This is a genomic window from Chitinophaga sp. (assembly GCF_035538455.1).
Classification (GTDB): Bacteria; Bacteroidota; Bacteroidia; order Chitinophagales; family Chitinophagaceae; genus Chitinophaga.
Genome location: NZ_DATLKJ010000067.1, coordinates 1 through 57,671, shown reverse-complemented (window position 1 = coordinate 57,671; position 57,671 = coordinate 1). Strand labels below are relative to the sequence as shown.

Below are 57,671 nucleotides of genomic sequence, written 5' to 3'. Positions count from 1 at the left end.
ACAAAGATGGCCTTACTGCTGATGTAGTGATCGCCGGGGGCGGCCTGGGAGGATTTGCTGCCGCATTGGCGGCGCTGCGTAACGGATTGTCGGTAGTGCTCACAGAAGAAACAGACTGGATAGGCGGACAACTCACACAACAAGGGGTGCCTCCTGATGAACACGGTTCTATTGAAACGCACGGAGCGCCTCAGTCGTACCGCGACTTTCGCACCGCTGTCCGTCAGTATTACATCCGTAATTATCCCCTCACAGAAGAGGCCCGCACGCGCGCACACCTGAATCCCGGTGATGGCAGCGTATCCCGGCTGTGCCATGAGCCGCGTGTAGCCGTAGCTGTATTAAATGAGATGCTGGCGCCCTGGATCAGCACCGGAAGACTCACATTACTGCTGGAACATAAAATGATCGCCGCGGACGTGCAGGGCAGCAAGGTCAACACCCTCAAAGCAGTGGACCAGCGTAGCGGCAATACGATATTCCTTACTGCGCCTTATTTCATAGACGCCACAGAACTGGGTGATTTACTCCCACTCACGGGTACGGAATTCGTCACTGGTTCAGAATCCAGACAGGACACGGGCGAGCTGCATGCCGGCGAAAGGGCCAATCCGGAAAACAACCAGGCATTTACCATGTGCTTTGCTATGGACTACATTCCGGGAGAAGAACATGTGATCGAAAAGCCGAAAGAATATGATTTCTGGCGCAACTTCAAACCAACGATGACGCCGCCCTGGCCTGGTAAGCTGCTGGCATTGCAGTATTCTATGCCCATTACTTTGCAGCCTACCATGCTGGAGTTTAATCCGGATGGCCGCATGTTTGGTGAAATACTCAACCTGTGGAACTACCGGCGCATCATCAACAAAACTAATTTCAGACCCGGTGCTTATGCGGGCGATATTACCATCGTAAACTGGCCACAGAACGATTACCTGCCAGGTAACCTGGTAGGCGCTACAGACAAGGATTTCAAATTGCATGTGAATAAGGCGAAGCAACTCAGTCTGTCATTGCTCTATTGGTTGCAGACAGAAGCTCCCCGCCCTGATGGCGGTAATGGCTGGCCTGGCATCAGGTTGAGAAAAGATGTCATGGGTACAGCAGATGGTATGGCGAAGTATCCCTACATCCGCGAATCCCGGCGTATTAAATCCGTTTTCAGAATACTGGAAGAACATGTGGGCCGCGACAACCGCACACAACTGCTTGGGAAAACAGGCGGCAATACCGCCGCTTTCTTCCACGACAGTGTTGGGGTCGGATCTTACGGACTGGACCTGCATCCCAGTTTTGGCGGTAACAACTATATCCATCTCAGTTGCCTGCCATTCCAGATTCCGTTGGGTGCTTTGCTGCCGGTGCGCATGGATAACCTGTTGCCGGCCTGTAAGAACATCGGCACTACGCACATCACCAATGGCTGCTATCGTCTGCATCCCGTGGAGTGGAGCATAGGAGAGGCGGTGGGTTTGCTGGTGGTGTGGTCATTGAAGAAAAAAACGATACCGCGCGCTGTGAGAGAAGACAAAAATATGCTGGAAGAATTCCAGCACTTTATTGGTACACAGGGACTGGAAACAGCCTGGCCTAAAAAATGAATTTTAAAATGCACGTGGCAAATAAGCAATAAGATGAAACGTACTTTTTTACTGGCATGCATCTGCTCATGCCTGGTATCATGCATCTCCCGGCAGTACATGGTTCTGAATAAGGGTATTGGCGGGAACAACACCAATGACCTGCTGAAAAGACTGGACCGTGACGTAGTGGCTGAACGCCCGGACCTTGTGGTTATTATGGTGGGTACCAATGACATGGTAAATTCCGGCAAATGGACTACCTATACGCGGTTTACGGACAACTACCGGCAGATCATCCGCAAGCTGAAGACTGAGAAAATATCAATGGTATTGATGAGCCCACCACCCGTGGATACGGGCTACATCTTCAAAAGGCATGAGCGGGTGTTATATCACGAACAACCTAATGCCCGGCTGGATTCTATTGATTGTATCATTCGTATGCTGGCAGCGGAGAATCATGTACATTTCATTGATATCAATAACGTGTTCAAGCAATATAGCTCGCCCAGCCGCGATGCACATTCACTGGTCATCAACTCTCTGAACTATGGCCGGGAAGATGGTGTGCATCCGACCAAAGACGGATACCGTATCATTGCTTCACAGGTGTTTGAGTACCTGCAACATCACCACCTGCTGAAGAAAAACAGAAAGATCGTATGCTTCGGAGACAGCATCACATATGGCGCCTTCATGGCCGGGGCAGGTACTGCAGAAGGAGATACCTACCCGGCTTTCCTCTATGATTCCATTAAAGATCACCGTAAAAGATTATAACAACATGTTGCACAGGAGAGACTTCATCAGGCAGTTATCTGCTGCCGGCATCATCAGCAGCATGCCGGGAATATTACTGCCACAGCGGGCTACTGCCACTCCGGTAAAAGATACAACGAAAATATGGGCCTGTCTGCTGCACCTCAGTTTTAATATGTGGGAAGAATATATTTCACCTAGATTCCCTGACAGGGGCTATCGGCCAGACTTCCGGGTGAATGAACCATTGTGGCGCGACGCCCTGGAAAAAATGGCGGCTGCCGGTCTGAATATGGTGGTCATCGATCTCGGTGATGCCGTGAAATATGAAAGCCACCCAGAAATAGCTGTGCATGGCGCATGGTCCGTGAAACGACTCCGTGAAGAGTTGCAGTATATCCGCCGCCTTGGCCTGGAACCCATACCCAAACTGAATTTCTCTACAGGTCATGATACCTGGATGGGCGAATATGCACGTATGGTGTCTACTGAAAAATATTACAGTGTTTGTAAAGACCTGATCCGCGAGGTGATCAGTATTTTCGATAAGCCCCGGTTCTTTCATTTGGGAATGGATGAAGAAACGGCCAAACATCAGTCCACGTATAATTATATTGTAGTAAGGCAGAATGATCTGTGGTGGCATGATTTCTTTTTCCTGGCAGAGCAGGTGGAGAAGGGAGGGGTGCGGCCCTGGATCTGGTCCGACTATGTATGGCAACATCCTGAGGAGTTTTTTAACAGGATGCCGAAATCGGTGTTGCAGAGCAACTGGTACTATAAATCTGCATTCGATGAAACGCAGACATATGTTAAAGCATATATCGACCTGGAAGCACATGGCTATGATCAGGTTCCCTGTGCCAGCAATTTCAATGACGATCAGAGTATGCAGGGAACTGTACAGTTTTGCAGTAAGCGTATTGCAAATCAGCGCCTGTATGGTTTCTTACAGACTGTCTGGAAATCAACTACAGAAGCCAACCGTGAGCCTATCCTCAAAGGTATTGCCCTGGTAGGAGAAGCAAAAAAAATGTATATACAGGATCACCCTTTGTGATAAGTGCCACTGGATTCCCGTACGATCAGCCTGCCGGGAAGTATTACCTGTTCCGCCTGGAAATGTTTTTTGTTGATATGTTTCAGCAGCAGTTCGCAGGCTGTTTTACCTATGTCCATGGCGGGTTCCGCCACGGTAGTAAGGGAAGGGGAGATGATCGCCGACATGGGATCATTGGTGAAGCCCACGACGCCGAATTCACTACCTGCTTTGATATGATGTTGTCTGAGGGTAAGCAGCGCACCGATAGCTTTCCGGTCGTTGGCCGCGAAAATAGCGTTGGGTCTGTCCTTTAGTTGCAGGAGATGTTGCGTATCTTCTTCTCCGCACTCCTGCGAAAACCCTGAATAAACGATCCAGTCTTCATTTACAGGAATGTTATGTTTCTTCAGTGCATGCAGGTAACCCTGCAGTCTTTGTTCTGTAAGGCTGAGTCCTTGCGGACCGGAGATGTATGCTATTTTCTGGTAACCGTTGCTGATCAGGTGGTCAACTGCTTCGAAGGCGCCGTTGAAATCATCCTGCATGACTTTGGATGTGGCGACTTTTTCCGGCACGCGGTCGAAGAAAACGACGGGCACACCGTGATCCATGATCTCCTGGAAGTGGCTGCAATCCGCCGCGCTGGAGGAGATGGATATTAACAAGCCATCGAGGCTGGAGATGGCGAGATTCCGGAGAATAGCCAGCTCCCGTTCAGGAGAATCATTGGTTACATAAAGGATAATGTTGTACCCTTTGTTGTAGGCTATTTCCTGAATGCCGGTGATAACAGTGGAGAAATAATAGTTGGTGATGAAAGGCAACACCACCCCGAGATTGTGTGTGCGTCCTCTGGCGAGCCCGGTCGCATTAGAGTTGGGCCGGTAGTTCAGTTGCGCTGCCAGCGCCAGTACTTTTTCTTTCGTTTCCTGATTTACATCATAGGTATCTCTCAATGCCCGGGATACGGTGGATGTAGAGACGTTTAATGTTCTGGCGATATCCTTTATCGTCACAAAGTGATGCCCCATACTTACTTTTTGATATTTTTTTGTCGGCTATTTTGTGTTCCTGAACAGAAAGATAAACAAAAAATGCCACTATCACAAAGTATAAATCAGTACTGCTTTGCCATTGCTGTGATGGCGACCGGGGGGCCGCTTGTATGGCCGCTATCCTTCAAAATTGTAGAATTTACGGTAGTAAGCGAACTTAACCGCCATCAGTTTCCGGGTTGCCGGTAGCCCTTCCTTTTCCAGTTTTCTGAAGAGAGAAAGTATGTGATCTCCAAATTCCTCAAAAGAGCCGGAGTAGGTAATAGCATCTGTCAGATGGCAAGTTGCCTGGTCATCTTTAAGATAATATAATTCTATGGCCTGGCAGATGCTTGTCCAGATGGTTTTGTCGTAGCACCTTACCAGGCAGCTGGCAGCTGGAGCGGCTTTGTCAGGATGGTTCAGCAATAGATAGAAGAGGAAATTCCGGATGTGGAATATGTCACGGGTATCCAGTTGTAGCGGAAGCAGCTCTTCGTGGTGCCGGAACGCTTCTGTGTAATCATCATTATACAGCTGGCGGGTGTGGCGGTCTATCAGCTTTTCCAAGAGCAGCGTGGCTGTTTGTGTGTTGCTGTTCATACAATCATCCAGCAATTTTTCAAGTATTATTTCTTTCATAAAGATAGAACGGTTTCGTTTTATATCTTCGCAAAGAAAAACTATTTCTGTTATAAAAACAACGAAATCGGTTTATTTTAAAACGTAACCGGTGTATTTATGAAACCATTGACAGAACTGATCACTGCCTGGGATACTTATGAGAGCAAGGCAGAACATCCATCTGTAGCGGATTTCTGTGGGAAATACCTACAGAAGTATACGACAAGGAAGGCGCCGCCTGAAACGGAAGTTGCGTCTGAAGATGCAGATGGCATCGTTGCCGCCCTGGTAGGACGGTTAGGCGCCATGCATACTACCTATGCCAAAATGTTGATCAGGGAGCTGCCCGGCGTGGAACTGGAATGGTTTTACCTGCTGAATATTATCAACTATAAGAAAGGAGCGCGGAAGACAGACATCATCAGCCTTGCGCTCATGGAGCAATCCACCGGCATCGATATGCTGAACCGGATGAAGAAAAGAGGACTGATCACAGAGAAAACTGACCCCGCTGACAAAAGAGCGAGGCAGGTGAGCATCACCGCCAAAGGCAGGACGCTGTTAGTGGAGATAGGCAGGCGCCTGTTTAAAGCGCCGTTCCTGCTGTATCACGGACTGAAGCCGGGCGACAAGCAAACACTCATTCGTTTGCTGTCTGACATCAGTGGTACGCATGAACACATGTTGCAGGACAGCCGTCATCTCAGCGCGGATGAAATGATGCAGCAACTTTACGGTGAAGATGCACCCGCGATAGCTTTGTCGGCGTTCCGGAAGTTGGCGAAAAAACAGGAAAAGCATCTCCGGGAAAGCGATAAAAGCATCGATGAGATCATCAGGTCATTATATAAATAAATCTCTCAGAAGAACGAATGAGTTTCGACAGCAGAAAATATCATTTCTATATGATCTTCGGAGATAACAGCTACGGTATCTATAAGAAGGGCGGCGGTGCAAATATCCACGACACGCCGTTCCATGAACTGGAATTTGAACCATACCGGGAGGTAATATATTCCGTATAGTCGTTATTGTTATTCCACCACATTGATGTTACAGTACAGGCTTACAGGATCTGTTTCTGTAATAGCTTGTATGCCGCAGGTGAATATGCCGGTAAGATCGTTGGTATAGAAGCTGAAAGTGGCTTCCCCTTTTGTGTTGGTGGCCAGCATATATTCCCAGTAAAGGGTGGTGTTGAGATGCAGTTCATCCGCGCTTTCACTGTTGCTGTAATCTTCGACCGGGAATTCTTCTGCGTAGTAGGTAGGATTGACTTTTTTGATAAATTCCTGTTGACTGAAATCCTGCGGGCATCCTTTAAATACAATATACATTTCACGCACGGGATCAAAGTATCGTTGCCCTGCTATTGCGGGGATAGAAGGGAATGTTTTGGTACATCTCCAGTGGCCTGCGGAGCATACCCATGAGCCGCAGGTGCTGTCTTCTTTTACCGGCATACCGTTGATAAATCCCGGTTCATTGTTGGCTTTAATCACTACTTCTCTCAGCTGCCGGTATCGGCCCATCAGTTCCTGGCCGGAGAAGACGGAGGTATCCAACGGATCTCTCGGGTTCATTGGTATGGTGTAGGGATAGTCTTGCCTGGCGAGTTGCCTGTTGATGCTATCCATCGTTTCCACTACATGCACCCTGGATATTGATTGATTCCAGCCGCCTGCGGCACTGACTACGGCGGTGCTGTTGGCAGGGGCATAGAGTGTGGAGTCGGGCAGGGTGAAAGTGCCGTCCTCCCTGGTTTTGAAAGAGAGCATGCTTTTACCTTTCATTAGTACCATCCGCACCGGTTTCCGGGGTTTCTTTTCTCCGAGCGTGACGTAGCCGTTCACAGGCTTGGTAATATCAAGATTATTGGTGAGCGTTACTTTTTTTTCAGGACCATATTGACCCACGTAGTAAAAGTGTTGTATGTCCTGCTTCCGCTCATCCGGGAGGCGCTTAGCGTATACGCAGGATACGGAGAAGATGCCTTTCACCGGACGGCCATTCTCATCAATGAACCGGACTTTCCAGGTGCTTTTGGAGCGACGGTGATAGTCCATGGAATCGGGTACCAGGCTTACCCATACTTTGGTGGGGGGCATGGTTCTGCCGTTGGCTACGGGCTGTTTGCGTGATGCCGCCGGGACTCTGAATGGCGCCTTGTTCAGTGACCTTACACTGATCCATTGCTGGAATTCTTTATCGTATGGATTCCTGGGATAGTTGTTGGTGTAGGCTACCAGCGAGTAGTCGCCGGGGGAGAGGGTATCCGGCAGTAGCAGGCTACCCTGGCTGATGGCGGCATCCATCACATAGCGTGCGGAAAGCACCGGCGCATGCGTCTTGCCGTTGATAAGTGTTATGTAAAGTGTATTATAAAGAATGGCGGAATCAGGAGAGGGCAGATTAAGTATATAGGCAGTAAACCATATTCTTTCATTGTTTTGGTAGATGACTTTATCCGTATGAACAAACAACCCGGATGATTTTGGGAATTTGTCCTGCGTGTGTGCAAGGATAGTCATTAATAAGAGGCCAATAGTATGGATGGTTCTCATACACATGCGTAATTGGTTAATCGGAGTAATTCCATTCATCAGGTAATCCCATTTTATAATGATGCGCAACAGCCTGACCATCGACCCTTCCGGTTCAATAGAGATATGGTTGTTCCGTCTTTGTTAAAAATCATCAGCCGTTCTAACGCTGTTGCCTATATGTTTTCATGCAATAGAAAACCTGTAGGCGCAGTTAGCGTCAGTTAGTTTCATTACCATCGTGTGCATAATTATAATAACAGGCGTTCGAGGGAGCTTGCTAATGAGGGAAATATAGATGTGTCAGAGAATAGTTAACCGGGTTATTTGGGTTTATATTCCAATAATATCCTAAAGATAAGGCTTGATCTGATTCAGCGAACGAAATCTGGGTGAAATATTTGGGAATAACAAATGCTTAACAATGTTGAATTACAGCCATAGGATGGCGTTTTGCAATATTAAAATTTTGTAATGAAAATGAAAATTTGAAATTTATTTTGTAAATGAAGTGAGAAGTTGGGGACTTAGCCAGCGCGTAGATGATTTCAGTGAAAACATCAGTTATGACGGTAACGGTAACATCTTGTCTTACTTCAGGAATGGTACCCGCGATACCAGTCTCGCTATGGACGACTTGAGCTATTTCTATCTCCGCGACGAAGCTGGTCGTCTCATTGGCAATACGTTACGCCATGTTCATGACAAGGTGGGCAGCAGTGTCTATCAATCCGATCTGGATGATATGAGCGATAACAATTATGGTTATGATAGAAGCGGTTACCTGACTTATGACGCTGCCGCAGGTATTTCTTACATCAATTGGTCAATCTACTGAAAGATAAAAAGCATATCTTTCAGTAACGGTAGTTCTTTGTCATACAAATATGATGCTGCAGGCAACCGCGTGTATAAGGAGTTTATCAACGGCGGCGTTACATCCCGCACCTGGTACCTCCGCGATGCCCAGGGCAATACGCTCGCAGTATACGGCAACCGTAACGGTGACGCACAAACGTATTGGAAAGAGCAGCAACTCTATGGCAGCTCCCGCCTCGGTACCTGGCTCCCTGATATGCAGGTGAGCGGCATCCAAACCACAGAAAATTCCCGTTATATAGTAGCATGATTAACACTGCTATCAATAATTCATTGTCCACCTCAATCTAAAATGCTCCTGCATAAAATAAGTCCAACCCTGTTTCCCTCCCGTCCCTTTATTCCGACAAATACTGCAAATACCCCTGCATTATATTGTCATAGGCAAATCGTGTTTAACTTCAAAACCCCAATAAAATGGAAAAGACAATTGCATCCCAGAAATTCTCCGAAGAGCAGATCAAGCTGCACCTCGAGACAAGAAAACTCATCCTGTTATCCCAGTATCTGCCGAAATTCCCGCAGTTCAACAGCATCACCTACTGGGAGCGCCTAACGTGTATTGGTTACAATCCCGACCTGTCGAAACTCGAAGCGGTGGTACAGATCTACCAGGCTACCGGATACAGCGGCGGATTATGCAGCACCGGATCCCAGGAATTCGTAAGGTTCTTCGTGGACTACCATGATGGCGCCGGATTCCAGCATGTAGGGCTCGCCAGCTTCAAGGCCGCTGATATCTCCAATACACCTCCCGGCCCGCAACACCCGCTGAATTACATGGTATCTATCTTCCTGGATGATGAAGCGCATCGTAAGTTCCTGTCATGCGATAAGGCTGTGCTGCCAACCATCAGAGGCGTGCTGTCCTGGAATACGCCGCCATCCATGGACCCCACGGTTTTTCCGCATTACGGCAACCGCCTGGATGCCGACATCCAGCTGAAACGTAAACCCCTCATCATCTGGGGTGATGTGCTTAAAAATATCGGAGATAAAATCGAGCTGCCGCATATAGACGAAAACTTCAAGCTGCCGGTTATTGATCAGCCCTTGCCTCCGGTAGAACATTTCTACAGGCTATATAAGGAAGCAGGCGTGTCTGAACACCGTACCTTCTTTACTAGTGTGTCGGCGAAGCTGTCCGGTGTGGCGAAAGTATCACCTGATGCGCCCACCTTTGATCTCGCTGCTATCAGCAAGCTGGGTATCAACCTCGATGATATTATCGGGCCAATAATTAACCCCGCTGTCATCAATAACAACAATGCAAACATCGACTACGAACAGCTGATGTGCGTGGGCCTTAACACCGCGCAGGATACTCTGGGCGCTGTGATCGAGGTTAAGAAGTCGTCAGGCTTCAGCGGTAATATGTGTACCGCCGGCTCTTGGGAACACGTGGCTTTCTGGGCCGACTGGGACAACAACGGGAGCTACGACAGCTACCTGGGCACTGCCAGTGTGAATGTGCACGACATCGTTGGCGTGCCTGGCGGTGGCCTGTTCTACAACGTGTCGTTACCGGTGGATCTGTCCAAACACCTGAAGAACTGCCAGGAACCTAATATCGTGAGGGTGAGGGCGGTGCTGTCATGGCAGTCTTATCCGTCTACCACCAATCCTAATCTGCTGAACTATTATGGCAATAGAGTGGATGTACTGGTACAGATCAGACCAGGGGCAGGCAATGGCGGCAAACTGGGTCTGAATATCTTCGACATCAATGGCGTATCCATCAGTAATATTGAACAGTCTATTGCCGGTAAGCAGGGCCTTGCTTTCGCCAGCAGTGCCAGCTACCCGAATGCAGCACAACCTTTCGGCGGTGTGATAAAACTGAGCGGTATGTTCACTGGTAGTGGTCCTTCAGGTAATGTTTCCTATAAAGTACAGTTCCGTGATGTGACAGGCGGCAGTGGCTGGCAGGACGTGCTGGACAAACAAACATTCCAGATCATCCAGGGCAGTGTACAGTCATTGGTAGACGAAGATCCTTCTACCACAGGCGGCTGGCTCAGCTATCTGCCGGAAGTACCGGTGAAAGCTGAAAAGCTCTCCCTGCTGGCACTCTGGAACAGCGGCAGCCGCAATGGCCTTTATGAACTCCGTGTGTTGTTCACTACAGATCCTTCGCATGTAACGTTTACGGCTATGTCTGCTGGCTATGTGTTCCTCGACAACACCAATTACACCGTGGATATTGTATCTGCGCCTACGCTTAATCCTGCTACAACACTCGATATCATTATCGATGGTGGCGATTGTAAGTTCTATAACAAAGGGAATATTATCCACGGGCAGATCAAAGTGGTGGATGATTTCTTCAGCGGATGGAATCTCGATCTGCAGCCTGCCGGTCATATTGTACCGCCAGGTACCCCATTGTCAACATTCATCACCCCGGTGGCCCGGAACGTTTCCGGTTTCACGGATCATGGTGATAATGGGTTGGCCTTCACCATCGATACAGCGTACCTGCAATCCTGCGGATATACTATCAGGCTCCGCGGCTTCGACCGTGCACTGATCGGTTATACGCCAACCTTCTCTGATGGCTCTTATATCTTCAATGTAACGAATCACTACAATGAAAAATACCTGGGCTTTGCAGTACTGCCCTGACCATTTGTGTAAGAATAACCACCAATAATGAAACAAGGCCGCATAATAGCGGCCTTGTTTTTTAGTACAGATACTTCCTGTTAATGTACTCATTGCCAGCATTTTGATTCTAATAATATAGAAATTAATTGATGCTGTTCATTTTGAATCTATCCTGTTCATTTTGTTCATTTTGAAAGTTAGATTGAACAGGTAAGTGACGGTTATTGTTAGATAGGTAGTTTAGTATAGGCGCCACAGTTATACGAAAGGCTTATAAACCATTAGTCAGGCACGTTACTGTTTAAACTTTATGTTGAATGAAGGAAGAGAATCTGTATATCTCTATCATTATAAATGATAGCGACCACCACCTTATTATCCTGTAAAACACAACCAAATCAACCAATAGGATCTAACTGAAAAACTGTTCTATGATAAAGAACTTTTTACTGCTATTGATAATACCAGTATTCATAGCTGGATGTGCCAATACGAGAAAAATCACCTATCTGAATGACCTGGAGAAAATAAATGGAACAGATTCAGTGCAGAAATGGCAGCCTTTATTAATTCAGCCCGGCGATGTGCTGCAGGTGACGGTTACAACGATTGACAAAGATATATCCACCTTACTAAACCCTGCAACGCCGGCTACTTCTTCGCTTGCTGCCGGAAGCACAGAACCAGGTTACCAGGTGGGTATTGACGGTTATATCAACCTCCCTGTGGGGGGGAGGGTACAGGTGAAAGACCATACGCTCCCGGAGATCGACAGGATCATCACGCAGGCGCTGGAGAAAGAGATCCGGAATGTATATGTGGCCACACGCCTGGCTAACTTTAAAGTCTCCGTGCTGGGGGATGTGGCGCACCCGGGATCATTTAAGGTATCATCCGACCGCGTATCTATTCTCGATGCGCTCAGTATGGCCGGCGATATGAATGTCACCGCCGTCAGAAATGATGTGATGGTGATCCGTGAAACGAATAGGGTGAAGAATTATGCTTCGCTCAACCTGAACGATAGCAAGATATTCTCATCGCCTTATTATTATCTGAATAATAATGACGTCATCTATGTTAAGCCAGGTAAAGACAAAAAATTCGCCTCCTCTAAAACGATACAATTATTACCGGCAATACTGGGTGTGTTGTCGTTTATAACCACGCTCATTATCGTAACAAAATAATGATACCCCATGAGTATTAACACGGAACTGGGTAAACATACCAGTATTGATCTGAAAGACCTGTTACGGAAAATTGTATTTCACTGGCCGTTGCTGCTGGTAGTAATCCTGCTGTCAACTGCTGCCGCCTTTCTTTATCTCAGGTACACCACACCGCGTTATCTCGCTTCTGCCAGGCTGTACCTCAAAGACGAAAAGAAAGGAGGAGAAGAAATGGATGCATTGCGTTCGCTCTCCATATTGAGCGACAACAAGAATATCGAAAATGAAATGGAGGTATTGAGATCTCCTTTGCTGTTGCAGAAGGTGCTCACAGATAGCCGTTTTAATATCCGCTATTTCAGGATACAGCCGGTGAGGGACGCAGAGCTGTATGACAGAAGCCCGCTTACACTCAATGTATTGAGTAACCGGCTCGCCACAGGAAATTACAAGTTTGTAGTGATTCCGACAGCGAAGCATATCAGCCTCGTATACCGTGATAGAAAAAGAGATACGGTGATGAAAATGGAGCTGCAACCTGGTCAAGCTTTCAGCATCCGGCAGGATACCTTCAGCATCACGCTCAGCCCGGAACTTGCCAGAGATCCTGGTGGCCAGTCTTACCGGATACGTGTGGACTCTATACAGGAGTTGGCCTACCAGAAAGCGGAAGAGATCAATACAACGTTATCCAATAAAGAATCTACCGTGATCATGGTGTCTTACACCGACGCGGTGGCCAAACGCAGCGCAGAGTTGCTGAATGCGCTCATGGATGCTTATAACGACTACACCCTGGAAGATAAAAATAAAGCTTCTCTGAAAACCACCATCTTCCTGACGGAAAGGATTGATTCCCTCAGGACGGAACTGGCCGTGCTGGAAGGAGCAGAGCAACAGTTTAAAATACAGCGTGGCATCACGGATATCGAAGCCAACGCCAAGCTCGCACTGGAAGAGATCAAAGACGCAGATCTCCGGCTGAACGAAGCAAATACCCAGTTGTCTGTTTATGATGAGATAGAAAAACATGTGAACGATCCTTCCAATACCACTCCTTTTGCGCCTTTGGCCGGAATCGTGGATCAGTCGCTTGCCGGGATGATCAACAGGTATGAAGAACTAAGGAAAGAGAGGAAGCGGTTGTCGCTCTCCTTGCAACCCGGTAGCCAGATCAACCAGAACCTGGATGCACAGATTGCTGATGCTGCGGCGACTATCCGCAAATATATCTCCGGCTACCGCCGGAATGCAGGTACTGCACAACAGAAGATGCAGCAGAAAGTAAACGCCGTACAGTCGAGAATTGCCAATATCCCCGCATATGAACGGGAGTACATCAATCTCAAACGTCAGCAGAGCGTGAAAGAATCGCTGTACCTGTATCTTCTTAAAAAGAAAGAAGAAGCTTCCGTGGCTTATGCCAGCAACGTAACAGACAATAAGGTGATAGCGCCCGCCTTTGTGCCGGACAAACCCATATCACCAAAGAAACCGCTCACCTTTGTGAGTTTCATCGCTGTAGGGATATTGCTGACGCTTGGCTATATCTATGCGAAGTACTTCCTCAACTCAAGGGTACTGAGCAGGCACGAGATCGAGCAGGCAGTTTCCAAACCGGTAATCGCAGAGATCTATCAGCAGACAGAAGATTCAGACCTGCGGGCTTTCAACGGAAGATCCGTATTGCTGGAACAGGTCATGAATCTCCGTACCAACCTGAAGTTCCTGCTCAACGGACAAACAGACGCCATCACCATTCTCATCACCTCCAGTACGTCCGGCGAAGGCAAGACGTTCATCACAGCACATCTCGGCAACGCCCTCACGGCTAACAACAAGCGTGTGCTGCTCCTTGAGCTGGATCTGCGAAAACCCAAACTGTCGAAGTTCCTGGGCCTCGATAGCAACACGGGCATTACGAACTATCTTACCAGTAACCTTCCGCTGGAACAATGCATCCGGAAAGTACCCGGTAGGGAAGGCCTGTCCATCATTTCAGCGGGGCCTATCCCGCCTAATCCTGCAGAACTGATAGAAAGCGCCCGGATGAAAACGCTGCTACAGGAACTGAAATCACAATTCGACTATATCCTGATAGATACCGCGCCAATCGGTATCATCTCAGACGCCAAAAGCCTGGCGCATTCCATTGACTGCACCCTCTACATTGTGCGTTACAACTATACACTGAAATCGAACCTGAAAATTGTGGAAGACAATATCAGGGAAGGTGTGTTCAAGAAAACGGGTATCATCTTTAACGGTATCAACCAGAATACATTCTATCCTTACTATTATTATAATAGTTACACATACATGGAAAATGGAAACGGGCATGGCCATACGAAGAAGTGGACGCCCGTTTTCAAAAAAATAAAGCAACGGTTTGTATAAAGTATTGCAAAATAGCGGTTGGTTGTTGGTGGATAAGCTGTCACGATTAGTGCTGGGCCTGTTTATTATGGCAATGATCGCCGGAAAGATAGGACCCGAAGCATTTGGTATTTGGAGCTTTTCCCTCGCACTGACGATGATAGCCGGAGGAATTTCATTCCTGGGGCAGGACAAGATCGTAGTACGGGAGGCTGTATTGCACCCGGACAGGGAAACAACCATTGTGGCAACTTCGCTGCTGCTGCGGATCGCAGCAGGATGTATCATACTGGTCACCTGCCTGCTGATCACGCTGCTCCTGAAACATGGAGCGATGTTGTATGTCTGGTGTACATTCATCACCGGGCTTAATATCATACTGCAATCCTTCGATGTATTTGACTACTACTACCAGGCGCACCATACTGTACAGAAAGTAATCATTCCCAAAGTAGGCGTGTTTGTACTCTTCTGCGGAATAAGGCTTTGGTGCCTCTACGCCGGGGCAGGATTGCTCACGTTCGTGTGGCTGTCCTGTCTGGAACTGGTGGTCACCTACGCGGTGATCCTGATCATATACCTGAAAGATACCGGTAATAGCATGTTGAGATCTGTGGACAGAGACCTGGGTAAAGTATTGCTGACCGAAGGGTGGCCACAGGCGATTGCTACTTTTCTCATACTGGTGTATATGAAAGCGGACCTGCTGTTACTCGATATGCTGGGAAACCCAACGCAGGTAGGCGAATATGTAGCGGCGGTAAAGGTATCAGAGTTGTGGTATGCATTGCCCGTGCTATTTGCAACGGCATTGCTGCCGGATCTTATTAACAAACGGCAGCAGGATGAAAACAGCTACTGGCGGTCGCTGGAAAGCTGGATACGCCTCTCTTTCTGGGTGAGCTGCACGCTGGGCCTGGTAATCACTGCTACAGCTGGCAGCATTATTCACCGCCTTTACGGAGAACTGTATCCCGGATCTGCCTTGATATTATCTGTGCATATATGGGCGGGCATTCCGGTCTTTATCTACACAGCCGTGATGCAGCATCATATCATCTCCGGAAATTACAAAAACAACCTGGCAGCTACGATAGTTGGCATTGTCGTAAACCTGGTGGTGAACATCATATTGATACCCCATACAGGCGGGCTGGGGGCAGCCATAGCAACGGTGCTGTCCTACACGGCGGTGGGGATGGTATTGCTAGCAAAAGAAAAAGATCCGCGGCTGAAAGTGGCCATGAGCCGGATGATCCTGATCAGACCCGCGTTAACAGATATACGGAAACTATATTTCACCTTACGGGGATTTATGACAGCAGTTGTACCAGGAAAGAAAACATTAACAGAATGAGCAGGATGAAGAACATATTAGCGGCCCTGGGATCGAAACTGCTTCCATCGGTACGGTACATGGTACCGGCCTACAGCTCGGAAGGAGAAGACCTCATCCTGAAAAGGATATTTGAACACAAACGGGAAGGGATATATGTAGATGTAGGCGCGCATCATCCCTTCCGGGTTTCCAATACTTACCTGTTTTACAGGCGGAGTTGGAGCGGAATCAATATAGACCCCATGCCTGGCAGCAAGGCGTTGTTCGACAAATACCGCCCGCGCGACATCAACCTGGAAATGGGCGTATCCGTGAAAAAGCAGCAACTGACCTATTTTATTTTCAATGAACCGGCACTGAATACTTTTTCAGAGGACAAAGTGCAGGAATATACGCAGAACCCCGGGTATCGTGTAATCAGGGAGCGGAAGATAGATACCTGGCCGTTGTCAGACATCCTGGATGCTTATCTCCAGCAGAACAGCGGCATAGACTTTATGACAATAGATGCAGAAGGGCTGGATATGGATGTATTGCGCTCCAACAACTGGAAAAGATACCGGCCCGATTACATCCTTGTGGAATCCGATCCCCATGAGCTTTTTAATAACTGGCAGAGCGAGCTACTGCCGTTTATGCGGGAGATGGAGTACGACATCTTTGCAAAAACCTATTACACCTGTTTCTTTAAAAACCTCCGGATGCGCCCATGAAGAACAATAAATTATATGTGCAGTATGGCTGCGGGCCATTCTCGGCCCCGGAAGGCTGGAAGAATTTTGATTCGTCTCCCACACTCCGCATTCAGCAGCTTCCCCTGATTGGTAAGCTGGTAAAGAACCGCATGCATGTCACTTTCCCATCAAATGTAATACTGGGCGACATCCTCAGTAAACTACCGGATGTAGCAGACAATACCTGCGATGGAATCTACTGCTCACATGTGCTGGAACACCTGGCCTATCACGATTGCATGAAGGCTTTACAGAATACCTGCCGCATGCTGAAGCCGGGTGGCTTGTTCCGCTGCGTAGTACCGGACCTCGAAACCGCTGCGCGCAATTATCTGCAGCGGCTTTCCAACAACGACCAGCACGCCAATACCGGCTTCCTCGATGCTACACTGCTGGGCCGCAAAACCCGGAGCCGTGGAATGAAATACCTCCTGCAGTATATGTGGGGCAACCGTGAACACCTCTATATGTGGGATCATGCCTCGCTGTCCTTCGCAATGACACAGGCGGGGTTTAAAGATATAAGGCCATGCCGTTTCAACGATAGCCGGGATGAGATGTTCAGGCTGGTGGAAGAAGAATCAAGATTTAATGACGCCGTTGCATTAGAAGCTACAAAATGATGTTGGATACACCTGTTTTGTTTCTGGTATTCAACCGCCCTGCTGTAACGCAGACGGTGTTTGAAGCCATCCGCAGGCAGCGCCCGCGGCGGCTGTTCCTGGCAGCTGATGGCCCGCGCAGCCATGTGCCGGGAGAGGCCCAGCTGTGCTACGAAACAAGAAAGGTAATGCTGGACCGCATCGACTGGCCCTGTGAAGTGAAGACACTTTTCAGAAACGACAACCTGGGGTGCGGACAGGCAGTAAGCAGCGCGATTAACTGGTTCTTTGAACAGGTGGAAGAAGGCATCATCCTCGAAGATGACTGTCTTCCCAACGATTCTTTCTTTACCTATGTGTCCCGTCTGCTGGACTATTACAGGCATAATGAACGCGTGATGCACATTGGCGCCAGTAATTTTCAGCAAGGAATACAAAGAAATGAACACTCCTATTACTTCTCCCGCTATACCCATATATGGGGTTGGGCCACCTGGAGGAGAGCCTGGCAACACTATGAGTTTTCCCCTGCCAACATGCAGCAAAGCAGCATGGAAGGACTGAACCGCACGCTGCAAACCATGTTCAAGGCGGTATGCCTGGAAGAGCTGGACACCTGGGATGTGCAATGGTTCATGACCGTGTGGTACAAAAACGGTTACGCTGTTATTCCGCATGTAAACCTGGTCCGGAACATCGGGATGGACCTCTACGCAACACATACACGAAGTGCAGGACAATGGTTTGGTGCCATGCAATACGGGGAAGTGGGAACATTACAACATCCGCCGGAGTTGGTACTGCATGAGGAGGCTGACCGTTTTACTGCAGACGCAATTTTCAACTCAAGTAAACTCAGCTCCAGGATCAGGAATGTGGTGAGGAATAATATGACACTCTACCGCTTGTATAAAAAGCTGAAACGCTGACAGGTATGGACATCATGAACGAATTTGGATTAAGCAGAAACCCCTACGTGGAGATCTTCAAGCAGATAATGCCACTGCTGATCGCCGCAGTGCTGCTTGGTTTGTACTATCGCAAACGTATAGCAGCGGTGGATTGCGTGTTGTATGCTTTCGCTACAGAAGCGTATACCGCCATCACATTGGGACCAACATTTACAGCTACACTCTTTATCAGCGTCTTCTTCCTGTTGGATGAACTGCATCAGCTCTTCACCGGGCATGTATACATCAGCAAGCCTTATCTGCTATTGCTTGTCATCCCGGCAGTGTCCAGCCTGGTTGTCTTTTGTATCGTCCAGCTATTTAAGGATCCCTTTTATTACCCACCGGGAAAACAACCTGACTTTTATTTCAGACCAGCCTACTTTTATATAAAAACCTACCTGCCGTGGTTTGCTGTAGGGGCAAAAATCGTGAAGGATGCCAGCACGTATTCCTTTGAGCAGTTTGGCAACACGATCAGAAGGATTACCGGCTTCTCCTTTGTGATAGCGATGCTGCAACTGTTCTCTCAGCTGGTGCTGAAGAATGTGGAACTGGGAGAGCTGTTGGGATTACAGTCCCGCTACCTGATATTGATGCCGGAAGAATCTTTTGGTATGCGCATACAGGCGCTTTTCTCCGAACCCAAAACATATGCAGCCTTTCTGGCACTGGCAATACCCATACTGCTGAAAAAAAAGGACTATTGGTATGTGGCACTGGCTTTCATCATGGGCGTGCTCACCGTATCGCAAACATTCTGGATTAACCTGTTGTCTGCTGGGCTGGTGTTTTTTGTTTTCCCCAACATATTATCCGTAAGGCTGAAAGTATTATCAGTACTGGGAATGATCGTGGCAATATTCATTAGCATTGCCGCCACCAAGCAGTTTTTTATGGAGAAGTATAACGCGAATAAACACAATATCGTGTACCAACTGGTACTGAAGCGGTCAGTATACCGCTACGACAAGAGCGTCTGGCAGAAAGACAATGAGGTATTGGGTATTCCTTTGCAACGTGATCTGGAATTGCCTGTGGTAGAGTTCCTGCGTGATGAACCTTACTTGTTGCTGTCAGGATATGGACCTGGCAACAGTACGTTTATTCCTGCACATTATTTCTGGGGGCAGGCATCTTATAAGTACCGCCTTGCCGGGGTAGGCGCCAATAATCTTAATATGCGCTGGCTCTTTATATTGGCGGAATTTGGGCTATTATCACTGATCTGTTTTTTCGTGGTGATGACCCGTACAAAGCAGGATATTTCCCCTTTTCAGCGAAAGTACTTCGCTTTTGTATGGGTCTGTTTCTTTTTCAGCCAGATCGATCTGTTTATGATCATCATATCACTGTTAAGTGTATACGAAACCAATGAACCGGCAACCGGGCAACTATGAAGAAGATTAAGAAAATATTTGCTGGATCCAGGCAGCGTTTATTACTGTTGTACTATTTTATTTTTCACCGGGATGTCAGGAAGAGAACATCGCTGAAGGAGATGATGTTTCATCTTTTTTCACCTACGATGTTTGCCATTGCCGCGCGCGATGCAGAACTGCTGAAGGAAGATGACAAGTATAAATATTACCGGTTGTCAGGTTACGGGGATGTTTTTATTTATCCCCGTACAGCACCGTTGTATAGTCTTGCGATGGTGTTAAGTGAAGCGAGGCCGGGACACTGGCATTATTATGAAGCACCCGGAACGGAGATATTACCGGATGATGTGGTGGTAGACTGTGGCTGTGCAGAAGGTTTATTTGCATTCCGTCACCAGTATACAGCGGCGCATATATACGCACTGGAGCCATTACCAGTATTCATAGATTCATTACAGCAGCTGTTTCATGCTAACAGCAGGATTACTATACTGCCGGTGGCGGCAGGCGACACGTGCGGGAAAGCATATATGCAGCTGCCTTCCTCCGAAACATCGCTGAACGCATCTGTCAGTCAGGACAAAGGAAACGACGGAAGCATTGAAGTGGACATTGCCACACTTGACAGTCTTTTCGCAGATAAGAATATCCGTATCAACTATATAAAAGCAGACATCGAAGGGTTTGAAGAATACCTGATCAGAGGCGCGCTGGAAACGATCCGTATGAGCAGGCCGAAAATTGCCATCACAACCTATCACGAAGGACAGGATTATAAAAAACTTATTTCCCTGGTGAAAAGTGTGGTGCCTGAATATCAGTACAGGATAAAAGGAATCGATTTCCTGTCCGGCCGGCCGGTGATGTTACATATGTGGGTTTGACTCAATAAAATATTGTATGCAGGTATACCTGGATAATATCATTTTCAACATGCAGCACACAGGCGGCGTTTCGGTGTACTGGTACCAGCTGCTGCTGGGGCTCAGTCGGACCGGCATTCCGCTCCATCTGCTGAAAGCTGGGCAGCGGTCGTTCAACATCTATGAACAACGCCTTAGCTATTCAAATATGGAATGCATACAGGAGGAAAGTAATATACCGCCGAAGTACCTGCGCTATTTCCCCTTGCAGTATGAGCTGCCCGAAGAAGCCCTGTTTCATGGCAGTTACCTCCGTGTGTCTCCGCAGGAGAACATCGCCAATATCATGACGGTGCACGACTTCAGCCACGAACGCAGGCTGGCAACAGCGTTTCCCCGTTCGCTTTTCAATATAAAGCAGAAGCGGTACGGCATCCGTCGTGCGGATGGTATTATCTGTATCTCAGAAAGTACCCGCCGCGACCTGCTGCATTTTTACCCGGATACGGATCCGGGAAAGATCACAGTGATACATCACGGTATCAGCGATGATTTCTTCCAGCTGCGCCAGTCCCCAAACGACGTGCATGCCTTGCCATTAGACCTGACGAAGAAATATATACTATATGTAGGAGCCAGGCGCTTGTACAAGAACTTTAGCCTGGTACTGGAGGTAATGGAACGGTTGCCAAAAGAATACCGCCTTGTGGTTACCGGCGGGGAAACATGGAACCGGCGTGAGCTTCGGGAGATAGCAAACCGCCTCGGCGGCCGCTATCATATTTTCAGTGCACTGGACCCCGAAGACCTGAACCGGCTGTATAACTATGCACATTGCCTGTTGTACCCTTCTGCCTATGAAGGATTTGGGTTTCCGCCAGGAGAGGCTATGAAAGCGGGTTGCCCGGTAGTGGCCTTTCATACAAGCTCTCTTCCTGAAGTAACAGGAGGTGCGGGACTGCTGGTGAATACCTTATCAGCCACAGCCTTCGCTGATAAAATACGATTGCTGGAGAACAGGGTTTTCCGGGAGAAATTGATACAAGAAGGATTGCAGCATGTGAAACAGTTTTCATGGCCGCAGTGTGTAGAAGAAACAGCTCAATTTTACCGGTGCTGCTGGGAGAAGAAATTCGCAGGAAGCAAAACCACATCATTCATAAATTAATACGGTATGCGCATAGTACTGAACGATCATTCGGGTCATGCCTTCACGTTGGAACTCAGCCGTCAGCTGGCTGCCAGCGGCCATGAGGTGTTGCATGCCTATTCCACTTCTTTTCAGTCGCCCAAAGGGAATTTCAACATTTCCCCGTCTGGTAATCTTACCATCTTTCCCATCACTCACAAAAAGGCATTCGCAAAATATTCCCTGATCAAAAGAAGAAAACAGGAAATCGAATATGCGTCCAGACTGGTGGAACGGCTGAATACTTTCAAACCACAGGTGATACTCAGCGGCACCACGCCTTTGTTTGTGCAGGAGCACCTGCTCAGGTACTGCCGCCGGCAGGGTATCAAATTTGTTTACTGGTGTCAGGATATATACACGGTAGCTATCCGGCAGATTGCACAACAGAAGCTAGGGATGCTGGGATTCCCGTTGTGGCAGTATTTCCAGTACCTTGAAACGAAGCTGCTGAAAGCCAGCACACATATTGTGAGCATCACGGAGGATTTCAATAACATCTTTAGCGAATGGCGGATCAATCCCGGCAAAGTGACCTGCATACCCAACTGGGCGCCAATCTCCGAAATATACCTTTCTGCAAAAGATAACAACTGGGCCAGGCAGCATAACCTGGTGGACAAGATCTGCATCGTGTATTCGGGAACGTTAGGGCTGAAGCATAACCCTTCTATCATCTCAGCAGCAGCAGAGCACTTCCGGGACGACGACAGGATTATGTTCATCGTGATCTCAGAAGGACTGGGGGCGCAGTTCCTGGAGAAGGAGCGGGAGCGCCTGGGACTTAACAATATGCTCCTGTTACCTTTTCAGGACTTCTCACAAATCAGCGATGTGCTGGGAACGGCAGATATATTACTGGCTATCCTGGAAGACGACGCCGGTATTTATTCCGTGCCGTCAAAAGTGCTGACTTACCTGTGTGCCTGTAAACCCATATTGCTGGCCATGCCACAGCACAACCTCAGTGCGCGTATCGTACAGCAGCATAAGGCAGGCTTCTGTGTGTTGCCAGGTCAGGTGGAGCTGCTGTGTAAACATATAGCGCAGCTGGTGGCTGATCATGAGCTCAGGAAGGAGCTGGGAAAGAACGGACGTTTGTATGCAGAAGACCATTTTAACATCAGGCAGATAGAAGAAAAATTTACAAAGCTTTTTCACACAATCAGTATAGCAGAATGAAACAGTTCTCATTAATACTATTCTTATGAAAAATAATATCCGCGCAAGCCTTCTTCTGAGACAGAGTTCAGACTATGTAATGCTCCTGTTGGCATTCCTGTGTGCGCGGGAGTACATCCACGGGAAAGGAGATGTGTTTATGTCCGGATTTAATTTCCTGCTGTTGCTGATCAGCTTTTTTACGTGGGCTGTCAGCAGCATGGCGGTCCACCTGGTAGAGGATTTCAGGCTGCGGTCTTTCTCATTTGAGTTCATTGCCATCCTGAAGGCCTCGCTGATCCATGCCTGTGTGTTCTCCTTCCTCTTCTTTTACTGCTTCAAATACTACCCGTTCCCCAGAACATTCACCTGCTTGTATACCACGTTGCTCTTCGTGATGATCACTACCTGCCGTTTTATCATCAAACGGATATTGATCCGTATGCGCAGCAGTGGATATAATACCAGGAATGTGGTGATCATTGGCGCCGGGGAAACCGGTATGAACTTCTACCGCGAAATATCTTCCAATGAGCAGTTCGGCTACCGGTGCGTGGGATTTGTAGATGATCATCATGCGAAAGTGGGCATCGGTAAGCAATACCTCGGTGATATTTCATCGCTGAAGAGTATACTGGAGACACATGAGGTAGATGATGTGATCGTGGCGTTGCCCGGTACGCAGACAGAACAGACTGCCCGTGTGATTATGGCCAGTGAGCAGGAAGCCAAGAGGGTGCGTATTATTGCAGACTGTCACCGTTTCTGTACCTCCACCACAGGCATGCACGTATTTGGCCATTTCCCGCTGATTACTATTCGCAGCAGCCCGCTGGATGACGTAACCAGGCAGGCGTTTAAACGTTTTTTTGATATATGCATTACCGTTATTTTGCTTGTTACAGTGTTCACCTGGCTGTTTCCTATCATCGCGATACTCATCAAGCTGACATCGCGCGGACCGGTGTTTTTCAGGCAGGAGAGGTGGGGCGTAAGCAACAAACGTATTATGTGCTATAAGTTCCGTTCTATGAAAACAGAAAGCCGGGACACAGATAATGACGGACGATACTTGCAGGCTATGAAGTTCGACAAGCGGATTACGCCGCTGGGCAGCTTTCTGCGCAGAACCAGCCTCGACGAGCTGCCACAGTTCATCAATGTGCTGATGGGGGATATGTCTATCGTTGGCCCCAGACCTCATCCGTTGCCATTACATTACGAATCCAAGAGTACGGTGGAGAATTACATGCTGCGCCATATGGTGAAACCCGGTATCACTGGCTGGGCACAGGTGAATGGCTGCCGTGGCGAAACCCGTCAGCTGGGACAAATGCAGAAACGTGTAAACCTGGATCTCTGGTACATAGAACATTATACCTTCTGGCTGGATATACAGATCATCTTCCAGACAGTCATGAATATGGTGAAGGGCGATAGAAATGCTTACTGATGAGGATTGCGTCTCAGGGCGATAACGTTCTGAAATGCGAATATTTCATATACAGCTGCCTTGTAAGGCCCCAGGGGATGCAGTCCATCGGGTAGCAACCTGTAGAAATCGAAGCCGGGAAGAATATCGATAAGATCCCGGAAGAATGTCCGCGAGATCACGTTCATCTCATTAAATTCCACTTGTATACAATCGATCATATCCCTGCGTAATGTGCTGGTAGCACCTTTGAGTACATTCAACTCATTGCCTTCGGTATCTATTTTAAGCAGCGCAATGTGCGTGATGTTATACTCACTTACTATATCATCAATCGTGGAAAGCTGAATGTCTACACCGGCAGGTGGACTGTGATGCAGCTCTGAAAGCACCTCCCGGTACATGCTGGCATGTTCTGAACCGCTGTTGTCCGCATGATCGTAAATGGTGGCAGTGCTGACTTCCGCGCTTAGCCCTACGGGGATAGGCTGGAAATGATACTTATCTGCTGTAGCGAGCAGCTTTGCATAGGAAACAGGATGTGGCTCAAAAGCCAGAATAGGAAGCTGTATGTTCTTGTTCCGCAGCATCACCGCATAATTCCCGATATTGGCGCCCACGTCCATGATAACACCTTTGTCCAGCCGGTGCTGCTTTTGCAGGAACTTTATAAAGGCCCTTTCCCCGCTTACAATCTCATTCTCATAATTAAGTATTCCCATGCCGCGCATACTCAGTTTGTAGAGCAGCAGGTTCGCTTTATAGAATGCTTTCCTGGCAAACAGGAGTACATATGCTTGTCTGAGATAGTAACTGATAGAGCTCATGATGTTTTAGGTTTGAGGTACGGTGTCCGCGCATCTGTGTCAATCATGAATATATACAGTGAAAGAGTGCTTTTGGTTTGGTAGGAGGAGATAATGAATGAAATTTTTACCGGTAGAAAATCCCTGACTGATATTTGATTACCTTTATCTGTACTGAAAACGCAACAATGGAAACTTATACAATCAGGCCCATAGCTTTTGTTCACCGCAACGAAGCAAAACAGGGGACCACGGCGGAAATGAAGAACAGCATCTCTGAAATAACACTCGCGGAAGATATACCGGCCGAAGCTTTTGATGGGATAGAAACGTTTTCGCACCTCTATATCCTTTTTCACTTCAACAAGATTGGTCATGCAGACTTTATCTACAAAGGACATCCGCGTGATAATAAATCTTTCCCCGAAGTAGGCATCTATGCACACTGCAACCAGCGCCGTCTCAACCACATCGGTACTACCAGGGTTGGGCTGCTCGAGCGCCGGGGCCGTACGATCGTTGTAAGCGGGCTGGATGCCTTTGATGGTACGCCTGTAATTGATATTAAGCCGGTGTTTGATGATTTCACAGCAATACATTTACGCCAGCCGGCGTGGGCGGATGAGATAATGAAGCCTTCGAGGTAAAAACCTGGTTATCGGCGAAGCGCCATGGAGAGAATGGGAAACGGCATAAGCGGCCTGAAATATTGTATGTCGTCTTCTGCCAGGAAATGATGGGTAGCTCTTACAGATGCTTCCCACACATTGGTAAGCGCTGGGTAATCAGTCTCCGTAGCTGGTTCCGTTATTCTTTTCATGATTATCTTTTCTGGCTGCAAAGATATTTTATATCGAAAAACATTTTTTTTTAATCATGTAATTTTTCTTACTTTCAGAATCACAAAGATCAAAATCTGAACTAGCTGACACAACGATGTGCTACCCGACTTAATGACCAATGGAATTCCCCCTGAAGTTTTATGCTATTTGCCTGAAGAGGGAAAGTGTTCTGCTAAATTTATAAATGTAATGCTATGAAAATGGAACTGTCACCCTGAGTTTCCCTGTGAATTTATCAGCATCCTGATCCTGAGCATAATTGCTAATATGTTGGTGTAAACCTGATGTGACCCGATTACAAGTATCCGATACTGGTAGTCTTAGCACGTATTTTCAAAACCCGGATAAAACAATCCAGGCCCGTACTTCTTAACCTGTAAATTTCCATCCATGAAAAAGAAAACAATTCTGCTCGACAAAAAATTGTCTCTCAACAAAGCGACCATTGCCTCATTGACTGCTGAAAAACAGGCGCAACTGGCCGGCGGAGCAATCTCCCTGCGCACTAACTGCACTAACTGCGATTACACAAGATTTGAAACCTGTGTAACCATACCACCAATGCAGGAGGCGTGCATCTATTGCTGAGCTGACAACTGATCAGGTGTTTAATTCTCCCGGTGAAGCTACTGTTTCCGGTTGTTGTACTACAGCCGCCGGGAATGGTGTGCTTTCCGATCAATCACTGTTACCTCAGACAGAGAGCACCTATACATGCTGAATAACCGCCCCACGGCATTGCCGCCCGGCAGAAGACAGGGGAGGATGTGTAATTTATCCGTTTGATTATGAAAAAAAGAAAACCCGAACTGGGTAGAAAGCTCCAGCTTTCAAAAGAAACAGTGGCAGTGCTGAACAATGCACAGCAACTTCAAATCAATGGTGGTGCTACTATACTGGCCACCTGCACAGAAGACACCCGTCTTATTTCCAGCTGCCGCGCTACTAGCCCAGGTACTGGCCGCCCTTGCTGCCAGATCCCCTGATGATCTGAAACAGCAGTTAGCTTTTAGCTATTGGCTAAAAGCTAACTGCTAACAACTAAACACCAGCTTGCTGGCTCCTGTAAGAAATGACCGTCAGTACCGTTCCAAATAAAACGATCAGCGCGCTTATCCACGGCGTTGCTGCAAGACCCAATCCCTCCTGCGCCACTACAATTCCCCCCACATACGAGCCTATCGCTACACACCCAGGTTAAATGCTGAGATATTAAGCGACGAAGCTATATTACCTCAGCTTGATTCATTATAATAATTACTTAATTTATACATTTGCATCATTAAAATGATAAATTATGCCACTGAATCTGGAATGGTTCCGTACCTTCAAAACCATATATGAAACGGGATCTCTGACCGCAACGGCGCAACAGCTCTATATTTCTCAGCCAGGGGTTAGCCTGCACCTGAACTCACTCGAAGCATATGTAGGCTATAAACTGTTCGACAGGGCAACCCGTAAGGTAGTACCTACAGAAAGAGCCAAAGTACTCTATAACTTTATCCTGGAAGCAGTCAATAAACTGGAGTCTGCTGAAGAGCATTTTCATAAAAGTGCAGATGCCAATAAACATAATATCAGCATCGGCATGTGCCTGGAAACATTCCAGTTCACATTGGAACAATATATTTCTTCGCTGCCCTTCAATGTGAGCATCAAATTCGGAGAGTACCCCGAGATGCAACAGGATCTCGACAACGGACTGCTCGATCTTATCATCACACCACAGAAAGGAAGCCAGGCAAACATCGAATACAAGCCGTTTTCAAGAGAGCGTATCGTATTGGTAGGTGGTGGAAAGCAGGACAGCCGCATATTTCAGAATCTGTTGAAGAAGAAACGGTATGAAGAGGCAGAGGCATGGTTAAAAGAACAGATATGGTATAGCACTGCTGCCGACATGGAAAACCTGCGTAGATTCTGGCGGCTTAATTTCAATAGGCATCCTGATTTTAAGCCCAATTATATTGTGCCCAACAAATGCTCTATTGTGCGTTGTCTGAGCGATAACAAAGGATTTGCTGTAATGCCGGATTTTCTTTGCCGTAATGAATTACAGACGGGTAAGGTAAAACTCGTATGGGAAGGGGATAACATCATTGAGAACACTTTATACTTCGGCAAACGTAAGAAGACAATGTTTGCCGGAGAAATTAAGGCGATCGAAAGTCTGTTTGAAGAAGAAGTGGCTGCATTGAATTAGTTGCCGGCCTTTAGCTCCGTTAATCTCCACTGTTCATCAAAGGAGGCCGTGATATGCTGACCATTGCGGGAAGCCGAAAGCTGACGGCCATCTTCATTGCTGCTGATCTCGTACCCGCTGCTCGTCAGGTAATGTACTAACGCCTGCCGGTGATGCATTTCAAATAGTGATATGAGTTGCGGAAAGACAGTCGGAATACGAAAGAATGGTGTACTATTACGCGCCTGGTCAATGACGTCGCTTTTAATGGTCACCAGCAACGCGCCTTCTCCATAGTTGGCAATATAGTACGCACTGGCATCAAACAGTCCGGATGCAATAAGCCCAATGCAATGCGCATCATTGATATCTCCGTCAAACTGCGGTTGCGTAAACATTTTAATATCGTTATCCTGTCCCAGTTTCCTCAGCTGTGTAGCCTGTTGTAATAACGCCTGGGCTATATCAGATTTTCTGTTGGCCCACGCCCACAGGAATGTATGAGAGCTGAAAGAATAGGTGCCAATTACCTGTATAGGAAAGGTGTGTGGCCCAAAGGTGATAGTACCGGCTTCAAGATCAGCATTCCAGTCGTTATCACCGATCAGATCTGAAAGATCATGTTGTTTGTCAAGCGCAATACCGCCGTGTTTTTCTATCAGTCCCAGTTTAGTTTCATGTTGCATCGGTTCGTACTTACCTGGTTTTTTCTTAGTTGGCGCATTCTCCTGTCCGAACAATTTTCTGAATAAGCTCATGGTGGGTTCTTTATCTGAACAAATGGATTTACCGCTGCAATATACAGGATCATTATCAATTGCTTATAAAATAAAAGTGGTCGGCTGGTGAGGCTTGAGAGCATCATCAGTTACCTTGTATGTCTGCCTTACAATCATTATCCAGCTGAGGAATGTTGCCTGTTACTAAGAAACCGAAGATGTCGCTGGTTGCAGAAGCGTAATACATCAGGCAGTTTTTATTCTGGTAATACCCTTTGTGGGACTGCATCTTCATGCTGTCAAAGAAAGGCAGGGAAGCATAAACCAGGGAACGATGCATAGCATGATAATCAGTTTTTTTTATGTTGAATACCGGGCGGCAAAGCTATAAATATTCTGTTTTCTTTCCATTGCTCTTTGTGTTGAGCGTGTGAATGATGATAGTTTTTTAGATCTATAGCGAATGTCAGCATAGGTTGTTTGTGTTTTTGTGATATGTAAAGAAAAGGGGAGATTCCTGTGAAATCCTTTACAGTAGAGGAATTGGCTGTATCGTTTTTTTAGGTGACCTCCGTTTGTGTACGTAGTATTTCCCATAAGTATTTTTACGTATTTTTTGCCTTTTGCAACACAAAAATTTTTTAATTCGAAATAATTGATATAGCTTTATTGTGTTGTAGTTAACGTTTGACAAACTCCAAAACTCCAAAGAAAACTGCCGATTAGTAAACCTCAAAAGAACAGTTACAAAGCCCGGAAAAGAAAACAATTTGTTTAATTGATGTATTTCAGTAAGTGCAACCTGTACTTAATGGTGACCTTTATCCCATTCATCGTAGCGGTTTTGCTGTGCCTACTGTAATGGAATACCCGACTGTATTCTCTGCGTCATTTCCTTTTTGTAAATGTAATATTACCACGTACACTGCTGCTGGCAACTGCCTCCGGCCTTACTTCCGTGCACCTTGTTAAAAAATACAGACAATGATTTTCACTGCTTTTAAGTTATTAAAAGATCAGTTGGATAACTACATTCAGTCATTCAATCCTATGGGGAACGACCCTGACGGACACGTGGTGCTTGATAATGTAGCCACACTCGAAACACCCGACAGACCTCCGGGAGCAGAGGAACGGATTATTCTCAGCATGGTGAATATTGAAGAAGAAGCAGCATTAAAGAACTCAGCACATTATTACAGGAGCGCACAAGGGATCACCTATCATAACCCACCTGTATATCTGAATCTGTATATGTTGGTATCAGCGCACTATAAAAATTATGAGGACGCCTTATCAAGGCTTTCGCAGGTGATACAGTTTTTTCAGGGAAAAACAAGCTTCACACTGAATAACTCCCCTAACGAAGCACTGATAAATAGTGGAGCAGAACTGGATGATCTGCAGCTGCATCTTGAACTGTTCTCGCTTTCATTCGAACAACTGAACCATCTGTGGGGAGCCCTGGGTGGAAAGCAGATGCCAAGCGCTTTGTATAAGATCCGACTGGTGAAGATCACAGAGAACAGAACTACCGGTATTGGAAACGTAATAGAAGAGATCCGTTCGAAAGATACATTTCTCTCTCCTGGATAATAGATAACACGACATTTTTTTGGAGATACTACAACAATAACCACAACATAACATACACCTATAACCCGCAATGTGAAATGAAACCATGAGTTTCCAGATTACCTATAGCAGGCTGGCCACGGTGAACATGCTCCATGCATTTTACCTGGACAGGGAAGACAGCATATATTTTGGACTGTCACCGGCAGAGCAACAGAACCGTTTGTCAGGATTACTGATGGATAACAGGTATTCGCTGATGGAAGAGTTGCAGGTGACACCACTCCCGGCAACAGAGAGGCTGATGAAAGGACAGCATATTGTGTTCAGGCAAATGGCCACCGGCCTGCTGCTGGGCATCGCGTCAAAATTAACTGGCGGCATATTGCAGCCGGAGATCCCCGTTGACGGAAAGCTACGGTTGCAGTTTGCCATTAAATTACAACATGCAGCACTGGCCATACGTAGCAATATTCGCCTCAATACTATATTTAAGGGCAACTATTACTTTACAAACGACGGTACTGTAAGCGGAAAAACATATCCATCCCTGGCGGCACCACTGCAACCTGCGGTCGACAAACGCCTCTACGAAATGGGAGAAACAGCGCTGGTGAATGGCGTGCCTTCGCAAGCCATACAACGGACTACCAGCACCGCTTCCGGCTGGGAAACTATAAATGATTTTCATTGCATCAGCGAGTATGACCGTATCCTCCTGCCTGCTTCTTTCGGCTTTACATTCGACCAGTCCGGCGTTACCACTGCCACCTTCCGCCTGTTGCAAAACGGGCAGGAAGTGAAAACACTTTCCTTCAGCGATGCCACTGGCCTGAAAGAAGTACAACTCAACTTTGCCCCGGTACCCAACGGAGTGTATACATTGACAGCCGCCGGTAATAATTATGATCGCAGCTATGCCATCTTCATTAATCCACAGCTCTATCAACCGGACGCCTGGGGCGTGTTGGATCTGGTTATGTTTACCTCCGATCCTGCCTTTCGCCTGATAGATAATACTGGGATGCTGGTAACACCAGCTGCGCCGGCATTTGAGCTACGCTTCGCCAGCAGGGCCACTTACTGGAAATACTATTTGCAGAAAGGAGAGCCCCCCGTGGCAGACGGTAATTGGGATGACGTACTGCCGGTGCCTCCGGGTATGAAGAAGGTGTTTATCAGCAAACAGCCCTATACGCTGATGCAGTCATACCGAAAAGTATCCTATGCGGCCACAGACTTGCCCAACCCTTCAGGAGAGCTGCTCAGCCGCCAGGAAAATTTTATCTGTTCAGAAATTATGTTACCAAAATTGAAATTATAAACTGATCAACTATGGCAAACACATACTATACACCAGGAGTGTATATTGAGGAAATCTCGAAGTTCCCGCCTTCCATTACCGCGGTAGAAACAGCCATCCCTGCATTCATCGGCTTTACACAACAAGCCAGCAAGGATGGTCTGGACATTTTCGGAACTCCCGTACGTATCAGCTCCCTGCTGGAATACGAGAATATTTTCGGTGGTCCGCAGCCGGAAATTAATCTGGTGGTGTCCATTAACGACGACCCTCGTACCGGTAAACAGTACAACGTGAGCTTCGATGAAAGCGACGGCAAAGGGGCTTCAAAGCATATCATGTACTATGCCCTGCAGCAGTTCTTTGCCAACGGCGGCGGCCCCTGCTACATTATATCCACCGGCGCTTATCTGCAACTGGGTACACCGATCACTGATCAGGCCCCCTTTGAAAATGCACTGACAGAGCTGAGAAAACAGGATGAACCTACACTCATCATCTTCCCCGAAGGCCAGAACATGCCTAAGGATACTTATAAGTCACTGCTGGAACTGGCCCTCACACAATGCTTTGACCTGAAGGACCGGTTCGTGATTATGGACCTCTTCAACAATGGTGTAAAGCTGAAAACAGAAGGCGATATTCTTACTGCTGCCGGAGATTTCCGCGATGCCATCAGTCTTTCAGGTGATTACCTCAGCTACGGCGCCGTATATTTTCCTAATATCCGCTCCACCTTTGATTACGTTTATACAGCTTCAACAGTGACCATTAAAGGTGGTAGTGCACCCACCTTCGATGGACTGAACAACCTGGAGAAAGCAAACGTAAAGCTGGCAATCTCCAATTACTCTATCTTATTACCTCCCAGTGCAGCCGTGGCAGGCGTTTACGCGCGTGTAGACAATGATCGCGGTGTGTGGAAGGCGCCCGCAAATGAAGGTCTGCTTTCTGTCTCCGGAGTAACCTGTGATATTAATGACCGCATACAGCAGAACCTCAACGTAGACACCAATGCAGGTAAGTCCATCAACGCTATCCGTTTCTTCTCCGGTAAAGGCATCAAAATATGGGGGGCACGTACGCTGAACGGCAACTCCAACGAATGGCGCTATGTCTCTGTGCGCCGCTACTTCAATATGGTAGAAGAATCTACCAAGAAAGCCACAGAAGCATTTGTATTTGAGCCCAACGACGCTAACACCTGGGTGAAGGTGAAGGCCATGATCGAAAACTTCCTGATCAATCAGTGGAGAGCAGGTGCTCTTGCAGGCGCCAAGCCCGAACATGCCTTCTACGTGAAAGTAGGTATCAATGAAACCATGACAGCATTCGATATACTGGAAGGCAGAATGATCGTTGAAATAGGTCTGGCAGTAGTTCGTCCGGCAGAATTTATCATACTCCGCTTCAGCCACAAGATGCAGGAATCATGAGCTGATGGCTAATTACTTTCAGCTTCCAACAGCTTATTTAACCCCTTCAAAAAAATAATCTGACAGATATGACAACAGATAAAACCCCCAACGAAACCCCGCAGCAGCCCTGCGTACCGGGAAGCCCTTCCCAGTTTGAACTGCTGCTTAAGGCGTATGGAATCACGCTGGCCGATGAAAAGCAGCGGGCTACCGCCGATCTGAGTTTGCAAAACACCAAAACAGAAACCGCTGACTATGCATTATGCATTGAACGAAAGGTCAATGATAAATATGCCCGCGCTGTAAAGGAATACAATTTCCTCAGCAATTGTATTACCGTCTATTCCAGCCAGGACCTGGATGGACTTACCGATACTGTTGGTAAAGTGATCGGCCAGAAGAACAAAGATGTGAAAACTTCTCTGGACGCCGCTGTAGCAGCCATCAAAGCAGCTAAGGGAAAGATCGGATTAATGGATGATCTGGCTGTACAACTCAAGGATGCCGTAGCTGATTCCTGCAATTCTGAAGAACTGAAACAGATCAGGGAATGCCTCGCCAAAGGAGGCGCCGGTAAGAAAAATATTGAAGACAGCGTAGCGGAGTTCGTAACCTATGCAGACCAGATTGTAGACCAGGTCGACGATGTAGCACAGGCGGCCGTTAAGGTATCTGGTATCAATGCTTTCATCAACATCGATAGCCTCATTGCACTGGTGGCAACAGCAAAGGCTGATGGTGGTAAGCTCGCCACAGATGTAGAAGCCAATGTAAAAGATTCACAGAAGAAGTATGACGATTCCCGCAAGCCGCTCGGTGACGCGCTGAAAGGCCTGAGCACCGCCAGTACAGAAAAGTACAAGGCAGCAAATTACGAAGACGCAGTGATTGCTGTCAGCGGATTTGTGGAACACGTAGAATGTCATGACTGCCGTAGCCTGGATGAAATAGCGGAAGAAGCGGAAGATACATTCAATAGCGAACATTGCGGCTCCTGCGGTCAGCACGACGACGAGGTGGAAGAATAAATCAACACCTTATTTATCATACCGATCAATTACATCATCATGGCTTTAAATAACGATACCGTACAACAATACATTGACCGCCTCAAAAAAGAAAGCACCGAGGCCGGACAACATCTCGATTCCGCAAAAGCGGAAGAGTCAAAGAAGGCGGGCGCGCTGGACAAAACAAGACGCTGGTCCGGAGTACTCGGCGATGTGCTGGGCACTGTCACCGAAACCAATCGCCTGGGCATGATCTATCTGGGCACACTGGAACGTACCCGCCAGAAAAATGAGAAAATAGGAGAGAACGCTTCCCTCAGCGTCGAGGCTGTCAAAATACTGATCTGTGAAACCAGAAAAGTATTGGATTGCTCCGAAGTACTGAAAGGACTGATAAAGATTTTGTCAGACCGCATCGACTGCAAAATACCCTCCAATGGTCCCGGTTCCATCCTGAATTTGTTGCAGGCACTGAAAGCAGCAATGGACGTCGCCCTGGCAGCAATTAAAGACGCTGTCAACCTGCTCCTGGCTACCTATCATCTCGAAGAGGAGCTGTGGGAACAACTGGCAGGAGAGAATGGTACGCTGAAGCAGGTAACGGACATGCATACACTGGTAACTGACGCGCGGAAACCCGGTGTAGGTGATTGCGCATCCTGTCATCCCAAAAAGGTGCCCGTATTCCCAATGGATGACGAAGCTTGCGACTTCTACACAAAAACCAAACACCAGTACGAAGAAGCACTCGAAGATCTGAAACGACTGCAGAAAGAACTGGAGAAAGCTACCTGCAAACGTGAATTCGCACAGGCCAGGAAGGAAGCTCTGGATAGCGCGTTGGCCGCAGCACTGGCCGCGAAAGCATGTGAAACAAAGAAATAAAAACATTCAACTAACCGAACAAAAGCATAAAAATGGCAAATTATCCATTACCGAAATTTCACTTCCAGGTAGACTGGGGTGGTAAAAATATCGGCTTCACAGAAGTTACCGGGCTTACAGTGGAAACGGAAGCAATTGAATACCGTCATGGCGCCAGCCCCGAGTATCATAAAACCAAACAACCCGGACTTCAGAAATACAGCAACATAACGCTGAAGCGCGGTACATTCCAGTCAGACAATGAGTACTTCGATTGGTGGAAAGAGACCGTTTTCTTCCAGGAACAGAACGGCAAATACCGTCGCGACATCACCATCAAACTGTTAGATGAAACCCACAAACCTATCATTACCTGGAAGGTGAAGAATGCATGGCCCATTAAAGTGCAGGCCGCAGACCTCAAAGCTGATGCGAATGAGATCGCGATCGAAAGCATTGAGCTGGTACATGAAGGGCTGGTAGTTGAAAACAAATAATCATGGCAACAGGCGTTTATCCACCGGTAGGATTTCATTTTAAAGTAGAGTTTCTCTTCGGAGGAAAAGACGGACTACAACGATCCGGCAATGATATCCTTTTCCAGTCTGTATCAGGACTCAATTTCCAGATGCAGACGGAATCCTTCCGGGAAGGAGGCGAGAACCGGTTTGAACACGTAATCCCCGTACGCAACAAATGCACAGACCTGGTGCTGCGTAGGGGCATCTTCAAACCGTCAGACTCTTCCATCTCAAAATGGTGTCTCGATGCTTTCAAAAACTTTTCCTTCTCACCAGTTGACCTGGTCGTCAGTCTGCTGGATGAAAAACATCAGCCACTCATGACCTGGAAGGTGCACCGCGCCTGGCCCAAGAACTGGAAGGTGGCCGACTTCAATGCCGATAAAGGGGAAGTGGTGATCGAAACGTTTGAACTTAACTACAACTATTTCACACTCGAATAACATCACCTTAAAAACACCCTGTCTATGCCCGTAGAAATAAAAGAACTGGTCATTAAGGTGGTTGTCGATGAAGCCGGCGGTAAAGGAAATGCGGGTAAGAATGAGCATGAGGAAGGATCTCCGGAAATGCTCGTCCGCGCTTGCGTTGAAAAGGTACTGGAAATTCTCAAAGATCAAAGAGAACGCTGATGGCAACAAAGAAAGAAACGGCAAACGTTGAAAAGATTGTGATCCGTCAATACCTGGATCCGGTGCTGCAACTTTCAGCCGGCGGTGAGTTCGTGATTCCCATTAATCCGGAAAGTTATGCACAGTCCTATAAGGTGGAAGCAAGGCAGAAATCCACCGGCGGGAACCAGGGCAGCGATCCGGAGTACAAGTTCACACCTCCCGAGCAGCTGAAGCTCGACTTCATACTCGACAATACCGGTACCATTGAAGGTAATATACTCGATGGCACAGAAGTGCGGGAACAGGTGAAGAAGCTACTGGATATCGTGTATGAGATGAAAGGTAAATCACACCGGCCTGCGTATCTTAAAATTCAGTGGGGACTGTTCAAGTTTGATTGTATTCTCGTATCGCTCGACATCAACTATGTGCTGTTCAAACCTAATGGGAACCCACTGAGAGCCAAAGTGAGCGCCAACTTTACGCAGTATGTAGCACCAACGAAACGGGTGAAGGAACAGGGCAAGGAATCACCTGACCTCTTCCACAGCGTGAAGGTAGCAGATAGTGATACATTACCGCTGCTCTGCTATAAAAGTTATGGAAATCCCGCACTATATCCGCAGGTAGCCTACTATAATTCGCTGGCAAGTTTAAGATCACTCAAAACAGACCAGGAGCTGATATTCCCGCCGGTAAAGCAATCAGATAATCCTAAAACACCGTGACAATGGCAGATACAGCGCAAATAACCCCAGATGAGCAGGTGATACCGGCGCCGGAACAATACGACTACACGCAACTGAATATTGTAGTGGAAGGCCGCCGGTTGGACGAAGCAGACTATAAACTGCGCGCTCTTTCAGTGGTGAACGAGGTCAATATGATCCCGTCTGCACGCCTGTTGCTCGTGGATGGAGATGTAGCCAACGCAACGTTTGCTTCCAGTGAATCGGCCGACTTCATCCCCGGTAACAAAATTGAGGTCAAAGTGGGCCGTGATGGTAAGCAAGACACCGTTTTTAAGGGGATAATTGTGAAACACAGTATCCGCGCCAATGAGCAGGGATCCGCATATCTACAGCTCGATTGCCGTGATGAAGCAGTGTCACTTACACTCGGAAGGAAGAACAAATATTTCCGTGATGTAACCGATAGTGATGCGCTGAAGCAGATACTGGGCAGCCATGCAGGTAAGCTGGAATCCACCGATATACAGCATAAGGAACTGGTACAATACTATTGCACAGACTGGGATTTTACATTAAGCCGCGCAGAAATGAACGGTTGCCTGCTGCTGGCAAAGAACGGAAAAGTGGACATGCTCAGACCATCGCTGGCGAGCCCTGTATTGACGCTCGTCTACGGTGAAACTATCCAGGAGTTTGAAGCAGAGATGGATGCACGTACACAGTGGCAGGAAGTAAATGCCAGCTCATGGAGTTATAAGGATCAGCAGCTGAAAGAATCTGCGGCCTCCGCTGTGTCGTTTAAAGAAGCCGGTAATATCAAAGGTAGCGAGCTTGCTAAAGCAGTGTCTCCGGAAAAGCTGGAGCTGCGTCACAGTGGCCTGATTGACGAGCAGGAACTGAAAGCATGGGCCGCATCTGCCATGCTGAAAAGCAGGATGGCCAAAATCCGCGGTCGTGCAAAGATAAAAGGCTCACCCGCTACCATACCCGGTGATACCATTGAACTGAAAGGACTTGGTAACCGCTTCAACGGGCCGGTTTATGTCAGCGGTGTGCGTCATGAGTATCAGGACGGCATCTGGCAAACTCAGTTGCAGTTTGGGGTATCACCTGAATGGTTTTATCACAAACCCGATATCATTGAAACACCCGCTGCCGGCCTGGTACCGGCAATACAAGGCTTGCAGATCGGCGTAGTCGTGCAACTGGAAAATGACCCGGATGGGGAAGATCGCATCCTTGTGAAAATGCCGTTGGTAGACAACAACGACAAAGGTACCTGGGCACGTATGGCCTCACTGGATGCAGGAAAGGAACGTGGTTACTTCTTCAGACCAGAGATAGGAGATGAAGTAATTGTCGGCTTTGTAAATGGTGATCCCCGCTTTGCTGTGGTGCTGGGAATGTTGAACAGCAGCGCTAAGCCCGCACCTGTACAGGCAAAGGATACCAACCATATCAAAGGTCTCGTTACACGCAGCAAGATGAAGACAATGTTCGATGATGAAAATAAAGTGATGCGGATGGAAACGCCCGCTGGCAACTTTATAGAGCTGAGTGAAAAAGACAAAGCAATTGTGGTACAGGATCAGCATGGTAACGTCATCAAAATGGAATCCGGCGGTATCACCATCAAAAGCATTGCTGACATCAAAATGGAAGCTACCGGTTCTTTTTCACTGAAAGCTGGAACAGACATAAAGATGGAAGGAACTACCATCTCTGCAAAAGCCAATGCCACCGCTGAGCTCAGCGGACAGGCAGGCGCAAAAGTCACCTCTTCAGCAATGCTGGAGCTGCAGGGCGGAATAGTGAAAATTAATTAACCCGTAATACATACGATTATGCCTCCCGCCGCAAGGTTAACTGATATACATGTTTGTCCTATGGTCACCGGTGTCGTGCCTCATGTAGGCGGACCCGTATCCGGACCTGGAATACCTACCGTGCTGATCGGCGGTATGCCTGCCGCCGTAGTCGGAGATATGCTGACGTGCGTTGGCCCGCCGGACGTGATCATCAAAGGATCGGCAACCGTCATGATAGGCGGTAAGCCTGCCGCCCGTATGGGCGATATGACGGCACACGGAGGCACTATCGTGGCCGGATTACCGACAGTAATGATAGGTGGATGAATAAAATTTTCGCATATGCTCGATTCGAAAGATTTTTTAGGCTGTGGCTGGGCATTTCCGCCCACCTTCCGCAAAGAAGATGACAATAACAACAACGAAGGCTACGCGCTCATGGCTGTGGGCCGTGATGATATTGAACAGAGCCTGCGTATCCTGTTGTCTACCAGCCTCGGAGAACGTGTGATGGTACCGCAGTATGGCTGTAACCTGTCAGACTACCAGTTTGCAGCCATCAATAATACATTGGTCGGTTTCATCATCGATCTCGTATCAAATGCCATCCTGTTCTATGAAGCCAGGATCAAAGCAGATAACATCACCGTTACTGAATCCGACTCCTGGGATGCTGTGCAGGGATTCTTACGCATCAATATTGACTATACCATCAAAGCCACCAACTCCAGGTACAACTTCGTGTACGATTTCTATATAAGAGAAGGAAATGCAGATGGCGTAAATACAATTACAGCAATTAGATAATGAATGCTACAAATAACATATCAGGAAACCTGGTGCGCGACGGCGTAAGCCAGCTGCAACGGAAGATCGCCGCACTCGCTACAGAAGAGCTGAAGGTAGATGAGCGCAGCACAGCTCAGCTGCTGGGATTCCTCTACCGCTATGCCAGGTATGTGCTGTACTATGATGACAGCATATACTCCCCTTTCCAGAAGGCAGACACATTACTCACTACCAGGGGCGATTGGCAGGATTTTTTTCGCCATAATCCTCCTTTTCAATATGCCGCAGTACAGCAACTGGATATCTCCGCGTTTGATACCGCTTACCATCAGGCACGCAGCAACTTCTCCCGCCAGCAGCCGGAAGACCAATTCTGGTCACTGTTTTCACGGATAATGGACATGGTGTTGCAGCTTAATAGCTGGCAGTCGCAAATAGATACATCCACCGGGCTGCAGGGAATGTTGACCGCGTTGGTTCGGACTGATTTCAGTAAAGCACTCTATCGTCTCATCGCGATGGCCAATACTTTTAGTCCGCTCCCCGATGAAGCCGTGAACAACATTGCTATCCTCCGCCAGAATGAGAATTGGCAGCTTACCATGGACAAGCTGATTGCAAAGGATGCCTTGCTGGTCAGACTGAAAAATTATCCGCGGCGCAAACGAGAGAAGATGTTGGCACAGCTGGACGAACTCTTCTCCATTTTCTACAAAGGACTGCAACAGGCACAAGCCTTTGCCCTGAGCGATTTTGATAAGGTGCTCACAGGAGAACAAAAGCACCAGCCACATGTAGGTCTGTTGTATGCATTCCTGCGGCTCTTCGATCTGGTGCGGGGAAAGATGAATACTATTACAGACCAGCATCTTAAATTCTTCTACGAAGAAGTACTGCAGCTGAAGAAAAGACCGCTCCAGCCCGATCACGCACACATTGTTACAGAACTGGCAAAGCAACTGCCTGACTACCTGTTGAAAGATAATACCTCATTAAAGGCAGGAAAAGATGCGACCGGAAAAGAAGTGGTTTTCAAAACAGAGGAAAGTGTAGTATTGAATAAAGCGAAAGTTAACCAGCTCCGTACACTCTTCAGAGATAATAAAGCTAATCTCTACGTAGCTCCCGTAGCGGCCAGCGCTGATGGCCTCGGCGAGGCATTCAGAAACCCCGCAACAGGCAGTTGGCCGGTGCTGGGCACAGGTGATCATATCAGCAAGAACAGTCCTGATCCTGTAGCAACTCATTTCCCGTTTGCAACAACTGGTTTGCTCATGGCTTCTTCCGTACTGTTATTAAATGAAGGCAGCAGGGAAGTGATTGTAATGATCAAACTGCAGAAAGGGGATGATTCATTACAAAGTGAACTGACAAAAACATATTACCTCCTGAACAATGATATACTGGCTGCATTCGAAAAAGCAGGTATTGACAAAGAGAAAGTCGGTAACATCAGGAAGAAAATGAAGAACGATGATGTGAAGGAGAAATGGCTGAATGACGATAAAACTGGTCCGCAGAGCTTTATCGCTTATACCGGTATTGATACGCTCCTCGATGTGGCAAAAAGTATCGCAGGAAAGAAGCTGCTGCAAATAGATTATACCACTGCTGATGGTTGGAAATCTGCGCCGCAGCCTGAACTTGAACTATCAGGTACCGATCTGAAAATAAGCTTTAAACTGGCAGCTGATGCACCTGCTGTAGCCACGCCGCCGGCAGACATTATCGGTGCTGTGTATCCGGTAAATGCGCCCCTGTTACGGATTTTATTTAATCATAGCTTGCATTATCACATCGGGGAAACAGATAAACCACTGTATGAGACGTTGAGCCACCTGGTTATTAAAGAAAGTCGTATAACCGTAAAGGTGGAGAACGTCAGGAAACTATTCATCAGTAATGATGAAGGTGCACTGGACCCCAGCAATAAATTCCTGCCTTTTACAGGAGTACCAAAAATTGGTAGTAATCTTTTTATCGGCAGTGATGAAGTTTTCAGGAAGAAGCTGGGAAAGCTGGAGCTACACTGGGAGTGGGAGGGGCTGCCGCCGAAAAACGATTTTGGAGAATATTACAAAGCTTATGAACAAGCTGGAATTATAAATGAAGCCTTTACTGTAAGAATAAACGCGCTGAAGAATGGGAAATGGCCCGATAGGGCGGAAGGCGATAAACTCAGGTTGTTTAGAGAGATTAACAACACTAATCCATTAATCGACCTGGATATTCCTACTGCCGATATTCCTGTGGTGACGCAGCCATCTCCATTGGCTCCCTACAATAACACCTCTTTGTATGGATTCATCCGGCTAAGCCTGGACCGGGATTTCTTGCATAATCAGTATGCAGCTGTATTAGGCAGGCAGTTGTTGAAAATCGGTAAAGCGAATCTCGATGATATCAAAGCAAGAATTGTTGTATTGGATAGTCAGGCAGGTAATACAAAAAACCAAACAGCGCTCACCAAATCCGCAGCAGACGGCATAACGCCTGATAGCTCCGGAGATAGTTTCCAGGATCTGAGGAATAAAGCAAACAATGCGGATACAAATGCTCAGATTGCCTACACTAGCGCCGATGTGCTGAACGCAATTGTGGAGCAGCAGCTTCCCGGCTCTGCTGATATACCTAATCCTCCCTATACCCCCACCATCAAATCTTTCTCGCTGTCTTATGAAGCAACAGCCGACGATAAAGATATTACCCTGCTGCATCAGTATCCCTATGAGATAGGTAACTACAAGCAATTATCATCTGCGGATGATTTACACCTGATGCCTGTCTACGATGCAGAAGGCACGTTATATATCGGACTGGAACAAGCTATAGCAGGCAGCAACATCAACCTGCTGTTCCAGCTGTCTGAATTCACCGCCGATCCGGATATACGTCCGGCCGATGTGAAATGGAGCTACCTCACAGGTAATGAATGGAAGCCGCTGGAGAAAAATACACAGCTGATCAGTGATAATACCCAGGGTTTGCTGACATCCGGCATCGTTACCATTGCATTGCCCTGGGATGCGGACACTGCACACACCGTATTACCATCAGGTTTACACTGGCTGCGCATCAGTGCCGGGAGATATACTACAGCAGTTTGTGAAGCAATAGCAGTGATGGCACAGGCTGCACGCGTGGTATTTGTCAACAACAACAACGACCCGTCAAGAGTGGTACCCGGCTTGCCGCCGCAAACTATCAATGGACTGGTAGTGCCGGACGCTGCTGTCAGCAAAGTATTACAGCCTTATGTATCTTTCGGTGGCAGAAGAGAAGAAACCGCTGAAGAGTTCCGCATCCGTGTAAGCGAACGGTTACGCCATAAAGGAAGGGCTATTAATGTATTCGATTATGAACATATCATATTAGATGCATTTCCCGAAATATTCAAAATCAAATGTATCCCGCACAGTAAAATGTGCCGCGATGAAAAAGCTAACATCGCACAGTTGCTTTCCCCCGGATGGGTGACCCTCGCAGTAATCCCGCGGATAGACGACTTTCCGGCAGATGAAAAGTCCAACCCCAAAGTGAGCAGGATTATTCTGGAAAAAGTAAGCCAGTACCTTGCTCCCCGTACTTCTGCCTTTGCAAAGGTACAAGTGATTAATCCTGTTTATCAGCCTGTTGACTTTAAGGGAAACATCCGCTTCAAAGAAGGACTGGACGTGAACTTTTACGGTAAAAAACTGATCAGGGAAGTGCAGGCGTTTATGTCTCCCTGGATCAATACCGGTTCGCAGGACATCGTTTTCGGCGGTACGCTGATGATGTCGTCAGTATTGCAATTTGTAGAGCAGCGAGACTATATAGATTTTGTAACTGAGTTTACCATGTTCACAAACAAAGATGGCACAAACGGCCCGCCTGTAATGGCTGTCACGGCAGATACGCCATGGTCCGTACTGGTAGCCGGCAGACAAGATTACATCAGCATCACCGCCTGTAACAGCAATGTGTCGCAGCCGCCATTCCAAATCAGATAACTATTACTAAAAATCAAAAGATATTCCCATGTCTATAACAACAAGAGCAGTGCTGAAAGCACAATTCAAATCCGGAGCTATACCTACTTCACAGGATTTCATTAACCTGATAGACTCCTCACTGGTGAGAAGGGATGATGCCTTCTTCGGTAAGTGGGTGGCAGGCATCTGCTATTATGAGGGAGATGTTGTTATCTACAATAATGCCTTTTATACCTGTACACCTGCCGGTGATAAACCCTGCGGCTGTGAGAGCCGCGATAGCAAAACCTCCGACCCTTCAAAAGGGGTCTGCTCTGTAGACAACCCGAAGAAGGACTGCAATAACTGGAAGCTGATCGATGTGGATGCGACAGATGACGATTGGGAGATCGTGCGGAACAGCGACAAAGTACCGATAGCCATGTACGCAAAGGTATTTGGCAAAATAGGCATGGGCATACAGAATCCGCAGGCACGTGTACATATTCATATCGATGAATCACAGGCAGACTTCCTTTTCAGCCCCGAGAATGCAACTGTTCCTGCATTTGTGATCAGGCATACGGAAGATGAAAAAGAACAGTGGTTATCACAACACGTAACCAGCGCCCGTGCAAACTTTGATACCAATACCACCGGCTTCCGGTTCAATGTGGAAGAGCAGCAGAGCGGCGAAGGAGAAATCGCAGGTGAAGGGTTGACAGAAGATACAAACCCCATATTTCTTACCAATACAGGACACATTGCCAGGGTCGGAATAGGCACAGATACGCCGGAAGCTGCACTCGACGTGCATAATGAAAACAAGATACAGGTGATGGTGAACCCGGTGGCCTCCGTAATACCGCAAGCCGTGTTTATCGCCGACGATAAATACCTGGCTACTGCTTTGTTACCAACTACAGCCTGCTTTATCACCAACGCTCCGGATGGTTTTTATTTCCGCAAAGGCCAGGATGATAATAAAGATTATCTGGCAAACGCCAATAATGCGGACACACACACGCTGTTGTCCGTGAAGCCTAGTGGCCGCGTAGGCATTGGCACTGAAACACCCGTCACTACCGTGGAAGTAACTAAAGATGGCGGCGGTGGTGCATTCCTGATGTGCCTTGACAAAATCAACCCCGGTTTCAGTATCATCAACAACAGGCCTAATACCGATAAAAGAAATTACCTGCTGATAGGCGCAGACAACGATTGGGGTGCTTTCCTCACCGATGCCGACAAAGGGTTTGTTTTTAAGAGAGGAGGGGAATACGGTGGCGATAATGAACTGGAAATTAACCAGGGCGAAGACCTGATAACCATTTCTCCGGAAGGGAAAACCGTCATTGGCGGCCTTACACCGGAAGGATTCGAACTGAATGTAAAGGGCCGCGCCTGTGCGCAGGGTCTTTACCTCGATACCGACGTACGCAAGGTAAAAGGTCCAAAGCCTCTTGGCAGCGTGTTGGCAAACGTAAAGAACCTGAACCCGGTTACTTTCACTTTCAATAAAAAAGCCAACTGCCCGACAAGTGAACAGCAGATCGGTTTCCTGCCGCATCAGGTGGAAGACTTTTTCCCTGAACTGGTCAGCACAGATCCCGACGGCGTGCAATCGCTGGCTTATGCTAATATGGTGGCTGTTCTCACCAAAGCCCTGCAGGAGCAGCAGGAACTGATTGAATCCATGGGGAAACAAATCACATCCCTGGAAAAACGTATCGCCGCCCTGGAAGGCAAAAAGTAAAATGATACCAGTTAGATCATCAAGCAATACTTAAAAATGCCTGAACTCAAATGCATAACAACCGATAAGAACAGCGGGTTCCCCGAGTTTCTCGACTTCGCCACGCTGCGCAAACTGGGCATTCAGCATATCGCTGAGTTTTCGGGCAAAATATGGACAGACCACAACCTGCATGATCCGGGGATTACCATGCTGGAAGCACTGTGCTATGTGCTCACTGACCTGGACTATCGCACCAGCTTCGGGTTCAGCGATCTGGTGGCTGCCCCTCCCGGTGCCAGACGCGATGATAACTTTTTCACCGCTGCACAGATGCTGGGTAATAACCCGCTTACTGTGACGGATATACGCAAAATGCTCATCGATATAAAAGGTGTACGCAATGCATGGCTCGAAAAGCCGGAAAAAGGAGAGTTTACATTGTCTTACGACTGCAAGACCTCCACATTGATGAACACGCCACCAGATGGTAAGTTTACACCTGTACCACTCCATGGCCTGCAGTATGTGCTGATTGAACCGGATGATGTCTATGCATCCGCCTATGAGAAGGATGCCTGTGGCAATAGCGTGTTTCCGGTGGAGAAAATGCTGGCAGACATCAATGAAAGACTGCACACACACCGCAATCTGTGTGAAGACTTTGCCGGAGTGATCATGTTGGAAAAACAACCAGTCAGCCTTTGCCTTCACATTGAGCTGGCAGCTAATTATGACCCCGAAGATGTACTGGTAAATATTTACAGCAATATCCAGGATTTCTTTTCTCCGGCGCCACGGTTCTATACTATGCAACAGCTACTGGATAAGGGCCGCAGTATGGAGGAGATATTTGAAGGCCGCCCTTACAATTTTGATCTCAATGAAACTTTGCTCGTGAATGGCTTTATCGATACAATGGAATTGGAAAGCCTCGAACGCCGCACTGATATACATGCTTCTGATCTTTACCGCATCATCATGAGTGTACCTGGTGTAGCCGGTATTACACGCCTGGTAATGAGCAGCGAAGATCCGGACGCTTTTCCTGTAACAGATGCTTCCGGCGAAAAGGTAACACCGGAAGGAGAAGAGTGGTGCCTCAGACTTAGGAAGAACCACCGCCCGGTATTATCTCCGGAAACATCCAACGTTATCTTCTTCCGCAATAAAATCCCTTTCACAGCAGACATCTCCCGGGTAAAACAGCGCTATCTGAAAATTATATCAGACTATAACAAATTCCCCAAATCGGAAACGTCGCTGGATACTGTAGTCCCTCCCGGCCGCCAGATGGAACTGGCACAGTATACTTCTGTGCAGTACGAGTTTCCGCAAAATTACCTGATCGGTAAGCATGAAGTATCTCTCAATGATACCGCCGCCCGCAAAGCACAGACACTGCAGCTGAGGGCATACCTCCTGTTTTACGACAGGCTGCTGGCAGATTATCTGTCGCAGCTGTCCCACATCAGGCAACTGTTTGCCTTACAACCTGGTGGAGAGGATGCACAACATACCTATTTCCCCGCAGATCTGAATGGGATACCACAGCTTCCTTCATTGCTGCGTTATGCCAGATCACTGCCAGGCACATCTCAGAACAATACACCAAAAGGCACATCGCTGGCCTTTGAACCGGCACAGAATGGCTTGGCACACAGACAGTACGATTCCATGTTCCTGCGTGATGAATCTATCAGACGCATTATCAACGCCTGCGCTGGTAATGATTTTAAAGCTCCGCCCAGGCAAAGCGAAAATGGTGACTGGTACTTTGTAATCACAGATCTGGCCGATAACCTCCTGCTGATCAGCACCGGACGCTTCAGTAAGAAAGAAGACGCGGAACAGGCTGCGCGCGACGTCGGTTTCCTGGCCGGACTTCCAGGCAGCTATAATAGAATCAACAACCGCAAAGATGATCAGTATAGTTTCGATGTAGTATATAACGATGCCGGATATACGGAAATGCTGACTGCAATATATGAAACCGGTACACAGTATCAGGAAAGGAAAGAGCGATTCCTGAATCACCTGCTGGCAAGGTTTTCTGAGGATTTTACAGATTATGCGCTCATGATGTATAACCTCAGCGGTAAAAAGAATGATCCTGACCGCAACATCGCCGATAAAACAGCTTTTCTGGCTGCATATCCTGAAACCAGCGCCAATCGTGCCCTCGCTTTTAACTATATACAACCCCCTGCCGGATTCCCCGTGAGCGGATTGCAACGGAGGGTAGATGGACTGATGGGTATACGGAAGTCTCCCGGCGTATCCCTGAGTAATTTCGATCTCGTTGTTGCCGAGACGTTAGAACGTTTTACCTATAAAACAGCATTGGGCGAACAGCCGCTGTTTATCAGCGAAAGTCTTCATCAAAAAGAAGATGAAACCAATCTGAATACCAATTTTATACCGCTGGCCGCAAAAAGAAGTAACTACAAACCTTATGGGTGTCCCGGGGAAGGCGTATATGGCTTCACCGTTCAGTCGCCCGTAACCGACAGCCAACAGATGATTGCGAGATGTACGGTTGAATGTACTACTGCTGCTGAAAGAGATAATCTGGCCGATTGGCTGGCCGGATACTTTGCGCAACATGGAGGTTTATACCAACGCTATACACGTACAAAAGAAGGGTATTACTTTTTATTGCAGGACGAGAATGAGATTATCCTGCTGAAAGGAACTGAAGCCCATACATCCCCGGATGAAGCGCTGATAGCCGGTTACAACTGCCTTGAAGTATTGCAGGAAGATAGTGTCTGGCAGGTGGTGCAGGAACAGATAAGCGGCAATTATATAATCCTCATTAAAGAAGATAATATACTGCTGGCAAGGCATCCGCAGGTGTTTGGCAGCAACAGTGCCGCTACGCAGAAGATGACGGAGCTGCAACGGTATTTCCGCCGCCATAACCTGGTGTATCACAGAGATACGGATGAACTGTACAACTGGCAGCTGAATCACCATCATAAACCGGCATGGCAGGGTGCTGCTGCATTCAGAAGCGACAGTCAGCTGCCTGTTGCATTCGAACAGTTTGTAGTACTGGCAGCTCAGACAGTGAATTATCTCATTGTCCAGGAAACAGGTGGATATATATTGCAGGTAACACGTACCGAAACAGTTAATGAAGATACCACACCTGTGGTCACTGTAATAGCTCATTACCTGTCGGCATTCCGCACCCGCGAAGAGGCTGAGCAGGCAAGAGACCGCTACGTTTCGCTCTTTAATCGTATATGGGGGGATGTTAGCAACATGGTAACGGAAATGGATGCTGCCATCTATCACTTCCAGGACCTGGAAGCACCCGAAGGTATGCCGCTGACACTCCTGTATGCCGTAAGACCTGTTCCGGAAGGCCCAACGGCAGCACATTATACACGGAATGTAATACGCAGCGCGGCAGATCCCGCATTGCTGACAATATCACCCGCAACAGGCTGCCGCTATTGGGTACAGTTACATGACGCCTGTGGGCATCTGCTGGCGGTAAGCCCGGAAGCGGATGACCAGGCCGCGGCGGAGAAAATAAAAGAGAGAATATTACTACTGGCGGGCGAAAACTCACTCTGGTGCGAGCGGGGAAAGATCCTGAAAGCATACGGTTTCCTGCTGAAAGACGCAGGTGATCCATTGTTACAAAGTATTCCTGTATGGGATACGCGGGAGGAAGTGTTTACAGCCCTTCTGGCTTGGATCATGCAGGCTGCGCCAAGGGATATTCAACCGGAACAGCAACCAGGTAACGGTTTCGGATATATGGTTTTCGCCGTTGATAAATCACCATTTGCCAGACAGGCACAATGGTATCCTTCAGCGGAGAAAAGAGATGCCGCTCTGAATGTATTGCAGCAGCAACTTGACCGAATGGCTGGCAATACAGACTGGGTGCAATTGTCTCTGTATCACTACTACTTTAAGATTCAGGAGCCAGGTGGCATGGTATTACTGGAAGGAACTGATTTCTATACTACCGATGAAGACGCACGCATCGCCTTCTATGAAACAGTAAGGCTGGGTCGGAAGCGTAAATACTACATGCCTGTTACGTACGACAACTGTACCTACAGCTTTACATTATTGGATGATGAACAGCAGGTAATCGCTGTACATCCTGTTGAATATACCACTACAGCAGCGCGGGATGCCGCTATAGAGCGTACAATCCGCTTCCTGCTGGAATACGGGCAGCCGGTAACGGCTATCAATCTGGCCGGCTCCTGGTCATACAGCCTGGAATGGCTGTCGTGTTGCGGTCGCCGTCCTGAAACGGCATTGCTTGGTCTGGATGAGAAAATGAGCGAGGAAGAAGCAAAAGATGCACTGAAAGCAATATTGGACCTGATAAGGAACGATGAAAAAAACCTGACGGTATTGCAGGATGATAACGGATACCGCGTCTTTGTGGTGAATGGAGACCTCCGGTTAGCTGTACACCCACACTGGTTTGGTTGCGGGCTGCGCGCCAAAGAAACCCGCGACAGAATATACCGGTGGATCCTTAATGCCAGTACTGAACTGTCTTTCACCCCTGAAACAGTGAATACCGTATTGTACCAGCAGAAGGACAATGTTCGTGCGTTGATAGGCTACCGGTTGTGGGACCGGGAATATCGTATAGCCCGTTACGTGAGCCATTTCGACACCCCGGTCAAAAGAAACGAGGTGATGCAACAGCTCCGGAACCGGTACCAACGGAAGCTACCTGTTTATACTGTATTGGAGAAAGGTGATACGGTAGTGGTATCAGAAAACGGATTATTCTACTTCCAGCTGCGCCGGAACAACCTGTTGCTCTGGCAAAGTGTAAATGCTTATCCCGATACCGCCTCCGCTGCAGCTGCTTTCAGCGGGATAAGCTGGTATATTCTCCAGCTGGCTGCGAAGACAGACAACTATAGCAAATGGACAGGGAACAATAAGGAACTGTTCTTGTATGATACTAAAGGCCAACCGCTGGCCATTTATAAAGAAGCTTTCAGTGATGAAGAGGCATTCGATGCGGCTATCCGTACCCGCCGCCTGTTTGCTCTGCAGCATGGCGTTTATCGCCAGTCCGGAGGAACATACGGATTTCACATATACGATATAAAAACCGACACATACGAATGGGAAAGCATTCCCACATACCCCGACCCGGATCAGGCATTCGCTGCATTGTCGGAGTTCCTGCAGTTACTGCGCTATCGCGGAAACTATTGCCCCGATAACGAAACGGTCGGTTGTTACTATTCCATCAATATAGGTAAGGTACTGCTGGATATTAAAGAGGTGACGAAACGGTGTGGTGATGAAGACCCTAAGGTGGATGAATCCGGGGCCTGGAACCGGCTTCAGAGCTTCCTTGATAATCGCAGCGAAAGTACCGGCAGTTTTTTCAGGTATACCGATTATACTGCTGGCTGCCGTTATGCGTTCCGAATGGTCGATGATGCCTACCGCGTAGCACAACATACCGGATGGTTCCCTGACGCTGAGCATCGGAAGAAAGGAGAGCAGGATACCGGCTGGTTTCAGGACATGGAGAAAAGAGAGAAAAGAAGAACATCGCTGGTGGCTGATATTAATTGCCGCAGGGAGCTGTACGGACACTTTGTGAACCCCCGTGATAACAACATTACTGCGCCGGAAGATCCGGCTAAGAACAACGACGAAACAGATAAGGCGTATATTCTTGGCTGTTACTTCAAACACCCCGAAAAGCTGAATGCACAAGACTTGTGGCTGAGCTACAATGATATTCAGGACATGTTCAGGAAGAACAGCAAGGATGAGAAAGCAGACATCGTGTTGTGGAAGATCGTGGAAGAAACCCTGGCTGGAAATGTCACGTTGTATCACTATCAGATGACAGGCGTGAACGGTGAAGTGGTCTGGAATGCTGTAACCCGCTATACATCAAAGGAACTGGCGCAGAACGATAAAGAAAGGTTCTTCTTTGTGTTCCTGATGGAAATGGCGCGTACCGCAGCGTCTTACTACTATGAGCCGCTGGCGGATTGCGATAAGGCCTTCAGGTTGTCACTGAGAGATATGGATGGCAGAACTATTGCAGTAGCCCCGGACATCATATGTGCACCCGATATTGAGCGTGACCGTGCTACCCGTATTTTCAACGCCATGGCCTTTCCTGTAGTCGAAAACACTGACGGATATACATTTGAGATCAACAACATAGCACAGGTGGAAGAAGAAGGAGAGACCATCTATCAATATAATACGGTATGGGAATCCTCCACGGTGTATGATACACCGGAAGATGCAATGGCAGCACTTAAAGAAGCCGTAGGACTGTTGGGCAATATCGACAATTACCAGCGGGACGATGAGAACAGTTGTGGCCCGTTTGGTATTGTGCTGGTAAATCCCTCGCACATACTGGCCGGACATCCGCTCACCTACATCAGCGTAACAGCCAGGGAGATTGCTATCAGGCAGGTACAGGAAGCGATCAGTTCTGAAGGCTTCCATTTACTGGAGCATCTGTTGTTGCGTCCCCGCACACAGCAACAGTTACACGAAACTCTGCAGTTAGAAGTAAGATGGACGCCCGCGGGAAAAGACGGAGATGCGCTGGAGCTGAAGATTCGGAGTGAGTCGGCCTTCGGAGATGTAAAGAACACCGGTGAAGCTGCATTCCTGAAAGCATTGCAGGAGGCGGCAGCGCGAAAAGGTATTTATATCGAAGAGAAGCCTGAACAGTTCATCATATCCTGGTGGAGGAACGATGAAAGAGTAGCATCGGCTGCATTGGCGAAGACGCCTGCTGCTAGCGATGCGCTGGCAGATCTGGATACATTCAGGGCTGGCATGCAGTCTACACTGGCCAATACGGTGGCCGCAGCAATTGTTACCGTAACGCTGCCTGTTAATTGTGATGCGGGGAACGATGTGCTGCCTGTTTGCGACGATGTATGCCTCTGTGATAACCATCCGCAGGCAACAGACCTGGAGAATGATCCGTGCGACTGTACTTTCCTGGCTGATCCATATTCATTCTGGGCTACGGTTGTTTTGCCCGCCTGGCCACAACGCTTCCGTCTGGCTCGTTTCCGGCAGTTCTTTGAAGATACGCTGCGCCGTGAAGCCCCGTCTCATATACGGCTCAACATTGTATGGGTTGGACCACAGCAGATGCTGCAATTTGAGAAAGCCTGGAAGCAGTGGATAACAGCCCTTTCAAGGGAAGATAGCTGTGATTATAATGACAGCCTCCGGAAACTGAACGACATTTTAATGAAACTGAGAAATGTATACCCTGCAGCGTTCCTGTATGATGATCAGGGCGGAGACAATAAGCCGCTGGTCCTGCTGGATGAAGCAATACTGGGTTTGTAATTAAAAAATAAATTCTTCAGAAATGATAGTTAATAACCCCATCCTTTACCCTTATTTTAAACAGGGACAGCAGCTTAAAAGCACTGGACTGAACGGGATAGTTGATTTCGCCAGGAATGAGGAGCAGGATACCCGTGTATTCCTGGAGGGCGCAGGTATATTCTATGGACTGAACTTTACTGTGAAGACAGATGAGCAGAATGGTACGCTGACCTTAAGCAGGGGCACAGCTGTAACGTCAGATGGGATACTCTTTTCCACGGAGAAAGATATTGTCTTCAATGGTGTCAGCAAGAACAAAAGTGGCGGTGATCTCACCATAGAACTGTTCGGAAAAGACATCACTACACCTGTACTGAACAGTAAAGAAGAGAACAAGGATGCGCTGACTGCTCTCCTGAAAGGGAATACGCCATATGTCGTAGTACTGGTAGTACACAACGAAGAATCAGAAGATGCTTCCTGCTTGTACGGCTACCAGAGCAATGGTATTAAAATCACTGAAAATGTTGTACTGGCGCTGGTTGATCCGCAGATCTTCGAAGGTCATCGCGGTTGGGCCGATACCGTAAATGCCACATCGCCTGGTAATGACCCGGAAGTAGAACGTTTTGGATATACCGGAGCGGATGCTACCGCTGAGATCTCATTTACACGGTTTACCAGCTGGGAGGAAATGCGGAAAGGCTTCGGCAATGTTTGCGAAAGAGCCGAACAGAAAATAGGGGACGCCTACATTGCCTTATACAAAAGTGTGAAGTTTTACCTTGATCCCAACGATGATAGCACTACACCGTTTGATGGACTCGCTGTAGCGCTCAGGCAGCTTCGGGTACAGATAGATACTCCGGGTACGGGTAACAGAAGACTTTCGTGGTTGTATGATTATTACCGCGACCTCATTGCTGCTTACCGCGAACTGGCAGAGATGTCGGACTTTAATTTTCATTCTTATTGGCCCGATAAAGATTTTTTCCGGGGATATATTGCACTCGGTGGTATCAATATTACATCGGGGAAAAACTACCGCATGGGACTTTATCGCCCGCCCTTTGCTGACCGTGGTGGTAATGCACTCGAGACGGCCAGTCTATTGCTGCAAAGAATGAAATACCTGGCGCAGGTTAATAATACCATTTTCCTGGACGCCCCACCTACAGGGAATAATATAGCCATACGCTTTATTCCCGACGCTGGTATTCATCAGCCATTAAGTAAAAGGGCAGTCCCCTTTTATTACAAAGATCCCCAGGCACTTGCAGCACTATGGAACCCGGCATTGTTACGTACACACCGTACAACCAGCATCCCCGGCGCGAATGCCGTAAATGACACGCGCTTCATGCTCACAGACATCAACGGCTATACATTTTTTATGGTCACCGGCCATATCAACGGCGCTGTTAAAGAGGTACAGGACAAAGTGAAGGAATTACGGAAAAAGATGCACCTGCCTTTCGATGTGAAAATTGTTTATCTCGATGGAGATAATGCACTGACGAACCTCTTCAAAGAATGCTCTGCAGGTTTCGGAGACCTCGGCATTGTGCTGGAAAAAATAGTGAACGATATCCGTTGCGCAGGAACCTGCGGAGAAGAGTTTGAGATAAGTATTTTCAATGAAAAGTTTGATCGCAGAAGCATTGGTAAAATGTTCGAAGCACTCGTCACCTTCTTCGGGAATACGACTGATGAAACCCTGGACGAATTTGTAAAAGACAAGTGTGCACCGCCATCCAATGAAAGCGATAAAGCCCTGCCGTCGATCTGCAATAGCGATGACCGTACCTGTTGTATCAGCGCCTTGACGTCTCTGTATGCCGTTTGTAAATCCTATAAAGACCGTAAAGATAGCCTCGAACAGGAGTTGTTGTTTCATCGTTTTGCTGAAAATCACCCCGGTCTGGAACATAACGCTGGCGTGCCCCGCGGCGGTACCCTCGTGTTAGTATGCGCCCGTAAGGATGTAACTGATCTGCCAACCGATACAATTGCAGGAATGATGAAAATCATGCTCCGCAAAGATAGTGTTGGACTGGCTTTAACAGAAGATCTTGCAACGGAGTTGTCACAGTACAGCGTGGTCGCCGATTTCTGCCTGCCCTATGTTTGCTGCTCAAAAACACCATCTGTAAAAGTAGAGTTCCAGAAACTTCCGCCCGCGGCCCTGTTCAGTGTGGCAGGCCTGGTGTTCAACAGCGAAACAGCCAGCTACAAGCTCACGCTTAAAAACGAATCATTACGCGCTTCAACATACCACTGGCAACTGCTGGACGGCAAAAGAAACCAGCTGGCAGACAAGGATACCAATGATCTCAATGTACCGGTTGATTTTGAGCTAAAGCTGAGTAACGGTGTCGAATACACGGTAGTGCTGACTGCCTCCAATGAAGGATTAAGCAGCAAATACGAACAGGACCTGCTCGTATGCCCCCAGAACAATGTATCGCTCACCAGCAACGGACAACAGGCCATCGAAATAGCATTGCCGGACGCCTCAAAACCAATAATGCTGGAACCTTCTCCATATGGAGGCGATTTCGATCTCACCGTAGACGGTAGTAAAAAACAGGCGCCGGCTTTCAAAGTGTCCTGGACGGAAGACAGAAGTAGTGCACTCCTGACCCTGGTGAAACCCGTTACCGGCAACTATCTGCTCACTTATACGTTTGCTGGCAAAGTGGAAGGCTGCACCAATGCGGAAGCAACCCTGAAGATTGCCATACTCGATTCATTGGAAAAAGTCTTCGGTAGAAGGGCTGCTGCATACGCAACACAGATAGGCAAAATCAAAGCGCCGGATAACGATGACAAACTGAAAGAAGCAGTGAAGAACGCCAATGACCTGATGAAAATACAGGGTGATGTTGCCGCATTACTCCCGGCCTACAAGAAGCTGCTGGGTTCATTGCCAATCCCTCCTGATGATACACAAAAACCTTTGGTAATGAGCCTGACGATTTATGCAACTGCCTATTTTATTGACAGACTCGTTGCAACTCCCCAGGATCAGGTCCCGGCTGGTAGCAACGATCTGGTGAATGACGCTGTCAAAGTAATCCTTCCCACCGGCAAAGACGACTGGAACAAGATCTGGAACCCGGATGAGATCAGAAGGAGCAGCACCGAAGTAATTGTTAAAAAATATGAAGACATGTTCAACGCATGACCACACAGCAACATACCATAGGAAAGCTATTGCTGGAAGTGCAGTCCCCGCCGGGTAAAGATACGTTTGCCCTTCAGGGAATACTAAGTAACAGCTGTACTACCACGCTGTCAAATCAGTTGGCGGCACTGTTTGATACCTGGACCTCTCCTGATACCCTGCTACAGATACCGAAATTGGAAATAGACCTGGGCGTTTGTGATCTGGATACGTTGCAGCGGGAGTTGCCGCAGCTGGTAATTTCGTACCTGCGTCAGCGTTACCAGGGTATTCGCCCGGATGCTGTACCGGAAACAGGCATGCGGCAAATACCACTGAGGCATGCCCACTTTAACGGCTGGTTATATTTCCTGGAACATGGCGTATTGCCTTTCACCGCTACACGACATGAACAGGAGGAATGGGAAACCGCTGTTCTGGAAACATTGGCTGCCGAAGCAGCTGCATGGACCCGGTGCAGCGAGTTGCTCAGAAGTAGACCACTCGCAGTAAAGCGACTGGTATATCAGTTTTCACACCACTTCGTACACAGCTGGATACTGGCTTATAGTGGCAGTGGGTATCATCAGGCTTTACAGCTCACAGAAGAATGGGAGACATGTTGCTATGAAACATTACCCGCTTATGCCGCCAGCATTGGAATGTCGGCATTGATACAGACTGTATTGCCAGACAGAAGCAGCTTCCGTCTCATAGCAACTGAATGGCTGATCAAAGAAATGATCCTGCCTGGTCGCAATAGTCTGACGCCTGTTGTGCTGGATGAACTAATCCGTTATACTATACCTCAGCAATATATAGTACGCTGGCTAGGTTTACTACCACAGCTGCCAGTTGACGAAATAAGTGCCATGCCGTCATTGCAACAGCTTGCCACCGGGTTGCTGTCGTCAAAGTATAATATCGCCTGGCCAACACATAGCGGCGCTCCCAGACATGAGAATGACATAGCCGCTATAAGTGACATATCAGAACAAAAATCGGTAACGGAAACGAATATATGTGAATCAGCTTCGCAGGAAATAAAAAAATCTGATGAAGCATATACCGGTAAGGATGAAAAGGCTGCAGAACAGCCGGAACAGACTGGTAACACAGATGGCAGGAAAGCAGAGAAAGAAGGTAACGCTGAAAGCATCCTTGGTAAAAATGTTTCGTTGGAAAACTCTTCCGGAGAAGTGTCCCGGCCACAGGATAACAGGAATCAGACATCAGCAGAAAAATTATCAACAGCAGCATCAACCGGAAAAACATCAACAGAAGAAATCCCCGTAAAACAGGTATCAGCAGAAGATACACAGACCGTCAATCCCGAAGAAGGAGAGCAGCTATATGTCGGCAATGCCGGGCTGATATTGTTACATCCTTATCTGGGGATGCTGTTCGATGCGCTCCGGCTTCGCAGGGAAGGGCAGTTCTGCGATGAAGACGCCCAAGCCAAAGCAGTGCAGTTGCTGGGCTATCTGGCAAATGGTGACCAGGACATCCCCGAATATGACCTGGTATTACCAAAACTACTTTGCGGCATCATGCCGGCGCAGCCGGTCAAACGCTTCATAACACTCACAGCAGAAGATAAAACCGAAGCTGATGAGCTACTGTTGGCAGTTATCCGTAACTGGGGTGTACTCGGTAATACGACTCCGGATGGACTGCGTGCCAACTTCCTCCTGCGTGAAGGCCGGCTGGAATGGAAGAACGAAGAATGGCAATTGTATGTATCGCAGCAGGCATATGATATTTTATTGAACCGCTTACCCTGGGGCCTCAGCGTAATATCGCTGTCGTGGATGCCCTGGCTTATTAAAACAGTCTGGATCTGAATATGACAAAAGTGACCGACACCAAAAGTACCAGCAGGGCTGCCCAGCATCAAAAGCAGCCAGGAAATGCTTTCTTCGGCAAAGAAAGCAGCAGCTCTTTTTTTGGTGAAACGGAAACAGCCGATTCTCCCTTCTTTGTACAACGCAAACTCACCGTCGGTAAAGCCGATGATCACTATGAAAAACGAGCGGATCAGGTATCGGATAAAGTTGTTCAG

At 47.7% G+C, this 57,671-nt stretch carries 48 protein-coding genes (1 of these 48 running past the window's edge); 41 read left to right on the top strand and 7 right to left on the bottom strand.

From position 1 onward, the window contains the following. The 3 genes in view from VM802_RS08050 to VM802_RS08040 are tightly spaced (at most 33 nt apart) and all read left to right on the top strand, a layout consistent with a single transcriptional unit that may run on beyond the window. A protein-coding gene (locus VM802_RS08050) for an FAD-dependent oxidoreductase (protein ID WP_325529314.1) crosses the window boundary here: on the top strand, window positions 1-1,604 show its 3' portion. The gene continues 109 nt to the left of window position 1, outside the view; the window shows 1,604 of its 1,713 coding nt (coding positions 110-1,713); its start codon lies off the left edge, out of view; the stop codon is at window positions 1,602-1,604. Between the two features lie 33 nt (window positions 1,605-1,637). After that, window positions 1,638-2,366 carry an SGNH/GDSL hydrolase family protein gene (locus tag VM802_RS08045; RefSeq protein WP_325529313.1) on the top strand — a complete coding sequence of 243 codons (729 nt, stop codon included), beginning with the start codon at window positions 1,638-1,640 and terminating at the stop codon, window positions 2,364-2,366. Continuing rightward, the gene (locus VM802_RS08040; protein ID WP_325529312.1) at window positions 2,332-3,405 is read left to right on the top strand and encodes a glycoside hydrolase family 20 protein; all 1,074 of its coding nucleotides are present in this window, start codon (window positions 2,332-2,334) and stop codon (window positions 3,403-3,405) included. The genes VM802_RS08045 and VM802_RS08040 overlap by 35 nt, the downstream gene beginning before the upstream one ends. Here the strand turns inward: VM802_RS08040 and VM802_RS08035 are convergent. Both VM802_RS08035 and VM802_RS08030 read right to left on the bottom strand, forming a co-directional pair. Next, window positions 3,393-4,418 (bottom strand): LacI family DNA-binding transcriptional regulator, encoded by a 1,026-nt coding sequence (locus VM802_RS08035; protein ID WP_325529311.1) that lies wholly within the window; start codon window positions 4,416-4,418, stop codon window positions 3,393-3,395. The two genes, VM802_RS08040 and VM802_RS08035, sit on opposite strands and share 13 nt — an antisense overlap. Before the next feature lie 141 nt (window positions 4,419-4,559). Beyond that, window positions 4,560-5,063 (bottom strand): hypothetical protein, encoded by a 504-nt coding sequence (locus VM802_RS08030; protein WP_325529310.1) that lies wholly within the window; start codon window positions 5,061-5,063, stop codon window positions 4,560-4,562. Window positions 5,064-5,162: 99 nt separating this feature from the next. On the opposite strand from VM802_RS08030, the gene VM802_RS08025 reads away from it, so the two are divergent. Then, window positions 5,163-5,900 (top strand): MarR family winged helix-turn-helix transcriptional regulator, encoded by a 738-nt coding sequence (locus VM802_RS08025; protein WP_325529309.1) that lies wholly within the window; start codon window positions 5,163-5,165, stop codon window positions 5,898-5,900. Window positions 5,901-5,917: 17 nt separating this feature from the next. Further along, window positions 5,918-6,070 (top strand): hypothetical protein, encoded by a 153-nt coding sequence (locus VM802_RS08020; RefSeq protein WP_325529308.1) that lies wholly within the window; start codon window positions 5,918-5,920, stop codon window positions 6,068-6,070. Between the two features lie 9 nt (window positions 6,071-6,079). Here the strand turns inward: VM802_RS08020 and VM802_RS08015 are convergent, their stop codons facing one another. After that, window positions 6,080-7,609, bottom strand: a complete 1,530-nt coding sequence (locus tag VM802_RS08015; RefSeq protein ID WP_325529307.1) for a hypothetical protein — start codon at window positions 7,607-7,609, stop codon at window positions 6,080-6,082. Window positions 7,610-8,099: 490 nt separating this feature from the next. On the opposite strand from VM802_RS08015, the gene VM802_RS08010 reads away from it, so the two are divergent. The 14 genes from VM802_RS08010 to VM802_RS07945 all read left to right on the top strand — a co-directional run bounded on the left by VM802_RS08010 (window position 8,100) and on the right by VM802_RS07945 (window position 24,295). Further along, window positions 8,100-8,426, top strand: a complete 327-nt coding sequence (locus VM802_RS08010) for a hypothetical protein (RefSeq protein WP_325529306.1) — start codon at window positions 8,100-8,102, stop codon at window positions 8,424-8,426. Between the two features lie 36 nt (window positions 8,427-8,462). Further along, the gene (locus VM802_RS08005) at window positions 8,463-8,717 is read left to right on the top strand and encodes a hypothetical protein (protein ID WP_325529305.1); all 255 of its coding nucleotides are present in this window, start codon (window positions 8,463-8,465) and stop codon (window positions 8,715-8,717) included. Window positions 8,718-8,884: 167 nt separating this feature from the next. Then, window positions 8,885-11,092, top strand: a complete 2,208-nt coding sequence (locus VM802_RS08000; protein ID WP_325529304.1) for a hypothetical protein — start codon at window positions 8,885-8,887, stop codon at window positions 11,090-11,092. A gap of 413 nt (window positions 11,093-11,505) precedes the next feature. Next, complete coding sequence (locus tag VM802_RS07995; RefSeq protein ID WP_325529303.1) at window positions 11,506-12,264, top strand: polysaccharide biosynthesis/export family protein; 759 nt, start codon at window positions 11,506-11,508, stop codon at window positions 12,262-12,264. 9 nt (window positions 12,265-12,273) lie between these two features. Beyond that, complete coding sequence (locus tag VM802_RS07990) at window positions 12,274-14,643, top strand: GumC family protein (protein WP_325529302.1); 2,370 nt, start codon at window positions 12,274-12,276, stop codon at window positions 14,641-14,643. Further along, complete coding sequence (locus VM802_RS07985; RefSeq protein ID WP_325529301.1) at window positions 14,636-15,979, top strand: flippase; 1,344 nt, start codon at window positions 14,636-14,638, stop codon at window positions 15,977-15,979. Before VM802_RS07990 ends, VM802_RS07985 begins: the two co-directional genes overlap by 8 nt. A gap of 5 nt (window positions 15,980-15,984) precedes the next feature. Continuing rightward, window positions 15,985-16,674, top strand: coding sequence for an FkbM family methyltransferase (locus VM802_RS07980; protein ID WP_325529300.1), 690 nt, complete (start codon window positions 15,985-15,987; stop codon window positions 16,672-16,674). Further along, window positions 16,671-17,318: a class I SAM-dependent methyltransferase gene (locus VM802_RS07975; protein WP_325529299.1), complete on the top strand. Its 648-nt coding sequence runs from the start codon at window positions 16,671-16,673 to the stop codon at window positions 17,316-17,318. Before VM802_RS07980 ends, VM802_RS07975 begins: the two co-directional genes overlap by 4 nt. Then, on the top strand, window positions 17,315-18,226 hold the full coding sequence (locus tag VM802_RS07970; RefSeq protein WP_325529298.1) for a hypothetical protein: 912 nt from the start codon (window positions 17,315-17,317) through the stop codon (window positions 18,224-18,226). Before VM802_RS07975 ends, VM802_RS07970 begins: the two co-directional genes overlap by 4 nt. A 5-nt stretch (window positions 18,227-18,231) precedes the next feature. After that, the gene (locus tag VM802_RS07965) at window positions 18,232-19,647 is read left to right on the top strand and encodes a hypothetical protein (protein ID WP_325529297.1); all 1,416 of its coding nucleotides are present in this window, start codon (window positions 18,232-18,234) and stop codon (window positions 19,645-19,647) included. Next, window positions 19,644-20,513: an FkbM family methyltransferase gene (locus VM802_RS07960; protein WP_325529296.1), complete on the top strand. Its 870-nt coding sequence runs from the start codon at window positions 19,644-19,646 to the stop codon at window positions 20,511-20,513. The genes VM802_RS07965 and VM802_RS07960 overlap by 4 nt, the downstream gene beginning before the upstream one ends. A gap of 16 nt (window positions 20,514-20,529) precedes the next feature. Next, the gene (locus tag VM802_RS07955; RefSeq protein WP_325529295.1) at window positions 20,530-21,660 is read left to right on the top strand and encodes a glycosyltransferase family 4 protein; all 1,131 of its coding nucleotides are present in this window, start codon (window positions 20,530-20,532) and stop codon (window positions 21,658-21,660) included. 6 nt (window positions 21,661-21,666) lie between these two features. Further along, window positions 21,667-22,863: a glycosyltransferase family 4 protein gene (locus VM802_RS07950; protein WP_325529294.1), complete on the top strand. Its 1,197-nt coding sequence runs from the start codon at window positions 21,667-21,669 to the stop codon at window positions 22,861-22,863. A gap of 25 nt (window positions 22,864-22,888) precedes the next feature. After that, window positions 22,889-24,295 (top strand): undecaprenyl-phosphate glucose phosphotransferase, encoded by a 1,407-nt coding sequence (locus tag VM802_RS07945; RefSeq protein WP_325529293.1) that lies wholly within the window; start codon window positions 22,889-22,891, stop codon window positions 24,293-24,295. Here VM802_RS07945 and VM802_RS07940 read toward each other — a convergent pair. Then, window positions 24,289-25,101: an FkbM family methyltransferase gene (locus VM802_RS07940; RefSeq protein ID WP_325529292.1), complete on the bottom strand. Its 813-nt coding sequence runs from the start codon at window positions 25,099-25,101 to the stop codon at window positions 24,289-24,291. The two genes, VM802_RS07945 and VM802_RS07940, sit on opposite strands and share 7 nt — an antisense overlap. A 167-nt stretch (window positions 25,102-25,268) precedes the next feature. Between VM802_RS07940 and VM802_RS07935 the strand changes: the two genes are divergently transcribed. Further along, window positions 25,269-25,727 carry an SAM-dependent methyltransferase gene (locus tag VM802_RS07935; protein WP_325529291.1) on the top strand — a complete coding sequence of 153 codons (459 nt, stop codon included), beginning with the start codon at window positions 25,269-25,271 and terminating at the stop codon, window positions 25,725-25,727. An 8-nt stretch (window positions 25,728-25,735) separates the two neighbouring features. On the opposite strand, the gene VM802_RS07930 is transcribed toward VM802_RS07935, so the two are convergent. Further along, entirely contained in the window at window positions 25,736-25,900 is a 165-nt protein-coding gene (locus tag VM802_RS07930) for a hypothetical protein (RefSeq protein ID WP_325529290.1), read from the bottom strand. A 412-nt stretch (window positions 25,901-26,312) separates the two neighbouring features. Here VM802_RS07930 and VM802_RS07925 point away from each other — a divergent pair, with 412 nt between their 5' ends. The 3 genes from VM802_RS07925 to VM802_RS07915 all read left to right on the top strand — a co-directional run bounded on the left by VM802_RS07925 (window position 26,313) and on the right by VM802_RS07915 (window position 28,128). Continuing rightward, complete coding sequence (locus VM802_RS07925) at window positions 26,313-26,510, top strand: class I lanthipeptide (RefSeq protein WP_325529289.1); 198 nt, start codon at window positions 26,313-26,315, stop codon at window positions 26,508-26,510. A 200-nt stretch (window positions 26,511-26,710) separates the two neighbouring features. Beyond that, on the top strand, window positions 26,711-26,908 hold the full coding sequence (locus VM802_RS07920; RefSeq protein ID WP_325529288.1) for a class I lanthipeptide: 198 nt from the start codon (window positions 26,711-26,713) through the stop codon (window positions 26,906-26,908). 311 nt (window positions 26,909-27,219) lie between these two features. After that, complete coding sequence (locus tag VM802_RS07915; protein WP_325529287.1) at window positions 27,220-28,128, top strand: LysR family transcriptional regulator; 909 nt, start codon at window positions 27,220-27,222, stop codon at window positions 28,126-28,128. On the opposite strand, the gene VM802_RS07910 is transcribed toward VM802_RS07915, so the two are convergent. Both VM802_RS07910 and VM802_RS07905 read right to left on the bottom strand, forming a co-directional pair. Further along, window positions 28,125-28,865: a DUF6882 domain-containing protein gene (locus tag VM802_RS07910; protein WP_325529286.1), complete on the bottom strand. Its 741-nt coding sequence runs from the start codon at window positions 28,863-28,865 to the stop codon at window positions 28,125-28,127. The genes VM802_RS07915 and VM802_RS07910 overlap by 4 nt on opposite strands. 106 nt (window positions 28,866-28,971) lie before the next feature. Next, a complete protein-coding gene (locus tag VM802_RS07905; protein WP_325529285.1) occupies window positions 28,972-29,166 on the bottom strand; it encodes a hypothetical protein in 195 nt (64 codons plus the stop codon). 644 nt (window positions 29,167-29,810) lie between these two features. On the opposite strand from VM802_RS07905, the gene VM802_RS07900 reads away from it, so the two are divergent. The 18 genes from VM802_RS07900 to VM802_RS07815 form a co-directional block, all read left to right on the top strand. After that, a complete protein-coding gene (locus tag VM802_RS07900) occupies window positions 29,811-30,422 on the top strand; it encodes a contractile injection system cap protein (protein ID WP_325529284.1) in 612 nt (203 codons plus the stop codon). Window positions 30,423-30,507: 85 nt separating this feature from the next. Continuing rightward, entirely contained in the window at window positions 30,508-31,725 is a 1,218-nt protein-coding gene (locus tag VM802_RS07895) for a hypothetical protein (RefSeq protein ID WP_325529283.1), read from the top strand. An 11-nt stretch (window positions 31,726-31,736) separates the two neighbouring features. Next, a complete protein-coding gene (locus VM802_RS07890) occupies window positions 31,737-33,140 on the top strand; it encodes a phage tail sheath family protein (RefSeq protein ID WP_325529282.1) in 1,404 nt (467 codons plus the stop codon). Window positions 33,141-33,208: 68 nt separating this feature from the next. Further along, window positions 33,209-34,150, top strand: a complete 942-nt coding sequence (locus VM802_RS07885; protein ID WP_325529281.1) for a hypothetical protein — start codon at window positions 33,209-33,211, stop codon at window positions 34,148-34,150. Window positions 34,151-34,189: 39 nt separating this feature from the next. After that, complete coding sequence (locus VM802_RS07880; protein ID WP_325529280.1) at window positions 34,190-35,017, top strand: hypothetical protein; 828 nt, start codon at window positions 34,190-34,192, stop codon at window positions 35,015-35,017. A gap of 32 nt (window positions 35,018-35,049) precedes the next feature. Continuing rightward, window positions 35,050-35,493: a phage tail protein gene (locus VM802_RS07875; RefSeq protein WP_325529279.1), complete on the top strand. Its 444-nt coding sequence runs from the start codon at window positions 35,050-35,052 to the stop codon at window positions 35,491-35,493. A 2-nt stretch (window positions 35,494-35,495) separates the two neighbouring features. Beyond that, window positions 35,496-35,960 carry a phage tail protein gene (locus VM802_RS07870; protein WP_325529278.1) on the top strand — a complete coding sequence of 155 codons (465 nt, stop codon included), beginning with the start codon at window positions 35,496-35,498 and terminating at the stop codon, window positions 35,958-35,960. A gap of 24 nt (window positions 35,961-35,984) precedes the next feature. Continuing rightward, a complete protein-coding gene (locus VM802_RS07865; protein ID WP_325529277.1) occupies window positions 35,985-36,149 on the top strand; it encodes a DUF5908 family protein in 165 nt (54 codons plus the stop codon). Next, window positions 36,149-36,859, top strand: coding sequence for a CIS tube protein (locus VM802_RS07860; protein WP_325529276.1), 711 nt, complete (start codon window positions 36,149-36,151; stop codon window positions 36,857-36,859). The genes VM802_RS07865 and VM802_RS07860 overlap by 1 nt, the downstream gene beginning before the upstream one ends. Window positions 36,860-36,861: 2 nt before the next feature. Then, window positions 36,862-38,649 (top strand): type VI secretion system tip protein VgrG, encoded by a 1,788-nt coding sequence (gene vgrG, locus VM802_RS07855; protein WP_325529275.1) that lies wholly within the window; start codon window positions 36,862-36,864, stop codon window positions 38,647-38,649. 18 nt (window positions 38,650-38,667) lie between these two features. After that, window positions 38,668-38,958, top strand: a complete 291-nt coding sequence (locus VM802_RS07850; RefSeq protein WP_325529274.1) for a PAAR domain-containing contractile injection system baseplate protein — start codon at window positions 38,668-38,670, stop codon at window positions 38,956-38,958. Window positions 38,959-38,973: 15 nt separating this feature from the next. Next, window positions 38,974-39,438, top strand: a complete 465-nt coding sequence (locus VM802_RS07845; protein WP_325529273.1) for a gp25 family contractile injection system sheath assembly initiator — start codon at window positions 38,974-38,976, stop codon at window positions 39,436-39,438. After that, window positions 39,438-43,412, top strand: coding sequence for a baseplate J/gp47 family protein (locus VM802_RS07840; protein WP_325529272.1), 3,975 nt, complete (start codon window positions 39,438-39,440; stop codon window positions 43,410-43,412). Before VM802_RS07845 ends, VM802_RS07840 begins: the two co-directional genes overlap by 1 nt. A 28-nt stretch (window positions 43,413-43,440) precedes the next feature. Further along, window positions 43,441-45,129, top strand: coding sequence for a tail fiber domain-containing protein (locus VM802_RS07835; RefSeq protein ID WP_325529271.1), 1,689 nt, complete (start codon window positions 43,441-43,443; stop codon window positions 45,127-45,129). Window positions 45,130-45,165: 36 nt separating this feature from the next. After that, the gene (locus tag VM802_RS07830) at window positions 45,166-52,461 is read left to right on the top strand and encodes a baseplate wedge protein (RefSeq protein WP_325529270.1); all 7,296 of its coding nucleotides are present in this window, start codon (window positions 45,166-45,168) and stop codon (window positions 52,459-52,461) included. 22 nt (window positions 52,462-52,483) lie between these two features. Next, window positions 52,484-55,630, top strand: a complete 3,147-nt coding sequence (locus VM802_RS07825; RefSeq protein WP_325529269.1) for a hypothetical protein — start codon at window positions 52,484-52,486, stop codon at window positions 55,628-55,630. Next, complete coding sequence (locus VM802_RS07820; RefSeq protein ID WP_325529268.1) at window positions 55,627-57,453, top strand: contractile injection system tape measure protein; 1,827 nt, start codon at window positions 55,627-55,629, stop codon at window positions 57,451-57,453. The genes VM802_RS07825 and VM802_RS07820 overlap by 4 nt, the downstream gene beginning before the upstream one ends. A gap of 2 nt (window positions 57,454-57,455) precedes the next feature. Next, on the top strand, window positions 57,456-57,671 hold a 216-nt coding region (locus tag VM802_RS07815), incomplete at its 3' end, for a hypothetical protein (RefSeq protein WP_325529267.1).

What these genes read in the sequence shown, in the direction of transcription:
- VM802_RS08045 (WP_325529313.1), top strand. Translation starts at nt 1,638, where the DNA reads ATGAAACGTACTTTTTTACTGGCATGCATCTGCTCATGCCTGGTATCA.
- VM802_RS08040 (WP_325529312.1), top strand. Translation starts at nt 2,332, where the DNA reads ATGATTCCATTAAAGATCACCGTAAAAGATTATAACAACATGTTGCAC.
- VM802_RS08035 (WP_325529311.1), bottom strand. Translation starts at nt 4,418, where the DNA reads ATGGGGCATCACTTTGTGACGATAAAGGATATCGCCAGAACATTAAAC.
- VM802_RS08030 (WP_325529310.1), bottom strand. Translation starts at nt 5,063, where the DNA reads ATGAAAGAAATAATACTTGAAAAATTGCTGGATGATTGTATGAACAGC.
- VM802_RS08025 (WP_325529309.1), top strand. Translation starts at nt 5,163, where the DNA reads ATGAAACCATTGACAGAACTGATCACTGCCTGGGATACTTATGAGAGC.
- VM802_RS08020 (WP_325529308.1), top strand. Translation starts at nt 5,918, where the DNA reads ATGAGTTTCGACAGCAGAAAATATCATTTCTATATGATCTTCGGAGAT.
- VM802_RS08015 (WP_325529307.1), bottom strand. Translation starts at nt 7,609, where the DNA reads ATGAGAACCATCCATACTATTGGCCTCTTATTAATGACTATCCTTGCA.
- VM802_RS08000 (WP_325529304.1), top strand. Translation starts at nt 8,885, where the DNA reads ATGGAAAAGACAATTGCATCCCAGAAATTCTCCGAAGAGCAGATCAAG.
- VM802_RS07995 (WP_325529303.1), top strand. Translation starts at nt 11,506, where the DNA reads ATGATAAAGAACTTTTTACTGCTATTGATAATACCAGTATTCATAGCT.
- VM802_RS07990 (WP_325529302.1), top strand. Translation starts at nt 12,274, where the DNA reads ATGAGTATTAACACGGAACTGGGTAAACATACCAGTATTGATCTGAAA.
- VM802_RS07980 (WP_325529300.1), top strand. Translation starts at nt 15,985, where the DNA reads ATGAAGAACATATTAGCGGCCCTGGGATCGAAACTGCTTCCATCGGTA.
- VM802_RS07975 (WP_325529299.1), top strand. Translation starts at nt 16,671, where the DNA reads ATGAAGAACAATAAATTATATGTGCAGTATGGCTGCGGGCCATTCTCG.
- VM802_RS07970 (WP_325529298.1), top strand. Translation starts at nt 17,315, where the DNA reads ATGATGTTGGATACACCTGTTTTGTTTCTGGTATTCAACCGCCCTGCT.
- VM802_RS07965 (WP_325529297.1), top strand. Translation starts at nt 18,232, where the DNA reads ATGGACATCATGAACGAATTTGGATTAAGCAGAAACCCCTACGTGGAG.
- VM802_RS07960 (WP_325529296.1), top strand. Translation starts at nt 19,644, where the DNA reads ATGAAGAAGATTAAGAAAATATTTGCTGGATCCAGGCAGCGTTTATTA.
- VM802_RS07955 (WP_325529295.1), top strand. Translation starts at nt 20,530, where the DNA reads ATGCAGGTATACCTGGATAATATCATTTTCAACATGCAGCACACAGGC.
- VM802_RS07950 (WP_325529294.1), top strand. Translation starts at nt 21,667, where the DNA reads ATGCGCATAGTACTGAACGATCATTCGGGTCATGCCTTCACGTTGGAA.
- VM802_RS07945 (WP_325529293.1), top strand. Translation starts at nt 22,889, where the DNA reads ATGAAAAATAATATCCGCGCAAGCCTTCTTCTGAGACAGAGTTCAGAC.
- VM802_RS07940 (WP_325529292.1), bottom strand. Translation starts at nt 25,101, where the DNA reads ATGAGCTCTATCAGTTACTATCTCAGACAAGCATATGTACTCCTGTTT.
- VM802_RS07935 (WP_325529291.1), top strand. Translation starts at nt 25,269, where the DNA reads ATGGAAACTTATACAATCAGGCCCATAGCTTTTGTTCACCGCAACGAA.
- VM802_RS07930 (WP_325529290.1), bottom strand. Translation starts at nt 25,900, where the DNA reads ATGAAAAGAATAACGGAACCAGCTACGGAGACTGATTACCCAGCGCTT.
- VM802_RS07925 (WP_325529289.1), top strand. Translation starts at nt 26,313, where the DNA reads ATGAAAAAGAAAACAATTCTGCTCGACAAAAAATTGTCTCTCAACAAA.
- VM802_RS07920 (WP_325529288.1), top strand. Translation starts at nt 26,711, where the DNA reads ATGAAAAAAAGAAAACCCGAACTGGGTAGAAAGCTCCAGCTTTCAAAA.
- VM802_RS07915 (WP_325529287.1), top strand. Translation starts at nt 27,220, where the DNA reads ATGCCACTGAATCTGGAATGGTTCCGTACCTTCAAAACCATATATGAA.
- VM802_RS07910 (WP_325529286.1), bottom strand. Translation starts at nt 28,865, where the DNA reads ATGAGCTTATTCAGAAAATTGTTCGGACAGGAGAATGCGCCAACTAAG.
- VM802_RS07905 (WP_325529285.1), bottom strand. Translation starts at nt 29,166, where the DNA reads ATGCATCGTTCCCTGGTTTATGCTTCCCTGCCTTTCTTTGACAGCATG.
- VM802_RS07900 (WP_325529284.1), top strand. Translation starts at nt 29,811, where the DNA reads ATGATTTTCACTGCTTTTAAGTTATTAAAAGATCAGTTGGATAACTAC.
- VM802_RS07895 (WP_325529283.1), top strand. Translation starts at nt 30,508, where the DNA reads ATGAGTTTCCAGATTACCTATAGCAGGCTGGCCACGGTGAACATGCTC.
- VM802_RS07890 (WP_325529282.1), top strand. Translation starts at nt 31,737, where the DNA reads ATGGCAAACACATACTATACACCAGGAGTGTATATTGAGGAAATCTCG.
- VM802_RS07885 (WP_325529281.1), top strand. Translation starts at nt 33,209, where the DNA reads ATGACAACAGATAAAACCCCCAACGAAACCCCGCAGCAGCCCTGCGTA.
- VM802_RS07880 (WP_325529280.1), top strand. Translation starts at nt 34,190, where the DNA reads ATGGCTTTAAATAACGATACCGTACAACAATACATTGACCGCCTCAAA.
- VM802_RS07875 (WP_325529279.1), top strand. Translation starts at nt 35,050, where the DNA reads ATGGCAAATTATCCATTACCGAAATTTCACTTCCAGGTAGACTGGGGT.
- VM802_RS07870 (WP_325529278.1), top strand. Translation starts at nt 35,496, where the DNA reads ATGGCAACAGGCGTTTATCCACCGGTAGGATTTCATTTTAAAGTAGAG.
- VM802_RS07865 (WP_325529277.1), top strand. Translation starts at nt 35,985, where the DNA reads ATGCCCGTAGAAATAAAAGAACTGGTCATTAAGGTGGTTGTCGATGAA.
- VM802_RS07860 (WP_325529276.1), top strand. Translation starts at nt 36,149, where the DNA reads ATGGCAACAAAGAAAGAAACGGCAAACGTTGAAAAGATTGTGATCCGT.
- vgrG (WP_325529275.1), top strand. Translation starts at nt 36,862, where the DNA reads ATGGCAGATACAGCGCAAATAACCCCAGATGAGCAGGTGATACCGGCG.
- VM802_RS07850 (WP_325529274.1), top strand. Translation starts at nt 38,668, where the DNA reads ATGCCTCCCGCCGCAAGGTTAACTGATATACATGTTTGTCCTATGGTC.
- VM802_RS07845 (WP_325529273.1), top strand. Translation starts at nt 38,974, where the DNA reads ATGCTCGATTCGAAAGATTTTTTAGGCTGTGGCTGGGCATTTCCGCCC.
- VM802_RS07840 (WP_325529272.1), top strand. Translation starts at nt 39,438, where the DNA reads ATGAATGCTACAAATAACATATCAGGAAACCTGGTGCGCGACGGCGTA.
- VM802_RS07835 (WP_325529271.1), top strand. Translation starts at nt 43,441, where the DNA reads ATGTCTATAACAACAAGAGCAGTGCTGAAAGCACAATTCAAATCCGGA.
- VM802_RS07830 (WP_325529270.1), top strand. Translation starts at nt 45,166, where the DNA reads ATGCCTGAACTCAAATGCATAACAACCGATAAGAACAGCGGGTTCCCC.
- VM802_RS07825 (WP_325529269.1), top strand. Translation starts at nt 52,484, where the DNA reads ATGATAGTTAATAACCCCATCCTTTACCCTTATTTTAAACAGGGACAG.
- VM802_RS07820 (WP_325529268.1), top strand. Translation starts at nt 55,627, where the DNA reads ATGACCACACAGCAACATACCATAGGAAAGCTATTGCTGGAAGTGCAG.